At 36.6% G+C, this 45,754-nt stretch carries 40 protein-coding genes (1 of these 40 running past the window's edge); 12 read left to right on the top strand and 28 right to left on the bottom strand.

The window, feature by feature from the left end:
- Nucleotides 1-301: 301 nt before the first annotated feature.
- Entirely contained in the window at nucleotides 302-1,291 is a 990-nt protein-coding gene (trpS, locus tag ACTXGU_RS12615) for a tryptophan--tRNA ligase (RefSeq protein ID WP_443481874.1), read from the top strand.
- A 192-nt stretch (nucleotides 1,292-1,483) separates the two neighbouring features.
- Here trpS and ACTXGU_RS12610 read toward each other — a convergent pair whose 3' ends face one another.
- The 4 genes from ACTXGU_RS12610 to ACTXGU_RS12595 form a co-directional block, all read right to left on the bottom strand.
- Nucleotides 1,484-2,230 carry a YjbA family protein gene (locus ACTXGU_RS12610; RefSeq protein WP_443481873.1) on the bottom strand — a complete coding sequence of 249 codons (747 nt, stop codon included), beginning with the start codon at nucleotides 2,228-2,230 and terminating at the stop codon, nucleotides 1,484-1,486.
- Nucleotides 2,231-2,664: 434 nt separating this feature from the next.
- Complete coding sequence (locus ACTXGU_RS12605) at nucleotides 2,665-3,312, bottom strand: DUF2268 domain-containing protein (protein WP_443481872.1); 648 nt, start codon at nucleotides 3,310-3,312, stop codon at nucleotides 2,665-2,667.
- A gap of 500 nt (nucleotides 3,313-3,812) precedes the next feature.
- Nucleotides 3,813-5,051, bottom strand: a complete 1,239-nt coding sequence (gene fabF, locus ACTXGU_RS12600) for a beta-ketoacyl-ACP synthase II (protein ID WP_443481871.1) — start codon at nucleotides 5,049-5,051, stop codon at nucleotides 3,813-3,815.
- 314 nt (nucleotides 5,052-5,365) lie between these two features.
- Nucleotides 5,366-6,298: a beta-ketoacyl-ACP synthase III gene (locus ACTXGU_RS12595; RefSeq protein WP_443481870.1), complete on the bottom strand. Its 933-nt coding sequence runs from the start codon at nucleotides 6,296-6,298 to the stop codon at nucleotides 5,366-5,368.
- A gap of 394 nt (nucleotides 6,299-6,692) precedes the next feature.
- On the opposite strand from ACTXGU_RS12595, the gene ACTXGU_RS12590 reads away from it, so the two are divergent.
- Nucleotides 6,693-7,052, top strand: a complete 360-nt coding sequence (locus tag ACTXGU_RS12590) for a hypothetical protein (RefSeq protein WP_443481869.1) — start codon at nucleotides 6,693-6,695, stop codon at nucleotides 7,050-7,052.
- 85 nt (nucleotides 7,053-7,137) lie between these two features.
- On the opposite strand, the gene ACTXGU_RS12585 is transcribed toward ACTXGU_RS12590, so the two are convergent.
- From ACTXGU_RS12585 to ACTXGU_RS12570, 4 genes are all read right to left on the bottom strand, one after another.
- Entirely contained in the window at nucleotides 7,138-7,332 is a 195-nt protein-coding gene (locus ACTXGU_RS12585) for a ComZ family protein (RefSeq protein ID WP_443481868.1), read from the bottom strand.
- Nucleotides 7,333-7,348: 16 nt separating this feature from the next.
- Nucleotides 7,349-8,230, bottom strand: a complete 882-nt coding sequence (locus tag ACTXGU_RS12580; protein WP_443481867.1) for a BMP family ABC transporter substrate-binding protein — start codon at nucleotides 8,228-8,230, stop codon at nucleotides 7,349-7,351.
- A 223-nt stretch (nucleotides 8,231-8,453) separates the two neighbouring features.
- Nucleotides 8,454-9,242, bottom strand: a complete 789-nt coding sequence (locus ACTXGU_RS12575) for a hypothetical protein (protein WP_443481866.1) — start codon at nucleotides 9,240-9,242, stop codon at nucleotides 8,454-8,456.
- 510 nt (nucleotides 9,243-9,752) lie between these two features.
- Entirely contained in the window at nucleotides 9,753-10,490 is a 738-nt protein-coding gene (locus ACTXGU_RS12570) for a hydrolase (protein ID WP_443481865.1), read from the bottom strand.
- A gap of 757 nt (nucleotides 10,491-11,247) precedes the next feature.
- Here ACTXGU_RS12570 and ACTXGU_RS12565 point away from each other — a divergent pair.
- Nucleotides 11,248-11,439, top strand: coding sequence for a YjzD family protein (locus ACTXGU_RS12565; RefSeq protein WP_443481864.1), 192 nt, complete (start codon nucleotides 11,248-11,250; stop codon nucleotides 11,437-11,439).
- A gap of 142 nt (nucleotides 11,440-11,581) precedes the next feature.
- On the opposite strand, the gene clpB is transcribed toward ACTXGU_RS12565, so the two are convergent.
- The 13 genes from clpB to ACTXGU_RS12500 all read right to left on the bottom strand — a co-directional run bounded on the left by clpB (nucleotide 11,582) and on the right by ACTXGU_RS12500 (nucleotide 29,996).
- A complete protein-coding gene (gene clpB, locus ACTXGU_RS12560; RefSeq protein WP_443481863.1) occupies nucleotides 11,582-14,179 on the bottom strand; it encodes an ATP-dependent chaperone ClpB in 2,598 nt (865 codons plus the stop codon).
- Between the two features lie 363 nt (nucleotides 14,180-14,542).
- Nucleotides 14,543-14,722, bottom strand: a complete 180-nt coding sequence (locus ACTXGU_RS12555; protein WP_443481862.1) for a YjzC family protein — start codon at nucleotides 14,720-14,722, stop codon at nucleotides 14,543-14,545.
- Nucleotides 14,723-15,205: 483 nt separating this feature from the next.
- Nucleotides 15,206-16,153 carry an ornithine carbamoyltransferase gene (gene argF, locus ACTXGU_RS12550; RefSeq protein ID WP_443481861.1) on the bottom strand — a complete coding sequence of 316 codons (948 nt, stop codon included), beginning with the start codon at nucleotides 16,151-16,153 and terminating at the stop codon, nucleotides 15,206-15,208.
- On the bottom strand, nucleotides 16,150-19,263 hold the full coding sequence (locus tag ACTXGU_RS12545) for a carbamoyl phosphate synthase large subunit (protein ID WP_443481860.1): 3,114 nt from the start codon (nucleotides 19,261-19,263) through the stop codon (nucleotides 16,150-16,152). The genes argF and ACTXGU_RS12545 overlap by 4 nt, the downstream gene beginning before the upstream one ends.
- Nucleotides 19,256-20,338 carry a carbamoyl phosphate synthase small subunit gene (locus tag ACTXGU_RS12540; RefSeq protein WP_443481859.1) on the bottom strand — a complete coding sequence of 361 codons (1,083 nt, stop codon included), beginning with the start codon at nucleotides 20,336-20,338 and terminating at the stop codon, nucleotides 19,256-19,258. The genes ACTXGU_RS12545 and ACTXGU_RS12540 overlap by 8 nt, the downstream gene beginning before the upstream one ends.
- Before the next feature lie 311 nt (nucleotides 20,339-20,649).
- On the bottom strand, nucleotides 20,650-21,807 hold the full coding sequence (locus ACTXGU_RS12535; RefSeq protein ID WP_443481858.1) for an acetylornithine transaminase: 1,158 nt from the start codon (nucleotides 21,805-21,807) through the stop codon (nucleotides 20,650-20,652).
- Nucleotides 21,804-22,577, bottom strand: a complete 774-nt coding sequence (argB, locus tag ACTXGU_RS12530) for an acetylglutamate kinase (RefSeq protein ID WP_443481857.1) — start codon at nucleotides 22,575-22,577, stop codon at nucleotides 21,804-21,806. Before argB ends, ACTXGU_RS12535 begins: the two co-directional genes overlap by 4 nt.
- Before the next feature lie 11 nt (nucleotides 22,578-22,588).
- Nucleotides 22,589-23,836, bottom strand: coding sequence for a bifunctional ornithine acetyltransferase/N-acetylglutamate synthase (gene argJ / locus ACTXGU_RS12525; RefSeq protein WP_443481856.1), 1,248 nt, complete (start codon nucleotides 23,834-23,836; stop codon nucleotides 22,589-22,591).
- 15 nt (nucleotides 23,837-23,851) lie between these two features.
- Nucleotides 23,852-24,886 carry an N-acetyl-gamma-glutamyl-phosphate reductase gene (gene argC, locus ACTXGU_RS12520; RefSeq protein WP_443481855.1) on the bottom strand — a complete coding sequence of 345 codons (1,035 nt, stop codon included), beginning with the start codon at nucleotides 24,884-24,886 and terminating at the stop codon, nucleotides 23,852-23,854.
- 885 nt (nucleotides 24,887-25,771) lie between these two features.
- Entirely contained in the window at nucleotides 25,772-27,040 is a 1,269-nt protein-coding gene (locus ACTXGU_RS12515) for a molybdopterin molybdotransferase MoeA (protein WP_443481854.1), read from the bottom strand.
- Between the two features lie 165 nt (nucleotides 27,041-27,205).
- Nucleotides 27,206-28,222, bottom strand: a complete 1,017-nt coding sequence (gene moaA, locus ACTXGU_RS12510) for a GTP 3',8-cyclase MoaA (protein ID WP_443481853.1) — start codon at nucleotides 28,220-28,222, stop codon at nucleotides 27,206-27,208.
- A gap of 176 nt (nucleotides 28,223-28,398) precedes the next feature.
- Nucleotides 28,399-28,707: a metal-sulfur cluster assembly factor gene (locus ACTXGU_RS12505; RefSeq protein ID WP_443481852.1), complete on the bottom strand. Its 309-nt coding sequence runs from the start codon at nucleotides 28,705-28,707 to the stop codon at nucleotides 28,399-28,401.
- Between the two features lie 512 nt (nucleotides 28,708-29,219).
- Nucleotides 29,220-29,996, bottom strand: coding sequence for an alpha/beta fold hydrolase (locus ACTXGU_RS12500; protein ID WP_443481851.1), 777 nt, complete (start codon nucleotides 29,994-29,996; stop codon nucleotides 29,220-29,222).
- A gap of 373 nt (nucleotides 29,997-30,369) precedes the next feature.
- Here ACTXGU_RS12500 and ACTXGU_RS12495 point away from each other — a divergent pair, with 373 nt between their 5' ends.
- The 3 genes from ACTXGU_RS12495 (at nucleotide 30,370) to ACTXGU_RS12485 (ending at nucleotide 31,663) form a co-directional block, all read left to right on the top strand.
- A complete protein-coding gene (locus ACTXGU_RS12495) occupies nucleotides 30,370-31,188 on the top strand; it encodes a Cof-type HAD-IIB family hydrolase (protein ID WP_443481850.1) in 819 nt (272 codons plus the stop codon).
- 121 nt (nucleotides 31,189-31,309) lie between these two features.
- Nucleotides 31,310-31,465, top strand: coding sequence for a hypothetical protein (locus tag ACTXGU_RS12490; protein WP_443481849.1), 156 nt, complete (start codon nucleotides 31,310-31,312; stop codon nucleotides 31,463-31,465).
- Nucleotides 31,466-31,663, top strand: coding sequence for a DUF3813 domain-containing protein (locus tag ACTXGU_RS12485; protein WP_443481848.1), 198 nt, complete (start codon nucleotides 31,466-31,468; stop codon nucleotides 31,661-31,663).
- Nucleotides 31,664-31,935: 272 nt separating this feature from the next.
- Here the strand turns inward: ACTXGU_RS12485 and ACTXGU_RS12480 are convergent, their stop codons facing one another.
- Both ACTXGU_RS12480 and ACTXGU_RS12475 read right to left on the bottom strand, forming a co-directional pair.
- Nucleotides 31,936-32,670, bottom strand: a complete 735-nt coding sequence (locus ACTXGU_RS12480) for a BsuPI-related putative proteinase inhibitor (RefSeq protein ID WP_443481847.1) — start codon at nucleotides 32,668-32,670, stop codon at nucleotides 31,936-31,938.
- A gap of 18 nt (nucleotides 32,671-32,688) precedes the next feature.
- Complete coding sequence (locus tag ACTXGU_RS12475) at nucleotides 32,689-33,513, bottom strand: YitT family protein (RefSeq protein ID WP_443481846.1); 825 nt, start codon at nucleotides 33,511-33,513, stop codon at nucleotides 32,689-32,691.
- Between the two features lie 195 nt (nucleotides 33,514-33,708).
- Between ACTXGU_RS12475 and ACTXGU_RS12470 the strand changes: the two genes are divergently transcribed.
- Nucleotides 33,709-34,569 carry a DegV family protein gene (locus tag ACTXGU_RS12470; RefSeq protein ID WP_443481879.1) on the top strand — a complete coding sequence of 287 codons (861 nt, stop codon included), beginning with the start codon at nucleotides 33,709-33,711 and terminating at the stop codon, nucleotides 34,567-34,569.
- 96 nt (nucleotides 34,570-34,665) lie between these two features.
- Nucleotides 34,666-34,797, top strand: a complete 132-nt coding sequence (locus ACTXGU_RS12465) for a DUF3941 domain-containing protein (protein WP_443481845.1) — start codon at nucleotides 34,666-34,668, stop codon at nucleotides 34,795-34,797.
- 630 nt (nucleotides 34,798-35,427) lie between these two features.
- Here ACTXGU_RS12465 and ACTXGU_RS12460 read toward each other — a convergent pair.
- The 3 genes from ACTXGU_RS12460 to ACTXGU_RS12450 all read right to left on the bottom strand — a co-directional run bounded on the left by ACTXGU_RS12460 (nucleotide 35,428) and on the right by ACTXGU_RS12450 (nucleotide 37,761).
- On the bottom strand, nucleotides 35,428-35,583 hold the full coding sequence (locus ACTXGU_RS12460) for a transposase (RefSeq protein WP_443481844.1): 156 nt from the start codon (nucleotides 35,581-35,583) through the stop codon (nucleotides 35,428-35,430).
- Between the two features lie 317 nt (nucleotides 35,584-35,900).
- Nucleotides 35,901-36,506, bottom strand: coding sequence for an IS110 family transposase (locus tag ACTXGU_RS12455; RefSeq protein WP_443481843.1), 606 nt, complete (start codon nucleotides 36,504-36,506; stop codon nucleotides 35,901-35,903).
- Between the two features lie 385 nt (nucleotides 36,507-36,891).
- Nucleotides 36,892-37,761, bottom strand: coding sequence for a CvfB family protein (locus ACTXGU_RS12450; protein ID WP_443481842.1), 870 nt, complete (start codon nucleotides 37,759-37,761; stop codon nucleotides 36,892-36,894).
- A 149-nt stretch (nucleotides 37,762-37,910) separates the two neighbouring features.
- Between ACTXGU_RS12450 and ACTXGU_RS12445 the strand changes: the two genes are divergently transcribed.
- From ACTXGU_RS12445 to ACTXGU_RS12430, 4 genes are all read left to right on the top strand, one after another.
- On the top strand, nucleotides 37,911-38,402 hold the full coding sequence (locus ACTXGU_RS12445; RefSeq protein ID WP_443481841.1) for a YajQ family cyclic di-GMP-binding protein: 492 nt from the start codon (nucleotides 37,911-37,913) through the stop codon (nucleotides 38,400-38,402).
- Between the two features lie 158 nt (nucleotides 38,403-38,560).
- On the top strand, nucleotides 38,561-39,424 hold the full coding sequence (locus ACTXGU_RS12440) for an SDR family oxidoreductase (protein ID WP_443481840.1): 864 nt from the start codon (nucleotides 38,561-38,563) through the stop codon (nucleotides 39,422-39,424).
- Between the two features lie 672 nt (nucleotides 39,425-40,096).
- Entirely contained in the window at nucleotides 40,097-41,857 is a 1,761-nt protein-coding gene (locus tag ACTXGU_RS12435) for an alpha-glycosidase (RefSeq protein ID WP_443481839.1), read from the top strand.
- Nucleotides 41,858-42,428: 571 nt separating this feature from the next.
- Nucleotides 42,429-43,346, top strand: a complete 918-nt coding sequence (locus ACTXGU_RS12430; RefSeq protein ID WP_443481838.1) for a DMT family transporter — start codon at nucleotides 42,429-42,431, stop codon at nucleotides 43,344-43,346.
- Between the two features lie 217 nt (nucleotides 43,347-43,563).
- Here the strand turns inward: ACTXGU_RS12430 and ACTXGU_RS12425 are convergent, their stop codons facing one another.
- A complete protein-coding gene (locus ACTXGU_RS12425; RefSeq protein WP_443481837.1) occupies nucleotides 43,564-44,640 on the bottom strand; it encodes a DNA alkylation repair protein in 1,077 nt (358 codons plus the stop codon).
- Nucleotides 44,641-44,897: 257 nt separating this feature from the next.
- Nucleotides 44,898-45,754: the end of an asparagine synthase (glutamine-hydrolyzing) gene (gene asnB, locus ACTXGU_RS12420; protein WP_443481836.1), read on the bottom strand. Its footprint extends 991 nt past the window's final position; the window shows 857 of its 1,848 coding nt (coding positions 992-1,848); its start codon lies off the right edge, out of view — the gene reads right to left on this strand; its stop codon occupies nucleotides 44,898-44,900.

The raw sequence follows: 45,754 nt of genomic DNA, 5'->3' as shown, positions 1-45,754 counted from the left end.
TAGTGTATTCACGCTGCGGAACTTCTTTTCAGGGTAGACACCCATGCAACAAAATTTGCACCATGGCGCTTGGAAAGAAGCAGTCTCCACATTTATAGCGCAGAGCAGCGTGAATACACGAAGACTCCTGCGGGAAAGCGAGATAGACGAGACCCTGCAGGAGCGTAGCGACGAAGCGGCTCGGCGCTCGCCCGCGGAAAGCGTAGTGTATTCACGCTGCGGAATTTCTTTTCAGGGTAGCCATCTAAAAAAACACTGATGAACTTTTTTCAAAACATTTAATATCTGGAGGACATACTCAATGAAAACAATATTTTCTGGCATCCAGCCAAGTGGAACCATTACATTAGGAAATTATATTGGCGCATTAAGTCAATTTGTTGAATTGCAAAACGAATACAACTGTTATTTTTGCATTGTGGATCAACATGCTATTACCGTTCCACAAGATCGTCTAGTACTAAGAAATAATATTCGCAGTTTAGCAGCACTTTATTTAGCAGTTGGCATTGATCCAAGTAAGGCAACATTATTTATCCAATCGGAAGTGCCAGCACATGCACAAGGCGCTTGGATCATGCAATGCGTCTCATATATCGGTGAATTAGAAAGAATGACGCAGTTTAAAGATAAATCGGCTGGTAAAGATGCAGTTTCTTCTGCTTTATTAACGTACCCGCCATTAATGGCTGCAGATATTCTTTTATACAGCACTGATATTGTTCCTGTAGGAGAAGATCAAAAACAACACTTAGAATTAACTCGTGATTTAGCACAAAGATTTAACAATAAATACAATGACATTCTAACAATCCCAGAGGTGCGCATTCCAAAAGTTGGGGCACGTATTATGTCGCTGCAAGAACCGACAAAAAAAATGAGTAAATCAGATCCAAATAAAAAAGCAACCATTACTCTTTTAGATGAACCTTCTGTTATTGTGAAAAAAATTAAGAGTGCCGTTACTGATTCTGAAGGCATTGTAAAATATGATAAAGAAAATAAACCAGGTGTTTCCAACTTACTTTCTATTTATTCCATTCTTTCTGGAGAAAGCATCGAAAGTCTGGAAGCAAAATATGAAGGAAAAGGTTATGGAGACTTTAAAGCAGATTTAGCAAATGTAGTGGTTGAGAAGTTACAGCCAATTCAAGAAAAATATAAAGAATTAATGGCTTCCTCAGAGCTTGATGAAATTTTGGATATGGGCGCTGAAAAAGCAAATAAAGTAGCAGGCAAAATGGTGAAAAAGATGGAAAATGCAATGGGACTAGGCCGCAAACGAAGATAGTGAAGAAAAGCGGAAGCGCCTTGGTCAGCCCCGAAGAAAAATGTTCTCTTGTCTCAAAAAGTGTCTTTTACTTTTAGAGACAAGAAGTTATCTTTCACAGGGGCTAGGCGCTGAAGCTAGACAATAAAAAGCAGAAGCGCATTGCAAATCACTTTATAGACAAACTAAAAAGAGCTGGCAGCCAGCTCTTTTTTAATTTACTTTCGGACCATGCTCCATCTCCCATAGCTTTTCAAAAAATGGTTGTCCTTTAATAATCTTTTCGCAAAAATGCTCATGCTTTTCGGTCCAGCCATGTTTTGTACGTTCATATAGTTCATTCCAAGCATGTTCAAAGTTTAAATGCTGAATATCAAAATACCGCTCTGGACTCCACTCCGTGTACCAGTACCGAACTTCCGCTACGTTTTCTGAAGAATGCAGCTGATCCAGCGCCATAAAAAGCAATTGCTTGAGTTGCCTTTCTTTCCTTGTTAAGCCATTCATTATTAGAGGTTCCGGAGACAAAATATGAAATTCCTTTTTTTCTTCTTTCACAAGATAGTCATAATGAATTGTTTCTTGGTTTTCTACTAACTCATATGCTAATTGCTCTTGCCTAGGAATCATTCGGCTTTTTCTAATCGGAATGGAATATCCAATGGTGTCGACTACCAATATATCTACGCCATCTGATATCGCAAAACAATAATCAAGCTGTATTCTTTCATGGTTTTTTCGCAAATAAGCTTTTTGATAAATTTCATCCAGCAATTCTCGTGGCAATTCCGCTAAATCGTTTTCTATGTAGTTAAATAGAACAGAATCAATTTTCAACAACGGAACTTGATCTAACAACTCCACACTATCATCTTTCCGCCATTCATGAAAATGACAAATATTATAACCATTTTCTTCCCCTTCAAACCAATTTACCCAAACATCATGAAGATAATGCATATTTTAACCCCTCACTTCATCAACTGTTTGTCAATCAGTATGGGCAGACAGCAGTAAATTTATTCCTGTTTTTTGCTTATACTGTTAAATGTTTCTTTTGTGAAAAAAGGATGGAGCTTCACATATTGTAACTGCATCTGTATTGTTATATTGCTTATTCATTTTGTTTTCAAAAACAAGTATTTTTTGAAAGGCTGTTTTCTCAAAATTTGTTGTTTTTCACATAAAAAATTGGAGACGAAGTACTCAGCAGACTGAATACACGTAGACTCCTGTGGGAATGCGAGAAAGACGAGACCCCACAGGAGCGTATGCAACGAGGAGGCTCGACGCTCGCTAAACGGACGAAGTGTATTCAGGCTGCGAGTTTAAATGCAACATTCTATACGAAAACAGCCTTTTGAAAAGACTAGAACCCATCTAATACAAGGTTTCTAGTCTTTTGTTAGCGTGCTTTCACTTACAAAATTTTCGCTTTCCAATAGAAAATATGATTTTTCAGAAAAGTTATTTTGTTTGACGAAACTTTTAATAATATAATATCCACAACTATATCCCAGCATATATGGGTATCTGCCTAAACCATATAATAATACATCATGTAAATGTTCCGATTTTTTAATGTCTAAATTCTCCACTATGTCTTCCTTCCAAAACTTCCTTATTTCCTCTTCTTTATACAAATGACACCAGCTTGCATTATATTTTTCGCCACAATGTAATTTAACGGCATATTCGGCCAATCCTTCCATCACAATGGAATCTAGCAGTGTATATTCTTCCATGTTTTTCTTTTGATGATGAATGCGGCAAACATGATGGTATTCATGAATAAATAATGCTTCTAATTCTTTTGCATCTTCTATGTTTCCTACAAATAGAAATAGTTTGTCTGAAAAAGAAACTCCTGATTTATTTTCTGTTCTCTTTCTGGAAGGTTGAAATGGGAAGATATAAATAGGAATATCAGGACCTTTCCATTTTTTTTTGTATTTTTCATCATATTTACGAACGGTATTCCAAACATCCTTTTCTACTAATAAATCAAAGGTTTCTTTTGTGTTGCGAGACGGTTTATACATGCCATAACTCATTAAATATTGATAAATCCTTCTTGGATGATCATCATTAAATAATGATTGAAATTCTTTGCAAATTTTTACAGGAGATAAAAAATCTTCTTCTAACCATTTATTTGTATCGATTACCCCATTCCATGTTCACCCTTTACACGTATTATTCATATATTTGGTAAATTTTCATGTAAGTTCAGCTATGAGACCGGATTTAATAATTTATGTTGATTTTTATAAATGGTGAAGAGGAAGCATGATTTATTCCTATCCCGTATTTCCATAAAAAACTCCCATGGAGACTCGTCCCTCGTCTTCACCATCAAAATGAAAATAAAGGCAGATACAAACCTAATAAAGGCGGCGCGAGCGGAGCCACTCTACTCTTAATAAGGATTAAAACAAACTACGGAGCACTATCCATCTTATTATTCCATTAATATTGGCGAAGCTCCGACCCCTTCTCCATAAAAAAGAGCAGCCCCCCAAACGGAACTACTCTGCTAACATTATTGATATTTTTTAAAAATAATCGTTGCGTTATGGCCGCCAAATCCTAATGAATTGCTCATCGCCACATTTACTTCTTGTTTTCGATGTGTATTTACTACATAATCTAGATCACAATCTGGGTCTGGCGTTTCAAAATTAATGGTTGGAGGAAGTACACTGTCTTTAATCGCTAAAATACTAAAGATTGCTTCTACTCCTCCTGCTGCTCCTAATAGATGACCTGTCATCGATTTTGTACTGCTCATAGGTACTTTGTATGCATACTCGCCAAATACTGATTTCACTGCCATTGTTTCAAATTTATCGTTGTATGCTGTACTTGTTCCATGTGCATTAATGTAGGATACATCTTCCGGCTGCAAGCCAGCATCATCAATGGCCATTTTCATTGCTCTTGCGCCGCCTTCTCCTTCAGGTGCAGGGGAAGTGATATGATACGCATCTCCTGTTGCTCCGTAGCCTACGATTTCTGCGTAAATAGTTGCACCTCTATTTAAAGCATGCTCTAATTCTTCTAATACTAGGATTCCGGCTCCTTCTCCCATTACAAACCCATCACGATTCGCATCAAATGGTCTGCTTGCCGTTTTTGGATCTGGATTTGTTGATAAAGCAGTGTTAGCACAGAAGCCAGCAACTGACATTCTCGTAATTGGTGCTTCCGCTCCGCCAGTAATCATCGCATCTGCGTCTCCGCGTTGAATGACTTTAAACGCATCTCCAATTGAGTTTGTTCCTGTTGCACATGCAGTTACTGTACATGAGTTTACTCCTTTTGCACCAAGTGTAATAGATACTTGGCCAGTTGCCATATCAGGAATTAACATTGGTACAAAGAATGGACTTACACGCTTATAGCCTCTTTTTTGGAAAATTTCAAATTGATTTTCGAATGTTTCCATGCCACCAATACCAGACCCAATCCATACTCCAATACGAGGTGCATTTTCATCCGTAATTTTTAAATCAGCATCTTTTACTGCCATTAAGGAAGCTGCAAGTGCATATTGAGTAAAACGGTCCATTTTTCTTGCATCTTTTTTATCCATAAACTCTTCTGCATGAAAGTCTTTTAATTCCGCAGCAACTTTTGCCGGATATTCATCAGCATTAACCCTTGTTAATGGCCCAATACCAGAAACACCTTTAACAATGTTTTCCCATGTTGTTGTTGCATCATTCCCAAGGGGCGTTACTGCTCCTATTCCTGTAACTACAACTCTTCTTTTTGTCATGTCTCAATTCTCCTTTTTCTATCATTAGTATATATATGAAAAATCAAGTATTTCGGTTGAATTTACTATAATCATCATTTGTCATATCTTAATAAAAGACTCTTTTCGTATAGATTATTGTTATTTACCCCGCAGCCTGAATACACTTCACTTCTTGCTTAGCGAGTGCCGAGTCTCCTCGTCGCTATGCTCCTGCACAAGTCTCGTCTTTCTCGCTTTTCTAAGCAGAAGTCTTCAGGCTGCTCAGTACATCAACCATGGTTATTATTTTATTCAAAAATAACCAACTTTTAGAAAACAGCCTAAATAAAACATTATTTTCCCCAACGAATAGCAATTGCGCCCCATGTTAAGCCGCCGCCAAATCCAACCATAACAATTACATCATCATCTTTAATTTTTCCTGCTTCCAACTCCTCCACAAGAGAAATAGGAATGGATGCTGCACTTGTATTTCCGTATTTGTGAACGGTTTTTGATAATTTCTCTTCTGGCAGATTTAATCTTTGTCTAGACGCTTCCATGATGCGAATATTCGCTTGATGAGGAATGAGAAAATCAACATCTTCTTTTGATAGTCCTGCTTTAACTAGAACATTTTCACTGCTTTCTCCCATTTGACGAACAGCAAACTTAAACACTTCTCGTCCATTCATTTGAATAAACTCATCTTGATAAAGATGTTTGCCGCCAGAACCATCAGCGCCTAATTCAAATGAAAGAATTCCTCTGCCTTCTGATACTTTCCCTAATACAACTGCTCCTGCTCCATCTCCAAAAAGAACGGCTGTATTTCTGTCTTCCCAATTCGTAATTTTCGATAGTTTCTCAACACCAACAACTAAAACATGCTTATAAACATTATTATCAATAAATTGTTTAGCAGTTACCATACCATACATAAATCCTGCACATGCTGCACTAAGATCAAATGCTGCTGCTTTTGTTGCACCTAATCGTTCTTGAAGCATGCAAGCAACAGAAGGAAATGGCTGATCTGGTGTAATAGTGGCTACTAAAATAAGATCAATTTCATCAGGCGATATATTTGCGTCTTCTATCGCTTTTTTAGCTGCTTCATATCCAATATCCGACGTATTTGTCTGATCATCTGCAATTCTTCTTTCTTCGATTCCAGTTCTTGTACGAATCCATTCATCATTTGTGTCTACCATTTTTTCTAAATCAAAATTCGTTAATATTTTTTCAGGCAATGCGCGTCCAATGCCAATAATTCCTGTGCCCAAAGCTCTCAGCTCCTTTAATATGACCGATTATACGGTATAAACTTCCCTTTTCAAAATAATATGCAACTTCTTATATTATTGTTTTAGTTTAATCTACTACTTCTCCATTCATTCTCCGATTTCTTATAAGAAAGGCGCCGAAGCTAGACATTCATCTAACTTCAAAAATTTATGCTATCTTATCTTACTAAGAAAAACGTTAAAGCAAGTAGATTTTTTATAAAACAATTTGTTCTTATTATATTATTATCAAATATTATGACTTGGTACTAATTTTATCAAAAAATCATGAACTTTTGCAACATTTTTTAGTTTCACTACGCCATTGTCTAATCAACTACTATATTCGTACATAGGATAGTACTAACTAATTTTATGTATTGGAGGCGTAATCATGGACGAGGATCAAGAAAGACAGGAGGATCAAGAATCACTAGATCACAAGCAACATACAGATCGTCTTACCAATTTTATGTTTGGTACAAACTATCCTTCAAATCGAAGAAAAGAAGCAGATCAAGAAGAAATAACAACAAATAGAAACCGTGGAGATGCATGGATTTTAGGAAGTAATAGAGAGAGTAAAGAAGCAGATCAAGAACAAGAAGGAAAATTTGACGCCATAACAAATTTTCTAGATCAAATAGATATCAACTTATTAATGAAAAATGTGGATAGTTTCATGACATCTGCGAATGAACTGAAACCACTCATAAAAAAAATGTCGCCGCTCATTAAAAAATGGTTAAAATAATAGCCAGTTTTTTTCAAACAGTAAAAAAAGACTTATAGACATTTTTTTGATGCCTGTAAGTCTTTAATACCTTTTATTATAGAATTTAATTATCTTTCTTTTCAGCATCTAACTTCCCTAATTCATATGCTTCGTTCATTACTTTTGTAAATAAGCTCATAAATGGTTCAATCATTTCAAATGATAATTCCACTCCAGCTTTTTCTAGTTCCGCTTTTGCATCTGGTAAATATTTCATAGCAATTTGCATAAATTCCATTGTTTTATCTTGTGTTGTCATTGTGTTGTCCTCCAAATTATTTGTTTTTTTCTTCTGGCAATTCTCCTGTTTTTATATAATGGGATATTTCTTTTTGGATTCGATCCGTGAAGTTTTTATCAACTTTAGGACTAAATTTTCCTAATGAAATAAATCTATCCTTTATTCCAACATACAAGGAACCTGGCAGAAGTTTTCCTTCATTAAAGTCTTTTGCTATTTTATCATAAATTTCTGGAATATGCAGAATTGTACTCGTTAAAACAGTAAAATTTCCTAAGCTTGATTGTTCCGATGTATAGCCAATCGCATATATGCCTTTTTCCTTCAACTTCTCTATCACAGCTATATTAAAGCCGTTTCCTGCTGAATAAATAATATCCGCATTTTGTTCTAACTGCTCATTTAATAACAATAGAGCATTTTCTTGATCATCCCAATCATAAACATAGGATGTTTTAACTGTTACATTTCTGTTTTCATATTTTGCTCCATCAATAAATCCTTGTATTTCAGACTGCGACTCAAATGCAGCTAAACTCGCTATCGTATTTGTTGTCGTCATATGTCCAGCTACCATCCCTGCAAAGAAGCCAATAGGATAGCCTTCTAATATAACAGTCGTCGTATTGTTTTTTGTTGCTTCTCCATTAAAACTGACAAAATGAATCGATGGATATTTATCTGCTATCGTATTAAAGTATTCTGCAAATAATTGGCCTTGACCAAATATTATGTTTATTCCTTTGCCTTCAAATTCCTTTATCGCTCTATCTGTAATGGCCTTAGAATTAATCCCTTCCTTGTAATACGCTTCCACATTGTATTGTGACTGGATTGTCAGTAATCCTTTATACCCTTTTGTACCCAACATTTGATCACTTATGCTTCCTTCAACAAGCAATCCTACTTTTTTCATCTTCCCTTCCCGATCAGCTTGTCCACAGGAAACAAGAAAAAAGGAAGATAAAAGAAACAAAACTGTTATAATTATTTTTATCTTTTGCATCTTTTTTTGCCTTTCTAGTCGTACTATTTCTCTTTTATAAAGGCTGTTTTGGTATAGATTGTTGTAATTTACCCCGTAGCCATGTTTATTATTTTATTCAATAACAACAAACTTTTAGAAAACAGCCAAAATATTAGTCTATATACATCTTAATATGCTTTCTTTGTACTTCCAAGTTTTCAGATATGTTTTTTTTATTATTTACAGCAATAGTTGAAATCGTATCTTGGAAAGGGATGTTGTTGTTTTCATTGCGTTCTTGATGCCATTGAAGATAATCTAGGCATTTATGCCAATGATTTTCCACTTTGCTTTTTAATAAAAAGTCATTATCCTTTCCTTGCAATATTTGATTAACTAATTCTTCCATCGCATCTTCGATATAAATAGCATCTTTTGTATATTCCTTTTTATGCTGTCGAATCGCCTTTTCTTCCGTACCTGTTAAAATTTGTTGAAATAAAAAATTTTCTGGCTGCCAAGGACCATATACAGTTGGTAAATAGAACACCTGAGACCGAATTTGATGTACATCCAGCAAATGTTTACATTCATTTATAATGCCCTCTTCTATATTATTTGGACATATTATCACTATCTTTTTCTTTTTTCTTTTTTCTCCTATTAATATGAATTCCATTTGATCAGCTGAAAGCAGCGACACTAATTGATCTTCTTTTTCTAAAGTATAGAAATCAAAAATAATCAGCATCTCGTCCTGATTTATCTCGTTAACGAAAGATGACCATTTAGTTTCCATAAAGTTTGAATTTCTCCCAAAAACCATTTTTTTATCTTCCAATTTGTCTATTTCCACATTAGGATAGGAAATACCTATTATGTTGTAACCTTTCTCTAATAAAACAGAACAAAGGTGAATTCCAATAAAATGATATGGTCCAACGATAACTGCTTTCTCCATTATAATGCCTCCTAAAAATCTTCATTAGTGTATACTATGCAATAACCGCCCAATTATTTCGTCCTGATGTAAACACCAAAAATCCTTCTTATAAAAGAACAAGCTTTTCTTAAACAGAGGACTCTGTTAAATCTCAGTGTTGATTTATAATGGTCAGGAAATTTACTCGCTTTCCGAGGAAGAAGCTTTTAACAGGCTTTTTTTCAGGGTAGACACCCATGCTAATAAAATTCGCACCATGGCGCATGAAAAGAAGCAGTATCCCTATTTTTTAGCGCAGAGCAGCCGGCATACACGAAGACTCCTATGGGATTAGCGGGACAGCCGAGACCCCGCAGGAGCGCTAGCGACGAGGAGGCTCGACGCCCGCCCCATGGAAAGCGAAGTGTATGCCGGCTGCGGACTACTCACAAGAACACCACACTTTTCAGAGTAGCCTAAACAGAAAAAAATCCCTCTAGGATTAACCCATGAAGAGATTTCTGAAAATATTAACATATAAATACGCACTTATAAGTCTTTTTCATATTCTTGAAAAAAAACAACGACTTGATTAGGTATCGCACTTCGCTTTTCTGGCAATACATAGGAAACAAATATCGGTAAACTTTTCTTTTCCCACTTTACAGATGTTTTTTTTAAGAAGTTGGATTGATAATACGATTTCCCATCATGAAGAATATGAATAATTTTTACAGGCGTATTTGCTTCTTCTATTTGAGATTCTTTATATCCTTGTAAAAAAGAAAATAATTCATCCTCATGAAGATGAAATGCAATCGAAATTTCATTACACAGTTTTTTGAAAAAGAATTTATGCTCTTTCTCCCTTTCAACATGCTCGATTAAAGATAAAATCGGATTAAAAAGAACAACAGAGCGAATATTTCCCTTCATTTCTTTCATTAATTTTATTGCAATTAACGCTCCCATTCCTTCTGCAATAATATGAATTTTTTGATTAAGTATTTCTGTACGAATAATAAATTCATATAGACGCTTTGCTAATTGACATGCTTTGTTGCTTCCCCAGTTTTTCCCGTATAAATTCGAATAAAAGATCGTATAGCCTTTTTTTAGCAGCGATTCTACTAGTTGTTTTTTCCCTTCATTTTGGATCCAAAAGCTGTTTGATTTATTAACATAATGCCTGTCGTCTCCAATAATTAAGACACCGAAACCATTTGGTTGAGGAGGATAGTGTATCATATTCCATTCGGTATCCAATTGGAAGGTTCGGTTCTTCATCACTAATACTCCTTTTTTACAATTTCTTTTTATAGAGATAAGTCCGGTCGATTTTTTGCGTCATCTTGCTTTCCTCTCCTCACGTATTAAATAAATAGGTTCTGTTAAACGATCATGTTGTTTATAGAAAGGGAATCTACGATACTCCTGTGGAAAAACGGGCTGGCAAGACCCCCGATTAGAAGTACAAGCTAGAAGACTTGCCAGTTCGTCCTCGGAAGGGAGTGGATTCCCTGACCTTTTGAAAATCAATAACGGCATTTAACAGAGCCAAGAACAAAAGCGCAAGCGCCTTGAACAGCTCTGAAGAAAAATGTTCACATGACTCAAAAAGTTCTTTTTACTTTTAGAGGCATGAGGTTATGTTTCACAAGAGCTAGGCGCTGGAGCTGGATGTGGACACAACCGCCAAGTTATCCACAATCCCATTTCGTTTATAATTTCCTAGACGATAAATAGAGAATTATCAACGGGGCTCCACGTCCTTAAACTTCTCGGCTCTTGTTGTCCTCTTTTTTGAATACATACTATAATGTATGAGTAACTTATTAAAATGTAAGGGAATCTGCCTATATTTCACTATTTGTTTTGGGGATGCATGTAAACGTAGCCATTAAAGGCTAGGATAATAATTCGTATAATTGTAAAGCATATGACGAATCATTTAAAAAATTGCTTCTGTCAATGAATAGACATTTATTATTTATATCCGTTGTGATAAGATGAAAAAGAATTGAAATTATATGAGGTGATTAATATGCGTTTGATCGTAACATTCTTTTGGGCATTCTTACTTTCTCAAATGTTAACATACGTTATTAGCTCTATGAGTGGGATTCCATTTAACTTTAATACTGGCGTTATACTAAGTGTTATTTTTACTGTTCTAGTTAGTTTGCTAGCGTCCATTTTTCCAAATGATGATGCTCATGAAAAAGGTGTTCATTAATTTATATTATAGAACGTTTGAGCAATCAAAACTAGAATAATTTAACTTATTTTTATTCGGCTACATAGTTCTATAATCGAATTAGAAAAAGAGAGGGATAATGTTTCATCGTCCCTCTCTTTTTTATAGGACATTTTCGTAATCATCGATGTGTTAATACTATTTTATTGTCTTTTACATCAATAATGACATTATCATCCTCTTTTATTTTTTCCGCAATAATTTCTCTTGCTAACGCTGTTTCAACAGATCTTTGTAAAAACCTTTTAAGCGGTCTTGCTCCAAACACTGGGTCGAATCCATTAACTGCTATATATTCTTTTGCATCATCTGAAATAGCAATCGTAATTTGCTGATCACTCAGTCTTGTTTGTAAACTCGCCACTAACTTAGAGACAATTTCTTTGATTTCCGTTAATGCCAACGGCTTAAACAGAATAATTTCATCAATCCTGTTTAAAAACTCTGGACGAAAATGAGCCTTTAATTGAGACATTACCCCTGCTCTCGTTTCCTCCGCTATTTCTTCTTGATCTGTTTGCTCTAATAAAAGATGAGATCCAATATTGGAAGTCATAATGATGACCGTATTTTTAAAATCAACAGTTCGACCTTGTGAATCCGTTATTCTCCCATCATCCAATACTTGTAATAAAATATTAAAAACTTCCGGATGGGCTTTTTCTACTTCATCCAGCAGTACTACAGAATATGGTTTTCTTCTAATTGCTTCTGTTAATTGGCCTCCCTCTTCGTATCCTATATATCCTGGAGGTGCTCCAATTAGTCGGGAAACAGCATGCTTTTCCATATATTCAGACATATCAATACGAATAATCTGGTCTTCGCTGTCAAATAAACTAGTTGCTAATGCTTTTGCCAATTCAGTTTTCCCTACACCAGTTGGTCCTAAAAATAGAAATGATCCAATTGGTCTATTCGGGTCCTTTATGCCCGCTCTTGCTCTTAATACCGCATCACTGACTAATTTAACGGCCTCTGTTTGCCCAACTACTCTTTCATGGAGAATATTTTCCAGCCTCAGTAGTTTCTCACGCTCTTTTTCGACCAATTTGGAAACCGGTATTCCTGTCCATCTTGCTACTATATTGGCAATTTCATCTTCTGTTACTTCCTCGCGCAATAATCGTTGTTCTTTCGTTTCATTTACATTTCCCTCTAAATTTTGCAGTTCTTTTTCTAATAATGGAATTGTTCCATGTCTTAATTCTGCGGCTTTATTTAAATCGTAATTGTTTTCTGCCTCTTCCAGCTCTCTTTTTTTCTTTTCTAATTCTTCTTTTTTCTCTTGAATCTTCTGCAACCCTTCTTTTTCTAATTGCCATTTCGCTTTTAATGCATTAGCTTTTTCACGAAGATTTGCCAGTTCTTTCCCAATGATGCTTAGTCTCTCTTGACTTAAAGTATCCTCTTCCCTTTGAAGAGCTGCATCTTCAATTTCCAATTGCATAATTTTTCTCGTTAATTCATCGATTTCAATTGGCATAGAATCAATTTCTGTCCGAATCATCGCACATGCTTCATCTATTAAATCAATTGCTTTATCCGGTAGAAAACGATCAGTGATATATCGGTCAGACATCGTTGCTGCAGCAATTATTGCTCGGTCTTGTATTGCGACACCATGGTGTATTTCAAACCGTTCTTTTAATCCCCTTAAGATAGAAACTGTATCTTCTACCGTAGGCTCCGATACAAGCACCTGCTGAAAACGGCGCTCCAAAGCTGGATCTTTTTCAATATATTGACGGTGTTCATCCAATGTGGTTGCACCAATGCAGTGCAACTCCCCACGCGCTAACATCGGCTTTAGCATATTGCCAGCATCCATTGCTCCATCCGTTTTTCCCGCACCAACGATTGTATGGAGTTCATCAATAAATAAAAGAATCTGTCCATTGCTGTTTTTTACTTCATGCAGCACAGCTTTTAAACGTTCTTCAAATTCTCCTCTAAACTTTGCTCCAGCAATTAAAGCACCCATATCAAGAGAAAAAATCGTTTTATCTTTTAAGCCTTCTGGCACATCTTTGCGGACAATTCGTTGGGCAAGTCCCTCGACTATAGCTGTTTTCCCAACGCCTGGTTCGCCAATCAATACAGGATTATTTTTTGTTTTTCTTGATAAAATACGAATAACATGCCGGATTTCATTATCTCTTCCAATAACAGGATCTACTTTTCCCGCACGAACATCTGCAACAAGATCCCTTCCATACTTTGTTAATGCTTCATATGTTGCCTCCGGATTTTTGGATGTCACCTTTTGATTCCCCCTTATTTCCATCATTACATTCACTAATTTTTCTCTGCTTATATCCATCTCATTCAGGATTTTTCCAACGGTGGAGTTTTTTTCTGAATAGACGGCGAGTATAAAATGTTCAACGGAAAGATACTCATCCTCCAACTTTTTTCTTTCCTCGTCTGCTTGAACGATTATTTTTTGCAGCGTACTTGTAATATAAATGTTCCCTTGGTTTGTACTGCTTAATGTAACTTCTGGCTTTTTGTCTAATTCTTTCGTTAATTTCTTGATCAATATTTCATGGTTAATGCCCAATTTATTTAATATAGATCGTAATATATTATCTTGCTGCTCGATGATTGCTAGAAATAAATGGATATCATCGACTTCTTGATGCTTTGCTTTGATTGCATTTGCTTGGGCTTCACTAAAAGCTAATTGAACTTTTTCTGTCATTTGATCTATGTTCATAAATAATAGCCCCCTTTGACCTTTATTGACCTTTAATTATATTATAGGCTTTTTTATCCATATGTAAAGCCATCCGTTTGTTACTCCGGATGGCTTCAAAGTGTAGACAAAGTGATTTTAGCAAAAACTTTCAGGCTGATCGAAAACGTTTGTCTTTCGAGGCGTGAAGCCTTGGGAGGAGCGGCGGGCAACAGGATGTTGGTCAGAACGACGTTGCCACAGGACGTGGCGTAGTTAGTCGTTCATCCTCTGTTACCCAGTAATGAGCATCCGAGCAAGGCGAACAACGAAGAAAGCGAGCGTTTGTCGACAGCCTGAAGCTATCCGTTTGTTACTCCGGATGGCTTTTGGGAAAGTTATATCTTAAGGTTTTCTTTGGTAAGTCCATACTCTATTATGGTTAGAAGTTTCAGGAAAACGGTCTCCAGCTTTCATCTTTAATCTTTGCGGATTATTCACATTGCTGCCTGTTTCACCAATTTCTATATATAAACCATTATTAGGAGCCTTTTGCCCTGAACGAAACTGTCTACTTTGTCCCATTGTATGCCTCCTTAAAAAACTGTCAATGAAACTTTATACAGTTTTATTAACTGCTTTTTTATTATCTCCTTTTTTTTCACTTACATGATGGGAATTTTTATTTATTTTTTTCAGAAGGCTGTTTTCTAAAAGTTGGTTGTTTTTGAATGAAATAATAAACATGGCTGAAGCACTGAGCAGCCTGAATACACGTAGACTCCTGCGGAAAAAGCGAGACAGACGAGACCCCACAGGAGCAAAGCGACGAGGAGGCTCGGCGCTCGCCCCGTGGAAAGCGAGCGGTAAGCCTCGGAGAACAGAACGGAAACCCTTACTTCCTATTTAGTTGCTTATTTTCCTTTTTTTGAATCCTAGCTTAATGACATTGGGCTCCGTCCGCGGAAAGCGAAGTGTATTCAGGCTGCGGGGTAAATAACAACAATCTATACGGAAAGAGCGTTTTTCAGAAACAAACAAAAAAACCCCCTAAAGGAGGTTTTTTTGTTACTTCAGAATTTCAACTAATAATGCTTTTTGAGCATGCAGTCTATTTCCTGCTTGTTGGAATACTGCTGAATTGCTGCCATCAATGATTTCCGCTGTTACTTCTTCTTCACGGTGTGCAGGCAGGCAATGTAGAAAAATATAGTCATCGTTTGCATGTTTTACTAGTTCACTGTTGATTTGGAAGCCTTGGAAGTCTTTTAAACGTTGTTCGTTTTCTTCCTCTTGGCCCATACTTGTCCAAACATCTGAATAGATAACATCTGCATTTTCTACTGCTTCAACAGGATTTGTTGTTAATAAAATGCTGCTGCCGCTTTCCTTCGCAAACTTTTCAGCTAATGCTACTATTTCTTTATTTGCTTCATAATTTACTGGAGTAGCAACAGCGATATCGATTCCTACTTTTGCACATGCAATTAATAAAGAATGTACGACATTATTTCCATCACCAATATAAGCAAGCTTCAGACCTTTTAATGTCCCTTTAATTTCTTGAATAGTTAATAAATCAGCTAATGCCTGGCATGGATGGTGAAGATCTGTTAACCCATTGATAACAGGAATCGCAGCGTGTTCTGCTAGTTCTATAACTGTATCATGGGAGAAAGTACGAATCATAATAGCATCCACATATTCTGATAGTACTTTTGCTGTATCAGAAATTGGTTCTCCTCTGCCGATTTGAAGATCACGACTGCTTAAAAATAGTGCATGTCCGCCTAATTGCATCATCCCAGCTTCAAAGGATACTCTTGTTCTTGTAGACGATTTTTCAAAAATCATCCCTAACGTTTTTCCTTTTAATGGAGTATATTCTTTTCCGCTTAATTTCGCTTCCTTAATTTTTTCCGCTTTTTTAAGCAGCTCTAAAATTCCTTCAGGTGATACCTCTGTTAATGTCAACAGATCCTTTCCTTTTAAATCTAATGCTGAAGTTGTAATCATACGATACTCACGTCCTTTTTTAACATATTGTGCCAATCATTTATCGAATGAACGGAAAATGCATTTACGTTAAAGGAAGAAATAAATGCTTCTGCACTTTCTTCTTGTGTAAAAGTGATAATTCTGTTTCTTGTTGCCAATTCACGCAAGAATTGATCCTTTTCATCGTCCGTATTATTATAAAAAGCAACTGTTTCCGGCTGTGCCAGCAGTTCTTCTAAACCTTCAGAAGCTTCTTTCACAATTAAACCGGCCGCTTCTGCCTTACTGCGAAGCAAATTATTGTTTTTGTCTGATTTAATGACAATTTGTTTATTGTCTACTTTCTTTAAAGCAGGATGGAATACTTTCTTTAATGCCTCTTCCTGTGAATCAGCAAGCGCAATTCCTTCTCCTGTTGATCTCATTTCTGGACCAAGTTTCGAATCAAGGCCTTTTAAAGCATAGTTTGAATAAACAGGATATTTTATACATGTAAATGGAATATCATCTGTAAATGTTTTTTCTTGCTCCGTTAATTTATAGTTTCCAAACATTATTTTTGTCGCAATTTGTACAAGTGGAACACTTGTTACTTTACTAATAATCGGAGCCGTTCTGCTTGCACGCGGATTAACTTCTAATACATAAACATCTTCCCCGTTAATAATGTATTGAATATTCATTAATCCTTTATATTTTGTGTTTCTGACAATTTTTTGCCCATAATCCAGCATTTTTTCTTTTACAGTTTTTGATAAATTTTTTGCAGGCAAAATGGATAAACTATCACCAGAATGAACACCTGTTTTTTCAATATGCTCCATAATAGCTGGTACACATATATCATAGCCATCTGCTGCAATATCTAATTCTGCTTCAGAAGCATGCATAAATTGATCGACAAGCACCGGATATGGAATATCGGTAGTTAAGTACTTTTTCAAGTCATCGTTGTTTTCGATGCGTTCCATCCCTTTTCCGCCAATTACATAAGATGGTCTAATTAACACAGGATATCCTAGCTTTTCAACAGCATCCAACAGCTGACCTTCTTCAAAAACAATATCCCCTGAAATATGAGGAATATTCTCTTCGTCTAATAGTTTATAGAATAAATCTCTATCTTCAAGCAAATCAATCGTATGACTGCTGTTTCCAAGAATTTCAACACCATATTCCTCTAATGCTTTCGCAACATTAAGGGCAGTTTGTCCCCCTAATTGAACAATTACTTCTTTTATTCCTTCTGATTCAATCACGTTCATAATATCTTCTGTTACTAACGGTTCAAAATATAATTTGTCCGCAGTGGCAAAATCCGTACTAACTGTTTCAGGATTATTATTAATAATGATTGTTTCAATATTTTCTTGTTTAAGGGCAAAAACACCATGAACGGAGCAATAATCAAATTCAATTCCTTGACCAATTCTAATCGGTCCGCTGCCAATAACAAGAATTTTTCTTTTATTGCTTTCTGTTTGTTCATTTTCCCCGTAATAACTGGAGTAATAGTAGTTTGTTTTAGCTTCAAATTCTGCTGCACAAGTATCAACCATTTTGTAAATTGGCAGAATACCGAATTCTTTGCGTTTTTCCCGGACTTGCTTTTCTGAACATCCCCACTCACTTGCAATAAAAGCATCACTAAATCCTTTTTCTTTCCATTTAAGCAGTGATTCATTCGTTACAGCTTGTAAATTAGACTGGGAAATTTCTAATTCCATGTTAATCAGTCTTTGGAATATATGCAAATAAAACAAATCAATTTTTGTTAAAGCATGCAGTTCATCAAGTGTTACATTTCTTCTAATAAGCTCTAAAAGAATAAAAAATCTTTCATCTGTTTGTTCTTTTAGCTTTCCAAATAATGTGTCCATTGACTCGTCAGCAAGATTTGGGTATTTCAAATCATTGGCGCTGATTTCTAATGAACGAATTGCTTTTAAAAGGGCACGTTCAATATTTCGGTCAATCCCCATTACTTCACCGGTTGCCTTCATTTGCGTACCAAGATTTCTCGAAACCGTTGGGAATTTATCAAATGGCCATTTCGGGAATTTCACTACTACATAATCCAGTGCTGGTTCAAAGCTTGCATAAGTATCACCAGTTACCGGATTGATAATTTCATTCAATGTATAGCCAACTGCTAATTTCGCTGCCATTCTTGCAATCGGATAACCAGTTGCTTTTGAAGCAAGTGCAGAAGAACGGCTAACCCTTGGGTTCACTTCGATTAAATAATATTTTTTACTTTGAGGATCTAGTGCAAATTGAATGTTGCATCCTCCAATAATCCCTAAAGCCGAGATTATTTTTATCGATGCTGAACGCAGCATTTGATATTCTACATCTGTTAACGTTTGTGATGGAGCCAAAACAATACTGTCACCAGTATGAACGCCAACTGGGTCAATATTTTCCATATTACAAATCGTGATGCATGTATTCATGCTATCGCGCATTACTTCATATTCGACTTCTTTAAATCCAGCAATACTTCGTTCTACTAAACATTGTCCGATAGCACTTTCTTGTAAACCACCCGATACAAGCTTCGTAAACTCTTCCATATTTGCTGCAATTCCCCCGCCGGTTCCACCTAATGTATAAGCTGGACGAACGATAATTGGAAAACCAATTTCTTCCGCAAACTGGACCGCTTCCTCTACCTTATGCACAATTTTACTTTCAGGTACAGGTTCATTTAATTCATACATTAGCTGACGAAACGCTTCACGGTCTTCTCCTTTTTTAATCGATTCAATCGAACTTCCAAGCAGTTTCACATTATATTTTTGTAAAATTCCTTGTTCACTTAATTGGAAAGCAAGATTTAAGCCTGTTTGTCCACCTAATGTAGCAAGCAGTCCATCTGGCTTTTCTTTTTGAATGATCATTTCTAATACATCGACTGTCAATGGTTCAAAATAAATAGAATCCGCAAATGTTTGATCTGTCATAATTGTTGCTGGGTTATTATTTACAAGGATTACTTTGTATCCTTCTTCTTTTAAAGCCATGCATGCTTGTGTCCCAGCATAGTCAAATTCTGCCGCTTGCCCGATTACAATTGGACCTGATCCGATTACGAGTATTGTTTGTATTGTTGTGTCTTTAGGCATATGCAATAACTCTCCCATAATTTGCTTTCACATTTTCAATAAATTCGTCAAATATATAATGGCTTTCTGAAGGTCCTGGATTTGCTTCTGGATGGAATTGAACCGTTAGCAAAGGATAATCAGCATGTGTCAGTCCTTCAACAGACTCATCATGCAGGTTGTAAAAACGTGCAGTACAGCCTGTATCTTGTAAACTTTCTTCGACCACTACGTAACTATGGTTTTGAGAGGACATAAACACTTTTTGATTCTTTTTATCTATTACAGGATGGTTTGCTCCTCGATGTCCAAAGGATAATTTAGACGTTTCTCCTCCAAGTGATAATGCTGCTAGCTGATGTCCTAAACAAATTCCAAGAGTAGGATAATGTTTAATTAATGCTTTCACAGTAGGCAGCACTTCTACAATATCTTTTGGATCTCCAGGTCCGTTCGATAATAAAATTCCATTTGGATCTAACTGTTTAATTTCCTCAAAAGACGTATTATATGGAACAACTGTCACTTTGCAGCCTCGTTCGATTAATGCATCCAACATTGACTCTTTTTTGCCAAAGTCCATTAGCACGATATGGTAATCGCCTTTTCCGTATGTTTGCGAATTACTTTCTGAAACATTGGCGACCTTCACATCTTTTTTTAGAGAAATTTCTGCCGATTCCACCGTATCTTTTGTTGTCATCATAGCTGGCATAGAACCCTCTTGGCGAATATTTTTTACAATCGCTCTCGTATCAACATGTGCTAATAACGGGATATCCCATTTTTGTAAATACTCTACAATGGTATGCTGTGATTGATAATGAAACGCCTCTTGATTCGCCTCATAAACAATGACACCTGCCACATGCGGTTTTTTGCTTTCAAAATCTTCATTGTTAATCCCGTAGTTGCCTATTAAAGGGTACGTAAAAACAATAATTTGATCTTTATAGGAAGGATCTGTTAGCACTTCTTGATACCCTGTCATTCCTGTAAAAAAAACAATTTCTCCACTTACGGATGTTTCCGCTGTGTTTGTCAGAAATGTTCCGTTATATTTCGCTCCGTTCTTTAAGTGTAAATATCCTTCCATTTTGTACACCTCTATATTCTTAATTTCTAGTGCTCGACATCCTAGAAATAACGCCGAACATTCTCCTTATTTTTTAGGCTTTGTTATTTTTATTGTTGATTTTAAAAGAAGGTCCACAGCAGGAATACACTTCGCTCCTGCGGGGTCTCGCCTATTTCGCTTTTCCCGTAGGAGTCTTCGTGTATTCCTGCTGCTCAGTGCTTAAAATATAGACAAAAACAACAATATCGTTTAAGCCATTTTTATACAAATCTCTGTATATTTATTATTAATTTCTTATAATTATACATCATCTTGCAAAAAAATACATCTTAAACTGTTACTTTTGTATAAAAATTTATGCGTGTTTCTAATATTGCAACAGCTACATCTATTTCTTCTATCGTACATGTTAAGCTCGGTAATAAACGAATCACATTATTACCTGCTGGCAATGCAATTAAACCATCTTTTCTTAAATCACTTAATAGATTGCCAATTGGCTGATCCATTTCAATTCCGATCATTAGCCCTTTGCCACGAACCTCTTTTACATGTCCATTATGTTCAAATTTCTCTTTTAGAGCATTCATTAAATACTCGCTTTTTTTATTCACTTCTTGTAAAAAAGCTTCCTGAAAAATAATTTCCATTGTTTTAATCGCAGCCGCCATTGCAAGTGGGTTTCCACCAAATGTCGTACCGTGGCTTCCTGGACCAAAAAATTCTTTTAACTCTTCTTTTGCAGCAATAGCACCTACCGGCATTCCGTTTGCCAGTCCTTTTGCAGAAGAAATAATATCTGGTTTTATATCGAATTGCTGATAAGCAAATGGTGTTCCAGTCCGGCCAATTCCTGTTTGAATTTCATCAATAATAAGCAGGGTACCTTTTTCTTTGCATAATGCGTCTACTTTTTGAAGAAATTCGTTTGTCCCGACATGAATGCCGCCTTCTCCTTGAATCACTTCAAGCATAACAGCCGCTACATCATCTGTTAACTGACTTTCCAATGCCTCAATATCATTAAATGGAACATACTCAAATTTTTCTAACATCGGTCCAAAACCATGTTTAATTTTATCTTGTCCCGTTGCTGACATTGTCGCAAACGTTCTGCCGTGGAAAGAAGATAAAAAAGTAATAATTTTTGTTTTTCCAGTTGCTTTTCTAGCTAATTTAATCGCCGCTTCGTTCGCTTCTGCACCACTATTCGCAAAAAAGACAACATCCATTCCACTTGCATCTGCTAGTAATTTTGCCGCCTTCTCTTGTGCACCGATTGGAAAAAGATTAGAAACATGCCAAAATTTATTTAACTGTTCTTCAATAGCCGCTTTTACTTCGTCATGGCAATGTCCTAAGTTGCATACACCAATTCCTGAAGTGAAATCCAGATATTTTTTTCCATCTGTACCGATTAAATAGCTGCCTTTTGCTGATTCTGGTTCAATCTCCCATTTTGCATAAGTTGGAAATAAATGACTCATTTGATTACCTCCTGCTTTTTTACAATTTGTGTACCTTTTAACGTTTCTTCTTGATAAAAAGCTTTTTTCCCTGAAACAATCATGACACTTTTTAATCCGCTTTCCAGTGCTGAAAGAGCTGATGTTACTTTCGGAATCATACCGCCAGTAATTTGACCTTCTGCAATATAATGATGAACCGCTTCTTCTTCTAATTGAGCAGCTACTTTTCCATCAATAATGATACCTTCCACATCGGTAACAAATAAACAATGCTCTACATCTAAACTTTTCGCTACTGCAGCAGCAGCATAATCTGCATTTATATTTAGTGTCACACCTTCTTCAGTGCTTCCAAGTGGTGTTATCACTGGTATATAGTTTTTTTCTAATAAAAGATGAATAATTTGGTTGTTTACTTGTTGAACATTGCCAACTAGCCCAAGATTTTCTTCATCAATTAATGATGCTTGAATAAGATGGTCATCTGTACCATTGATTCCGATTGAAGGAAGACCATTTTTACTTAATAACTGAACAAGCTTTCTATTCGTTTTTCCTGAAAGAACCATTTCGACAATATTCAACGTTTCCGTTGTTGTTTTGCGGAGTCCATTATGGAACTCCGGTTCAACGCCAACTACTTCAAGCATTTCATTAATGTCGGGTCCGCCGCCATGAACAAATACTAATTGATAGCCACTTTTCTTTAATTCTTTTAAACTAGTAAAAAAATCGTCTGAAAGCTGGTCTATTACACTTCCGCCACATTTTATCAGAATTGTTTTCATTCGGCTCACTCCTACGTTCTATAACTTGCGTTTATTTTGACATAATCATAAGATAAATCGCATCCCCAAGCTTTTCCTTTCGCTTCACCGTTATGAAGATGAACAGATATCTTAATAAAATCTTGATTCAAATAGTTAATTGCTTCTTCCTCTGAAAATACTTGTGGTTCGCTCATTTTTAACATGACGATATTTCCAATCGCAATATCGACTGTATTAGGATTTACATCAGCATTTGTCTGACCAATAGCCCCGATGATTCTTCCCCAGTTTGCATCGGATCCATAAACAGCAGTTTTTACTAAACTAGATCCTACTATTTGTTTCGCAATCATTCTTGCTTCTTCCTCTGATTTACAGCCTGAAACTTCTGCTTCAATTAATTTTGTTGCCCCTTCTCCATCTTTTGCAATTTGCTTAGCCAAGTTTTCGCAAGTTTTAGCTAATAATTCTAAAAAAGCTGAATAATCAGGGTGGTCTTTAGTTAATGCACTGTTATTTGCTAAACCGTTTGCCATTACTAATACCGTATCATTTGTGGAAGTATCTCCATCCACTGTTATTTGGTTAAACGTCGTTGGGATAACCGCGCTAAGTGACTCTTGCAATAAATCAGAATCGATATTCGCATCGGTTGTGATAAATCCAAGCATTGTCGCCATATTTGGATGAATCATGCCTGATCCTTTTGCTGTACCGCCCATTGTTACCGTTACACCGTCAATCGTAGCCGCGTAGCAACATTTTTTCATAACCGTATCCGTTGTTAATATTGCTTCTTGAAATGCATCCGCATGGCTTGAAGTATTCCCGCTATTTAACTGCTTTATTCCGTCACTAATTTTATCCATTTTCAAATATTCGCCGATTACACCTGTAGAAGAAACAGCAACATATTCTTTTTTAATATTCAGTTGATCTGCTGCTAACTGGCGCATCTTGTAGGCATCTTCCAACCCTTTTTCTCCTGTACAAGCATTTGCACATCCACTATTTACAACAACCGCTTGAATAAGCTTTTCCGCTGCAATAGAATCCTGCGTCACCTTTAATGGAGCTGCTTGAAAATGACTTGTTGTATACACTGCTGCACTATTAGCTGGCACTTCACTTATAATTAAACCTAAATCTTTTTTACTGTATCTTATTCCAGCATGCACTCCTGCTGCTTTAAACCCGATCGGCGATACAATACTTCCATCCGCTATTTCTTTAATAAGGGATGACTCTTCTTCATTAATGTTCGATATTACCTGCACTTGTTGCTCCTCCTCTTATGGGTACAGTGGTAAAAAGTTTAATCCAGTCGTTTCATGCAACCCATTCATGATGTTTGCATTTTGAACTGCCTGCCCTGCTGCACCTTTCATTAAATTATCAATTACAGAAATAATCGTTAATCTTCCTGTTCTTTCGTCTACATGAACACCAATATCACAATAGTTGGATCCGCTGACTTCCTTAATAGTCGGGAATGTATCAATTGGTCGGACACGGACGAAAGGATGATCTTTATACGCTTCTTTATACAGTTCATGGATAGCGGCAGTTGTATATTCTTCTTTTAAAGATGCATACATCGTTGCCATGATGCCTCTGTTTGTTGGCAGCAAGTGAGTTGAAAAAGTGATTGGCTGAATGTCGCCATTCCAGTCAGTTAGCTGTTGTTCAATCTCTGGAATATGCTGATGTTGATTCACTTTGTATATTTTAAAGTTTTCATTCATTTCCGCAAGCATTGTACCTCTTGATGGGCTTCTCCCCGCACCTGAAATACCTGACTTTGCATCGATGATAATGCTGTCTGGTTTAATGATTCCCTCTTGTACTACTGGGGCCAACCCTAATAAGGATGCTGTCGGATAACAGCCCGGATTAGAAATCCACGTTGCTTTTTCTATTTCTTCCTTATTCCACTCGGAAAGTCCATAAACAAATTTGTTTATTAAATCTGCTTTTGCGGGCTCTTTTTTATACCATTTTTTATAGTCATCTGTATTACGCAGCCTTAGATCACCAGATAAATCAACCAGTTTAATAGATGTTTCTGCAAAATCTTCTACTAATTTACTAGAAACACCAGAAGGAGTTGCAAAAAATACGATGTCACATTCTTCTGCAATTTTATGTGGATGTATTTTCTCTAATTTATTTTCTATTATGTTATATAAATGAGGATATTCGTTCCAAACTGGAACTTCTTCTCTTGTTGTATGAACAGATTGTATATTAATTTCAGGATGAGTATGCAAAATTCTAATTAACTCTACCCCGCCGTAGCCTGTTGTACCGATAATTGCCGCTTTCATAATTTCCTCCTTCAATTAGGAAATGATGTATATTTAATCATTTATTTTTATATTTATTAATATTCGATTCTCTTATTATAAAAACTTAGTATTATAAAATCAACCAGTTTTTCTTAAAAGTATTAGTTTTCTAACTTTTTCGGAATTTAAAAGTGGAAGAATTAAGGGGAAAAGAAAAATCGGGTAATTGGGGTGATTTTTTCAGAAGAAGAAATGCGCATAAACCAGATGAAAGCTTTCATTGGAACGTAAATATTTAGTGGTGAGCAGTTTATTACGTTTCACTCTTTTTTACACCCCACTCCTTTTTATTCTTTAGCTGTTTTCGTATAGATTGTAGATTGTTGCTTTTAAACTCGCGAGCATCGAGCCTCCTCGTCGCATACGCTGAGGTCACTGAAAAAGTGGCTGCTATGAAATAAAGATAATAAAAATCTAAGCACTCAGAGATTTTCGTTCGGTTTTCCGAGGCTTACCACACGCTTTCCGCGGGGCGAGCGCCGAGCCTCCTCGTCGCTTTGCTCCTGTGGGGTCTCGCCTATCTCGCTAATCCCGCAGGAGTCGTGCGGACGCCTCTCCTAACCAACATGATGGGCTTTTTCAAACTCTCTATACCATTTTCATCCTACTAAATATATGGGTTTTACCTATAATTTATATAATAAAACACTTCTCAGCGGCCACGCATACGCTCCTATGGGGTTTTGTCTTTCGCGCATTCCCACAGAAGTCTACGTGTATGCAGACTGCTAAGAAACGCTTTTCCAAATGTATTATGTAAAAAACAACAAACTTTGAGAAATTAAGTGTATATAAAAACAAGGAATAATGAAGCTAACAAGGAAAGTCTTACTTGTTGTAAGGGGAAATGTCCCCTCTCTTTTTTCACCAAGGACTTTCGCTGCCAGATTCCTCTTCAAGCAGGATAACCCTCACTTGCTCTCCTTTTTTATAGCCTTTATCACCGCCTGGTAAAATGGTTAAAGCATTGGCAAATGCAAGGCTGCTTACAATGGTCGATTTATCTACACCGCTTGTAGTTGTTTCTAATATTCCGTCGACGGTTGTTACTCTGCTTCTAATCATTCTCGTAAACGAATTAGTGGTTAAGAAATTTTCTTTTAAAACAGCCTTTGCTATTTGCAAATGAGGTTTTTGCGAATATAGCATCGATTTAATGATTGGATTTGTAAATAACTCAAAACCGACATAACATGCAGAAGGATTCCCAGATAGACCAAATAACATTTTTCCATTAAAATGTGCTACTGTTGTCACACTTCCTGGCCGCATTGCTATTTTGTTAAAAAGCACTTCTGCCCCGAGCTTTTGGTATATGTCCGGAAGCAAATCATAATCTCCAACGGAAACCCCGCCCGTAGTGATCAATAAATCGACCTTGTTTACCGCTTCACGTATCGCTTCATAGCTTGTATCCAATACATCTGCAAGTTTTCCGAAATATAAAGGGGTTGCACCTGCTCTTTCAACTTGAGCCATTACCATGTAGGCATTGCTATTTCTAATTTTTCCTTCTTCTAGTTCTTCATCTACTTCTAGCAGTTCTGTTCCAGTTGCAAAAACACCAACAACAGGCTTTTTGGCAACTGGCACCTTCTCATACCCAAAAGTTGCTAAAAGTGCTAAAATCCCTGGATTAATTTTTGTACCTTTTTTTACTAATACCGTTCCACTTTTGACATCTTCTCCTTGAAAGGAAATATTTTCTCCTTTTTGAAGACCATGTGTTAACGTAATGTACGTATGCTGATTATTTTTATAAGCATACACCTTTTCAAACATTACGACTGCATCACAGTCTGCTGGAAGCATCGCCCCTGTCATAATACGAACCGCCTGATTTTTGCCAATTTTTTTGCGGCAAACTTGACCGGCACCTATTTCGTCGATCACTTCTAAACTAATTGGCTGTTGTGTTGATGCGCCGATTGTATCAATGGAACGCAAGGCAAAACCGTCATATGCGGAACGATCAAAACGCGGCACATCATGACTTGCAGTTAAATCTTCGCATAAATAGCGGCCGTTGCTTTCCACTATTGAGACAAATTCCTTTAATCCCTCTTTTTTATATTCCATCACTTTTTTAATAGCATCATCTATTTGAATTGGCGTTCTTTTTTCAACAAGCATTCGTCTATTCCCTCCAATCTTGTTACAAAACCCACCACCTAACAAGGAAACGGCAGATTCTAACCTAATAAAAGCAGTGTGAGCGGAGACACTCCATCCTTTCTAAGGAAAAAAACAATCAATTGAGCACTATTGTTCTTTTTTTCCCATTAAAGTTAACACAGCTTATCCACCAATATATGACATTTCCATTTTTTTGCGGGTTGCCGCTGTTTCTTCTGTTCGTTCATCTGAATATCGGTCTGTTCTTTTTTCCCAGATGCCCTGAATATAGTTCGTTAATTCTTTATCCGTCGCCCCTGCTCTCATATAATCTCGAATATCATGGCCTTTTCCATTAAATAGGCATGTATAAAGCTTGCCATTTGCTGAGAGACGGGCTCTTGTACAATTGGAACAGAAAGATTCCGATACGGATGTAATAAAGCCAACATGAATTGGTTCATCTTCGTAACGATACTTTTTAGCAACTTCTCCATAATAATCTGCGTCTGTTGGTACTAAAGAAAAATGCTCCTGCAAAACGCTGTACATTTCTTTTTTTGTTACTACTTGATCCATTTTCCATCCATTTGTACTGCCAACATCCATATATTCAATAAACCGAAGTTCAAGCCCCTCTGCTTTACAGTATTTTGCCATCGGAATGATTTCCTGCTCATTTAACCCTTTTTTAACAACCATATTAATTTTCACACCAAGTCCAGCCTGTTTTGCTGCTTGAATTCCCTTTTTCACTGGTGCAACGCCGACATTCCTGCCGTTAATTTTTCCAAAAAGCTCATCATTTAAGCTGTCGATGCTTATATTTACCCTTTTTAATCCTGCTTCTTTTAACATTTTTGCATATTTCGGCAGGAAAATACCATTGGTTGTTAGTGCTATATCATGAAGACCTTTAATTTCAGTTAATTTTTTCACTAAGATGTGGAGATCTTTCCGCATCAGCGGTTCTCCCCCAGTCAGCCTGATTTTTTCTACCCCTAATGAAACAAATAGTTTTGCCAACCTTTCTAGTTCATCAAACGAGAGCAGCTCCTCTTTTGATAAAAAAGGGTAGTCTGGTCCAAAAATTTCTGCAGGCATACAATACTGACAACGAAAATTACACTGATCTGTTACACTTATTCTTAAATCTCTTAATGGTCTATTCCATTTATCCTTTATTCCTGTTGCTGTCATTATTATTCAACTCCATATAGAGACTTGCTATATATATCCATATACTACTTTTTCATCATAAAAATAGTAAAAATATTCTGATAAAAATCCCGATCGTTTTGCAGTTTCAATTGTCACATATGGTCATGCCTCACTTCCCCCATTTTATTGTGAGGCATGACCTAATATAGTAATTTTTATTGAACGCCTAAAGCGATTTTGGCATAACGCGACATTTTATCTTTTGTCCATGCTGGAGTCCAAACAATATTTACTTCCGTATCTTTAATTTCTGGAATATCTGCAAGCGCGGATTTTACTTGATCGACAATGACGCCTGCTAAAGGACAACCCATTGCTGTTAAGGTCATAGTGACAACTAACGTCTCATCTTCTTTTAATTCTAAATCATAGATTAAACCTAGATTTACTATATCAACCCCTAACTCTGGGTCAATAACCATTTCTAGTGCTCCCATAATGCTTTCTTTTAACTCTTCATTCATTTAGACCACTCCCGTTTATTATTTTTAAATTGGCTGTTTTCTCAAAGTTTGTTGTTTTTCACATACAAAATGGGAAAAGAAATACTCAGCAGGCTGAATACACGTAGACTCCTATGGGAATGAGAGAAAGACGAGACCACACAGGAGCGTATGCGACGAGGAGGCTCGACGCTCGCCCATGGAAAGCGAAGTGCATTCAGCCTGCGAGTTTAAAAGCAACAATCTATACGAAAACAGCCTTTAAATTTCATCTTTTAAATACATGTATAATAAGTAATGTACTTATCATAACAAAAATAAGCGGCAATGAAAAAGAACAAGATTTACCTGCTGTTAAGAAAAGCGCAGGCGCCTTGCTCAGCCCCGAAGAAAAATGTTCTCTTGACTCAAAAAGTGTTTTTTACTTTTAGAGGCAAGAGGTTATCTTTCACAGGGGCTAGGCGCTGGAGCTAGACACTAAACTAGGTTCGAAATTTTTTGCTTTCTTATCTTAAATAAAAGCCTTTGCACCTTTAAGTTTGTTGTAGGTGCGTTGCAAACCAATCCACTGTTTTTGTCATCGCCAATTTGCTGACTTTATGACCCGAGTTCTCATCACTTATATAAACAAGATTTTCGGGTGTTCTATCATACAAAGGCTTTATTGTTTCGAAAAATTGATAGGAATAATTATATGGAACAATTTCATCTTGTTTACTATGCCAAAACATTAACGGTCTATTATTTAACGTCTCCGGAGCTTCGCTTAAATCCCATTGCTCTAAACGACGGATTAAGTGAGCAATCTCTTCCTCTTTAATGGGGAGTTGATAGCCACTTTTCTTCACTTTGTCGATTTTATATTGCGTAAATTTCTGATAATAAGGCATACCCATTAAACTGACTGCAGCATTGATCCAAGGATATTTTCTAAGCGCCCCTAAAGTAACAATGCCACCCATACTCGCACCAACTAGTCCAATATGATTATTATTCACTAATCCTTTTTCTTTAAAATAATCTTTAATCATTTGAATTTCATCAATTGTCTTTAATACAATATCCCAAAAGCGAATATCCAAATCCATGTTTCTATATCCTTCGTCTCGTTCTCCATGGTATAAGCAATCAGGCAAAACAACTCGGAATCCCTTTTCCGCTAAGTTGTATGCAATATAAAGATTATCCTCTTTTGCATTCGTAAAGCCATGAATAAACAAGATGAAAGGAAGTTTTTGGTCGTAATATTTCTTTTTCATAATATGTAATAACGGAATTTCATTTACAAATACTTTTTCAATAACAATCATCAAAGAAACACCTTCAACTCTTATTTTTTTGAAAAATCATAAAAATAGGTTACCATATATAATACGATGCATTTTCTGTTTATAAAACTCGTCAATATGTTGGATAGATGTATATTTAACCCATTTAACAAACCTTTACAGAAATAAGCTAGAAATGATGCATATATTATAATAAAATTTTATATGTATGTATTGGATAGTAAATTAAGTGTATCATGAAGTGTTTAATTTTTCTAAATTTTGCCCTTATAATGCAAAAGGGAACAACAAGTTAAAAGCAAGCCACCGAAGAGATTCATCACATATCATGTGGTGACTTTTTAAACAACCACTTATAACTAATACTATTATAACCATACAAGAAGGAGAAACTATGACAGAAAAACATTTAATAGCACTTGACCTTGATGGAACATTATTAAAAAATGATAAAACGATTTCTCCCCTAACCAAAAATGTTATTCAAAAAGCACGGGAAGCCGGACATATTGTGATGATTGCTACCGGGAGACCTTATCGTGCAAGTGAAGCTATCTACAAAGAATTAAATTTAGATACACCTATCGTTAACTTTAATGGGGCATTTATTCATCATCCAAAAGATAAAAACTGGGGCTTTTACCATTCTCCGTTAGAAATGAAAACGGCAAAAAACATTGTTGAAGCATGTCATGATTTTTCTTTCCACAATATTGTAGCAGAAGTAATTGATGACGTGTACTTTCATTATCATGATGAGAAGCTAATTGATATTTTTTCATTAGGAAATCCGAGAACAACAACCGGAAATCTTCTTAATTTTTTAGAAGCTGCTCCTACATGTTTATTAATTCATACAGAAGAAGAACATGTTAAAAATATTCGCAATCATTTATCAGATGTACATGCTGATTTAATCGACCACCGCCGCTGGGCTGATCCGTTTCACGTGATTGAAATTGTAAAATCTGGCCTAAATAAAGCGGTTGGATTAAAAAAAGTGTCCGACTATTATCAAATTCCACAACAAAATATTATTGCTTTCGGGGACGAGGATAATGATTTTGAAATGATTGAATATGCAGGAAAAGGAATTGCGATGAGCAATGGCATAAGTCAACTAAAATCTCTCGCCAATGAAGTTACTCTAAGCAATGAAGAAGATGGCATTGCTGTTTATTTAAACGAAGCGTTAAATTTAAAAGCTATGTAATGAAAGTGGTTAACTTTACCGCCATTAAATCCTTTATGCTTGTTCCATACTATAGGAGAACAGTAATAATCTTTATTACTTTTATTACTGTTCATACCACTTATATTTGGAGGGATTACCTATGGGAGGAAAACGTAATAAATCAAAACGCTTTGTACAAAAGGGTGTAGACTCTGTATCTAAGCATGCTGAACGTATCCCTTATCACATGACCTATGCAGAAGCAGAAAGTTATAAAATGGCCAATGTGAAGGAATCTGCTCATGGAGGAATATAAATGGGAAATAGACTATTTCAAGAAGCAAGAGAAGCAGTTGAATCAGTGAAGTCCGCTCAAGGACAAGATGTTCAAGATTTAATTGCAAAAGCCAAAAATGCAATTAGTTCAGCATATGCCAATACAACTAGTGCTGAACAACAACAATTAGCACAGCTGCAAAAAGAACTGGAACAAAGTGAAGGCAGCTTATCGTAAAAGTAAGATTGCAACAAAATTTTCAGGCTGAATGAAAACGTTTGTCTATCGAGGAACGACCCTTTTTGAGAAGCGGCGGCTAACAGGAAGTTAGTCAGAACGACGTTGCAACAGGACGTTGTATATTTAGTCATTCATCCACTTTTACCTGGTAATGAGCATCGCAAAAAATGGGAGTGACGAAGAGAGCGAACGTTTTTCAACAGCCTGTAGCTCCACTTACAGTAATCATTGCATTACTGTAAGTGGAGCTTTTTGTTTTATCTGCAGCATTATGATGGGAAAACCTCTAACTTCACCGGAAATGGTTTCGTATAATTTTCCGCTTGCTCAATAATATATAAAATAAGTGTTCCGTTCATTGGAAGGTCTGCCTTAGGAATCTTAATATGTATGCGAAAATACCCATCTGCAGATTTTTCTACTACTTGGTTGGAAAGCAGCTCATAATGGCCATCTTCTACCGTGTATAGCAGTTTATTTGCTGTATTAGCAATTCCTGTTACCGTATAAACTCCTTTCGTTCCTATCACTTTTATGTTTTTATACACCATATTTTCTTCTGGAACAGCAACTGTTGAGAATGCCTTAATACTATCTTTCGGATTATTTAACATCGGAATAAATGCAGCTTCTATAGAGTAGTCGCCTGGCTCTACTTTTTCCCCCTCGCATTTGTAATCCCATATTTCTTTCCATACATACGTTTCATGCGGATTAATCGTCTTATTCTGAATAGCCTGTAAGAAATCTTTATGAAGAGAGTATCTGAATACTTCTTCTCCGTTTTCCGATTTAATGACAATTTCATATTTCTGGGAGGAAGCAAATCGTAATTTTTTAGGTTGATCGCTGAGATTGCTTACTTTTACTTGCATTTCCACTTCATCTGTTCTAGGCAATGCGTTGACGGAAAAACGTATACTTGTACTTCCTTTTGCTTGAACATCACCGAAAAAAGAGAAACAGTATAACAAAACGGCAACGATTATACAAACTCGCTTCACTAAAAAAACACCTCAAATCTACTCTTTTCTGAAAAAACCAAAAATCGCTGTTGTTTGCACAATATTAGTAAACGCATTAGGATCTACTTCTTTTATAATACGTTCTAAATCAAATAACTCATAACGAGTGATGACAATCATCATCATATTCCGTTCTTCATTGGAAAAAGCTCCCTTAGCAGGAATCATCGTAATTCCTCTAACTAGCTTTTCATGAATGGCTATTTTTAATTCATCTGATTTTTTCGTCACAATCATAACAGTCAGTTTTTGATGTCGTGTATGAATAGCATCAATCACCCTTGTTGCTGCATATAAAGTAACTAGTGTATACAATGCTTTTTCCCATCCATATAAATAGCCTGCCGTTAAAATAATGATGCTGTTTAGTGTAAAAAAGTATGTGCCAACAGGCTTATCTTGTACCCTCGAAAGGATCATCGCTACAATATCCATCCCACCGGATGAAGCCCCCCATTTCAATGTAAATCCAACTCCTACTGCTGAAATAACACCGCCAAAAACAGCATTTAACAAGATATCGTCTGCATAGGCATTCACTGGTATTATTTCAAGAAAAAAGGACATAAAAACTACACTTAAAAAACTATATAAGGTGAATGATTTCCCTACTTTCATCCATCCTAATATGGCAACAGGTATGTTTAAAAGAAAGAGTAAAATCCCTGTTGATAATGGTGTAATTCTGGCGATAAGCTGGGCAACACCTGCGAAGCCACTAGCATAAACGTCTGCTGGAATTAAAAAACAATTCATCGCAATGGCATTCAACAATGCCCCCATAATAACAACACTTAATTTTTTGAACGGCAACCAATACATATTAATCCTCCATTTATAGTAATTTTTACTATATTGCTTTTCCTATTCGTTGTTTTTTCAACCCAAAAAATATACACTATGTATGCACCTATTTTTCAACAATCACATAGCAAACATACATACCAGCAATCAATATATCATAAAGTTAACGATACGAATTGTTTTTTAAATATTCAAGAAAGAGGATGAACAATGATGACGTTTAAAATCATGGCTGACAGTGCTTGTGATTTACCTTTAAACTATTATGAAGAAAATGATGTTACCCTTTTTCCATTAAAGGTCTATCTCGCTGAAGAAGAATATGAGGATTTAAAAACGATTACGCCCGAAACTGTTTATGATGCTATTCGAAATGGACAAATACCAAAAACATCACAAGTTTCACCAAATGTTTTTAAAGAAGTATTTACAGCAATGGCAGAAAACAAAGAATCAGGCATATACATCGCTTTTTCTTCCCAATTATCAGGTACTTACCAAACAGCAGTGATGGTATATGAACAAGTGAAGGAAGACTATCCTGACCTGGAATTGACCATCCTAGACAGTAAATGCGCTTCTTTAGGATGCGGATTAATCGTTCAAGAAGCTGTTAAACAACGAAGCCTTTTCAAAAAGCTGACAGAAGTTATTCCAACTCTGCAATTTTATTGCAACCATATGGAGCATTTATTTACAGTGGAAGATTTGGATTATTTAGCACAAGGCGGACGTGTTTCCAAAGCTTCTGCATTTATAGGAGGCCTTTTACAAATCAAACCGCTTCTTCATGTAGAAGACGGCAAGCTTGTTCCTTTAGAAAAAATTCGCGGAAAGAAAAAACTAATTCGTCGAATGCTGGAGCTAATGGAAGAAAGAGGAACAAACCTTTCGAATCAAACGGTTGCCATCAGTCATGCTGACGACGAAAAAACGGCACTCGAGTTAAAAGACATGATAAATGAAAAGTTTCATCCTAATGATGTATATATTTCATCGATTGGAGCTGCTATTGGTTCCCATACTGGTGCAGGAACGATTGCTTTGTTCTTTTTAAATCAAACGGCAGAATAGTACAGGATAAAGCATTCGTACATATTCTAGTCGCTTTCCAACCATACTAATATTGTTCACCTTATAATAAAGCAGAACAATGAAAGGAGTATTTTCATGCCACATACTTCTGATAATGATAAAAAAGCGAAAGATAAAAATGCATTGCGTCATGAAAAGAATATGATGCGAGAAAAAAATCGCCAAAAAGGGAAGCACCAATACAGCAAAAAAACAGATCATTTATAATAACATCAGCGTCATCATGAAAATAATCTGTTTAAAAAAATTACTTAAAGCTGCACTCCAATTGTTTCAATTGGAGTGCAGCTTTTTCATCGTCTAGCGTACAATGTCAAATACTTTTTCAAGTTTTTTGGGTAACTTAAACACACTTACTGTAATTTCCTTTTTTTACAAGTAACAATTAACCAAGTTTCTTATAAAATAGACGCCATTTTCTTGATTCAGAAAATGGGTATACACTCGCTTCTTGGTCTGCATGGATGCATTCTGGCATAGAGTACAAATTAAAATTAACGTACTAATCCGCATTTACAGGACGAGTGGGATAAAGCTAGACATCGAGGTCAGAGGCCTCAGGAAATTAGATACGATCTCCACTCGAACCAAAAGAATGGCGTCTATTTGTTTTATGTTTTTTAAGCTGAAATCGGAAGTGTTAGCTTTTTCATCATTTCCTGTTTGTAATGAAAGCTTGCGTTATTACATTCAAATGGTTTTTGTTTTTTTAGCATCGCAAAAGCTATTCTGATGAACTTGTTTCCCATAGCGATATATATTTTTCCAGCTCTTTTCCCTTTTTCTTTTAAACGAGTATAAAAAGGTTTGAGTGTATCGTTGTGGACGGAAAGAGTGTTAACCATCTTCTGATCCAGATTGCTTTATGGTTGGATTCGTCCCTGCTTTTTTAATAAGCTGACTAGCACTTGTATAATGCGAGAGATCTCCCATTTCACAATAGATCTCGGCAGCTGTTACAAGGCCAATACCTGGAACGGTTAGAAGAAGCAAGCCCTCTGTTTGGATGAAAATACGCTCTATTTCTTGTTCGTAAGCTTTAATGTTTTGGGTATGCCATTCGTAATCCCTAAGTTTTTGTTTTAAGATATAGAGCTCGCTAGAAACATCCTCAAGGGGTTTAGAAACACTTTTACTGGCTGCGTAGAGAAGTTTTTCAATCGTTGTTTTTCGTATTTTTAAATTGTGTTCTTTAGATAATCTGCGTAACCCTGTCTCTCCTAGCTCTAATAGTTGAGAAGCATGTGGGAAGTGAGTTAAAAGATGTAAACTTGCTTTTCCCCAAAAGTCACTAAAGATTTTTCTAGTCTTTATTTTTTGTCTACCAATACGCTAAAGCCTTGGTACTCACGAAAAATGTGATCATGGATGGAACGAATCTCTACTTTCATTCGAGAACGCTTATTGATTTCGCTTCTTCGAGCCCTGGTAAGGTGTTGAAGCTGTTTATAAACTCCTGTCGTCAGTTTAGCATTTGTCGCTTTATTACCAATTAAGGCTTCCGCAATTAAATAAAGATCTATATCATCTGTTTTGGTATAAGTAAGATGTTGTTTCCGTTCCTCGTGTGTAGAAGCAGGGTTGATAATGTGAACAGAATAGCCCTCCTTCGTTAGGATGCGAACAATGTCTTCATAATAATGACCAGTTGCTTCTATTCCAATAAACACTCTTTCTGCTTCACAGGAGATCTTGGTGTTCTCTATTTTATCCAAAAGGTGCTTTATTCCTGTTTGGCTAACCATAAACGAGAAGGGGGCTTCGAACACTTCTCCGTAGTAATTCAAAATCATTGCTTTTTGTAGTACCTTTGAAACATCGATTGAAACCAGTAAAACTTTTTCTAAATTAGCACCACGAATTTCTTGTGCGAATTGACTTCTTCTTAATCCTTGTTTACCATTAAGTAGTCTCATTGACTATGTCCTCCTTGTCGGGTGGGTGATTGAGTAAACTTGGTTAAGTACTTCAATCGTAACACAGTCACTGGGGCTTTTTTGTGTCTAAAAAGATTATTTCATACACCAGGAAATTATAAATGAAATGAGATTGTGGATAACTTGGCGGTTGTGTCCGCATCCAGCTTCGACGTACAGGACGTACTAGTGCCGATGTTGCCACAGACGTGGCGCCTTTAATCGGCCAGCGCCTAGCTCTTGTGAAAAATAACCCATGCCTCTAAAAGTAAAAAGCACTTTTTGAGTCATGTGAACATTTTTCTTCAGAGCTGTTCAAGGCGCTTGCGCATTTGTTTTTTATGGTGCTTCTTGTTGGAAAAGCTGGTTTCACTTTCTTCGTCCATCAATCTTTTTTAAGATAAGTCCAGCCTTCTTCTTGATACACTTTATTTTCTTTCATTAACTTTCCTAGTGCACGTTTAAAAGAGCCTTTACTTATGCCAAATCGTTCTTGAATATCTTCTGGCATGCTTTTGTCGCCATAAGGCATCGCACCTTTTCTCATTTCTAAATAATCTAGAATATTTTTCGCATCGACATCTAATGCTTCTTCTTTTCTTGGCAATAACGATACATTGATTGTCCCATCTTCTTTGACATCAATAATTCTTCCATTTACTTTTTCGCCTAGTCTTGGCTCTCTGCCTCGCTCTGTTTCATGGATAAACCCTTTAAAACCTTCTGCTGTATAAATCCAGCTTCCTACCTTTGCCGTGCGGTAAATATGACCGTGAATATTCTTGTTAAAATCTTTTCTTACCGCTTTTGTGGAAATGCTTTCTATCACTGGATCTGTTGCAGGCTTTACATATAAGAAGTTATTACGGTTTACTTTTAATGTAATATAAAGCATATCACCAACTTCGGGCCATATATCATCATGGACAGGAAGATCATCTTCCCCAAGCAGCATATCTTTTTTTAAACCGATATCAAAAAAACAGCCTACTCCTGATTTGATATCTGTAACCTTTACCCAATCGTATTTACCAACTGCAATCGTTGGAATAACCGTACTAGAGCATGCTCTTCCTTGCGAGTCTGTATAAACAAATACGCGGACATCATCCCCTATTTCCCATTTTGTATCTGTTTCGTTAAAATGAAGCAGAATATCTTCCTCTCCAGCTTCCACTTGTAAAAAATATCCGAATGATGCTTCTCTAACAACGGTTGCTACTACTTCTTGCCCTATATAATCTCTTAAAGACACTGTTTTGTCCTCCTTGATAAATCCATCTATTTTCATTGCAAAAATACACATAGTTGTGACAACTGCTATATTTTACTATAATACAAACATAAAAGAAATGGGGGCCGTTCTCTCTAGCAGAGATGGCCCTGCCAAACAGGAGGTAAATGATGGCGAAAGAAAGCTCATTTGATATTGTATCAAAAGTAGATATGGCGGAAGTTGCCAATGCGATTCAAATTGCGAAAAAGGAAATTCAAAACCGTTATGATTTTAAAGGAAGCAAAAGTGATATTACACTCGATAAAGAAGAACTAGTACTAGTTTCTGATGATGAGTATAAACTAGAACAATTAAAAGATGTATTAATCAGTAAAATGATTAAGCGTGGAATTCCTATTAAAAACCTTGATTACAGCAAAGTGGAAGGTGCATCAGGCGGCACCGTTCGTCAGCGTGCGAAGCTTGTGCAAGGAATCGATAAAGACAATGCAAAAATTATCAACATGCTTATTAAAAACAGCGGTTTAAAAGTAAAAAGCCAATTACAGGATGATCAAATTCGTGTTACAGCAAAAAGCCGCGATGATCTTCAAAGTATTATCGCTACTGTAAGAGAATCTAAAATTACAGTCGATGTTCAATTTGTTAATTACCGCTAATAAAGTATTTCAGGCTGATTACGAATTCTTTTCTATGAACTCTCCTTTTTTAACATGGGAGAGTTTTTTATATCTTTTTCAAACCCTTATTTTTCCATGTTTAATTATTTTTTCAAGGAGAAAATAATTAAATAGGAAAACGAAAAGGAGTGAAAAAAATGAGCAACAATCAAAATCAAACGTTTCCCCCACAACATCAGAATCACCAACCTGGCATCCAAACAGAAATGAATCCTGCACCTGTAGAAGTAAATCCAAATTATAAAGGTTCTGGCAAGCTGCAAGGAAAAATTGCCATTATTACAGGCGGCGATAGCGGAATCGGCCGCTCTGTCAGCATTTATTTTGCAAAGGAAGGAGCAAATATTGTCATCGTTTATTTAAATGAACATGACGATGCTAAAAAAACAAAACAGTTAGTGGAAGCAGAAGGCGTAAAATGCTTAGTGCTTGCTGGTGATATAGGGGATGAGAATTTCTGCAAATCCGTTGTCGAAAAGACTATCACTGAATTTAGCACCATAAATATTTTAGTAAATAATGCAGCAGAACAGCATCCACAGCAAAGCTTGCTCGATATCACAGCGGAGCAGCTGCAAAAAACATTCCGTACGAATATTTTTTCGATGTTTTATTTATCCAAAGCAGCACTGCCTCATCTAAATACAGGAGACAGCATTATCAATACCACCTCTATTACTGCTTATAAAGGAAATGATACACTGCTTGATTATGCTTCTACAAAAGGAGCTATTACATCCTTTACTCGTTCTTTATCTCAATCACTTGCCAAACAAGGGATTCGTGTAAATGGTGTAGCCCCTGGACCTATATGGACGCCATTAATTCCATCGACATTTGACAGCGGAAAAGTGTCAACATTCGGTGCTGATACACCATTTGGCCGGGCAGGGCAACCGAATGAACTAGCGCCAGCATATGTTTACTTAGCAAGTGAAGACGCTGCTTATGTAAGCGGACAAGTAATTCATGTAAATGGTGGAACAATCGTTAACGGATAGTACGAACAAAAGCGCAAGCGCCTTGAACAGCTCTGAAGAAAAATGTTCACATGACTCAAAAAGTGCTTTTTACTTTTAGAGGCATGGGGTTATTTTTCACAAGAGCTAGGCGCTGGCCGATTAAAGGCGCCACGTCCTGTGGCAACATCGGCACTAGTACGTCCTGTACGTCGAAGCTGGATGCGGACACTACCGCCAAGTTATCCACAATCCCATTTCGTTTATAATTTCCTGACGATAAAAAAAGAAGGTAGGACACAAAACAAAAATGCCCCACCTTCGTTTTTTTTGAGTCTGCATATAAGCACTCTCTTTTCAATTTCATCAATAGCCTACCTATTTGGCGGAATTATTGCTCGGTTTCACAGGATTTCCTCTATAATATGGAGAATACAAATTAGATAAGCTGTTTTCTCAAAGTTTGTTGTTTTATACGTAAAAAAATGGGAGAAGAAGTACTCAGCAGACTGAATACACGTAGACTCCTGTGGGAATGCGAGAAAGACGAGACCCCACAGGAGCGTATGCGACGAGGAGGCTCGACGCTCGCTAAACGGACGAAGTGTATTCGGGCTGCGGGTTTAAAAGCAACACTCTATACGAAAACAGCCATTAGATAAGTATTGTTTTGGTTATGCTAGTGAAAAATTTTTTAAGGGAGAGAAAATAACGATGATCGATTTAACCTCCATTTATCATAGAGCAGCAGATAATTATTGCTATCTTTTTGACGAAGAAACGCTTCATATTCGCATCCGTACAAAACGGGATAATGTTTTGGAGATAGTTTTATTATATGGAGATCAATATGAAATAGTCGACCATCAATGGATAACATCCCTTCAACCTTTAGAAAAAATAGGATCAGACTCTTTATTTGATTATTGGCAAGTCGCAATTAAAGCCGAGCATAAACGAATACGCTATGGCTTTATTTTAAAAAACACGGAGCAGGAAATGACGTTAACGGAAAAAGGATTTTTTTCATTTATTCCAGAAGATTCCGGCTTTTTCTTTTGTTTTCCATATATGCATAAAAGCGATGTGTTCTCCTCGCCAGATTGGGTTCAGCAAACGATATGGTATCAAATTTTCCCAGAACGTTTTCGTAATGGAGACCCACTTTTAAACCCAGCTCATACAGTCGAATGGGGGCAGGAAGAACCTAGTTTAACGAATTTTTTCGGAGGAGATTTTCAAGGGATCATCGATTCCCTTGATTATCTTCAAGATTTAGGAATTAATGGAATCTATCTTACACCTATTTTTTTAGCAAATTCCAACCATAAATACGACACGATTGATTATTTTACTATCGATCCTCAATTTGGAAATATCAACCTTTTGAAAAAGCTTGTGGAAGAGTGTCATAACCGAGGAATCCGCGTTATGCTTGATGCCGTTTTTAATCACTGCAGTGTCGAATTCCTTCCTTTTCAAGATGTATTGGACAAAGGAGAAAAATCGCTGTATAAAGACTGGTTTCATATTCATAAATTCCCGCTTAAAGACGGCGACACGATCAATTATGAGACATTCGGTTTTTATGAATATATGCCAAAGCTTAATACAGCTAATGAAGAAGTGAAACAATATTTATTAAAAGCTGCAGCTTATTGGATTGCAGAATGCCAGATTGACGGCTGGAGATTAGATGTAGCCAACGAAATTGATCATCAATTTTGGCGTGATTTCCGCACTACTGTTAAAGCAATAAAACCCGACCTTTTTATTTTAGGAGAGGTTTGGCATGACTCTGTTTCTTGGCTTAGAGGGGATCAATTTGATTCCGTTATGAACTATCCTTTTTTACACAAATCGTTGCAGTTTTTTTCCTACGATATAATTTCTGCTCATCAATTTACCGAAGATTTAACAACGATTCTTCATTCCTATTCGGATAATATCAACCAAGTTTTATTTAATATCCTCGGCAGTCATGATACACCTCGTGTATTAAATGAATGTCGTTTTCGCAAAGAACGAGTCAGGCTATTGTTTACCTTTTTATTCACATTTCCTGGAACACCATGCATTTACTACGGAGATGAAATCGGTTTAGATGGCGGCAATGACCCAGGATGCCGTAAATGCATGCCCTGGCAAGAGGAACAGCAAGATCTAGAGCTTAAAGACTATATAAAAACATTAATCTCTATACGTAAAGAAACTTCATTATTAACGAGCAAAGGTACTTTGTATTTTTTGCCTGCTGTTAATAATTGTTTAGCCTACTATAAACAAAAAGACAATCAAGTTGTATTTGTCTTAATTAACAATAGCGATACTGAAATCGACTATGTTCTGCCCTTTTCTTTAAGTGGAAAAAAAATAAACTTGCTGCTGACCCAGCAGGAATATGCAGCAGAATCAGATGAACTTTCTGTTACGTTAGCTCCTTATGAAAGCAATATATTATCTTTTTATATTTAGGCTCTGTTAAAGCCTGTTGATTTCCACTCCAGGCATTCGCTTTTCCGCGGGCGGTCCGGGAGCCTCCTCGGCGCTTTACGGAGGTCACTGAAAAAGTGGATGCTATGAAATATAGATAGGGAAAATCAAGCATTTAGAGGTTTTCGTTCGGTTTTCCGAGGCTTACCACACGCTTTCCGCGGGGCGAGCGCCGAGCCTCCTCGTCGCTTTGCTCCTGTGGGGTCTCGCCTGTCTCGCTAATCCCGCAGGAGTCGTGCGGACGCCTCTCCTAACCAACATAATGGTCGTTTTCAAACTCTCTATACCATTTTTATCCTACTAAATATAAGGGTTTTATCTGTAATTTATATAATAAAACATTTCTTCAGTTGCCTCGCTTTACGCCTGTGGGGTCTCCCTTTGACTTGCTTTTCCCACAGGAGTCTCACGCTTTCCGCTCCAATCAACAAAGTGTCTATATCAACAATCAGCTTTAACACAGCCAATATTTAAAATATCATAAAAACTCTTCTTGTCTAACCCTTAATCTAGTACTATGGTAGTGTATGAATTATTAGACAGGGGGAATACCATGAAGCAAACAGACAGCTCCAAATCAATTGGGCTACCTTTAGTTATTTCGATAATTGCTATTTCTTTTTCTGCTATTTTTGTTAAATGGTCTGATGCGCCTGCAGCCATTATAAGCATGTACCGGATGTGGCTGGCATGTATATTAATGCTTCCAATGGTTTATATAAACAGACAGGATTTCAAAAAATTATCAAAGAAAGACTGGTATTTATTATTTTTTTCTGGAACGTTTTTAGCCTTGCATTTTGCTTTATGGTTCAGTTCGTTAAAATTAACGACCGTTGCAAGTTCAACGATTATCCTTGCATTGCAGCCAATTATTTCTTTAATCGGTGGATTTATTTTTTTTAAAGAACGGACTACCTCTTCTACCATCATGACGATGGGGATTGCCATTATTGGAGCGATGATGATTGGCTGGGGAGATATCGGTTTAGATAACAAAGCTTTACTTGGGGACTTTTGTTCTTTTCTCAGCGTCATTGCAGTGGTAGGCTATTTATTAATCGGACAAAATATTATAAAAAAAATGTCTCACTGGGTCTACACTAGTTGTGTGTTCTTTTTCGCAGCATGTTTATTAACTGTATACAATCTTTTAATCGGTGAATCTTTAACAGGTTATTCTGCAAAAGAATGGGGCATCTTCCTTCTTCTTGCCATTGTTCCTTCTCTTGCACATGTCATCAATAATTGGCTTCTTAATTATGTGAATGCCACTACCATTTCGATGAGTATTTTAGGAGAGCCAGTAGGTGCTAGTATATTAGCCGTAATGTTGCTAGGTGAACGATTAATTGGCTGGCAAATTGTCGGCGGATTATTTGTATTAGCAGGTGTGTTCTTTTTTCTATCTGGAAAAAGGAACGGAGCGACGCCTACTTTAATGGATAAAAATAGTGATAGTGCTGTGTAGTTTATTTTTTAGGCTGTTTTCGTATAGATTGTTGCTTTTAAACCCGCAGCCTGAATACACTTCGCTTTCCGTGGGCGAGAGTCGAGCCTCCTCGTCGCATACGCTCCTGTGGGGTCTCGTCTTTCTCGCATTCCCACAGGAGTCTTCGTGTATTCAGTCTGCTGAGTACTTCTTCTCCCATTTTTTTACATAAAAAAAACAAGTTTCTATTTTTCATTCATTCTGTTACATCAAAGTCAATTGAAGCTTTTTCTACGCCATTAATGATAATGTATAAAGTATGCTGTCCGGGATAATGCTTTCTTGTTGATAAATCTTTAAAAGAATGTGTTTTGGAATAAAGTTTTCTTTCTTCCTCTTTCAACACCGTTTCCGATAAATGAAATACCTTTCTACTGCGGTTTCCATTTGCCTTTACATAATCTATTGCATATTCTACTCTTATTTTTTTTCGAATCGGAGCGAACACTTCAAAGGAAAACGACATGCTTTCTCCAATAGATAATTGGGTTTGCTCACAATGAACCGCTGTCATTTCTATCGATTCCCCTTCATTATATCCAAAAATTTCAAGCACTCGGCTATCCCCTTTTTTTAACAACGTTCTACACGCATGCTTTACAATCCAATTAGTATATGTATTATCTCCGTACCACGATGTTGCTAGCTCTACAGCTAAATTTGGATGCGTTTTGGAAATATCATTAAGATTATTTGCGACACTTTTTCGAACATATAAAGATTCATCCGCCTTTAATGCTTGTAAAATTGGCAAAATGGTCTGTGGATCTTTTTTTAGCTTTGGTATAGACATTCCCCATGGCAATCTTGGACGACAGCCTTCACTTGCCAGCCTGCGCACATGTTCATTATCACTTTGTGCCCAAATTTGCATTTGCTGCAGCATCGATTCCTGATCTTGTAAAAGAAATGGTCGTACTGCAAATTCTGAAGTCGAATATTCGGTTAAAAACTCTAATGCTGCAAGCGATTGTTCCCAGTATTCTAACCCATACACTTCTACATAATCAGGAAAAATAATTCCCTTTAGCCCACTAAAAGCGGGCGCAATTTTATAAAAACAAGCCAAGACGTCCTCATAGTCTATTGTAAACGTTGCATGTAAAGAAACCGTTATTCTTCTCATTCGTTCTTTTAATGCTAACTGTTCCCAATCTTCCTGAAAGACAGAAACAAAAAACTGCTGCTCATCAAAAGAACTGCATTCCTGCTTAATTGCTTGTCCTAAGTTCTTTACAAAGGTTTGATTGTATATATTTTTTAACGGCTCCATTCCGACTCCTTCTTCTACTTTGACCTTCTTTCATTATAAACGAACAAACGTTCTTTCGAAAGTAATAAACCTAGTTCTGTTTAGGAACTAGGTTCAGAATGTCGAAAAAGTAAGACTGCAAAATTTCAGGCTGATTGAAAACGTTTGTCTATCGAGGAACGACCCTTTTTGAGGAGCGGAGTTACCGTTTTTGGGTAATGAGCACCGCAAAAAACGGGGAGTGACGAAGAGAGCGAACGTTTTTCAACAGTCTGAAATCAATCTACCACATTAATATTATAATCCTTAAACCAATAATGCATTTGTGCCAAATGGGCAAGTAATTGCGGTCCTGTCATCAATTGGCCAAACCATGGTTCTTTAAAAGCAGAGCCTTCTGTTTCAATAATTTGCGTTAGACGTTCTTTTTCAAAGAATTCGTATAAAGCAGAGCTTTTATCTGCTAATATATCCGTTAACATATTTTTTACCGTTTTCGTATAAACTGGGTTATGCGTTTTCGGATACGGACTTTTCTTGCGATATAGAATTTCTTCCGGAAGAATTCCTTCCAATGCTTTACGCAATAAGCCTTTCTCTCTATTTTGATAATTTTTCATTTCCCAAGGTACATTCCATACATATTCTACTAGACGGTGATCGGCAAATGGCACACGCACTTCTAAGCTTGCTCCCATACTCATCCGGTCTTTTCTTTCTAATAATGTGGTCATAAACCAGAGCTGATTCAGATAAAATAATTCTCTTCGTTTTGCATCTTCCTTGCTCTCTCCGTCTAATTTTGGCGTTTCTGCCAATGTCTGATTATACTTATCCAGCATATACTCTTCTAATTTTAATTTTTTGCCCCAATCACCTTTTAATAAACTTTGTCTTTCCTGAATAGATCTCATCCAAGGAAATCCGCCGCGAGCTAAGTCAGCTTCTCTTCTAAACCATGGATAGCCGCCAAAGATTTCATCTGCACATTCGCCAGATAAACTCACAACAAAGTCCTTTTTTATTTCCCTGCAGAACCATAAAAGTGAGGAATCAACATCAGCCATGCCAGGTACATCTCTGACAATAACGGCTTCATGTAAATATTCAGCCAATGTTTCCTGAGTAATCACAC

The organism is Niallia sp. 01092, from assembly GCF_052318935.1.
Classification (GTDB): domain Bacteria; phylum Bacillota; class Bacilli; order Bacillales; family Cytobacillaceae; genus Niallia.
The sequence above is the reverse complement of the archived record's forward strand: the minus strand, read 5'-3'. Positions and strand labels throughout refer to the sequence as shown.

Excerpts from the sequence above, each read along its gene's own strand:
- moaA (WP_443481853.1), bottom strand. The coding sequence starts at position 28,222 with ATGACAGCAACAGGAATAAAGGATAAATGGAATAGACCATTAAGAGAT.
- ACTXGU_RS12585 (WP_443481868.1), bottom strand. The coding sequence starts at position 7,332 with ATGACAACACAAGATAAAACAATGGAATTTATGCAAATTGCTATGAAA.
- ACTXGU_RS12470 (WP_443481879.1), top strand. The coding sequence starts at position 33,709 with ATGACGTTTAAAATCATGGCTGACAGTGCTTGTGATTTACCTTTAAAC.
- trpS (WP_443481874.1), top strand. The coding sequence starts at position 302 with ATGAAAACAATATTTTCTGGCATCCAGCCAAGTGGAACCATTACATTA.
- ACTXGU_RS12500 (WP_443481851.1), bottom strand. The coding sequence starts at position 29,996 with ATGATTGTTATTGAAAAAGTATTTGTAAATGAAATTCCGTTATTACAT.
- ACTXGU_RS12535 (WP_443481858.1), bottom strand. The coding sequence starts at position 21,807 with ATGAGTCATTTATTTCCAACTTATGCAAAATGGGAGATTGAACCAGAA.
- ACTXGU_RS12425 (WP_443481837.1), bottom strand. The coding sequence starts at position 44,640 with ATGGAGCCGTTAAAAAATATATACAATCAAACCTTTGTAAAGAACTTA.
- ACTXGU_RS12545 (WP_443481860.1), bottom strand. The coding sequence starts at position 19,263 with ATGCCTAAAGACACAACAATACAAACAATACTCGTAATCGGATCAGGT.
- ACTXGU_RS12490 (WP_443481849.1), top strand. The coding sequence starts at position 31,310 with ATGGGAGGAAAACGTAATAAATCAAAACGCTTTGTACAAAAGGGTGTA.
- ACTXGU_RS12565 (WP_443481864.1), top strand. The coding sequence starts at position 11,248 with ATGCGTTTGATCGTAACATTCTTTTGGGCATTCTTACTTTCTCAAATG.
- ACTXGU_RS12610 (WP_443481873.1), bottom strand. The coding sequence starts at position 2,230 with ATGCATTATCTTCATGATGTTTGGGTAAATTGGTTTGAAGGGGAAGAA.
- argF (WP_443481861.1), bottom strand. The coding sequence starts at position 16,153 with ATGATTACAACTTCAGCATTAGATTTAAAAGGAAAGGATCTGTTGACA.
- ACTXGU_RS12440 (WP_443481840.1), top strand. The coding sequence starts at position 38,561 with ATGAGCAACAATCAAAATCAAACGTTTCCCCCACAACATCAGAATCAC.
- argC (WP_443481855.1), bottom strand. The coding sequence starts at position 24,886 with ATGAAAGCGGCAATTATCGGTACAACAGGCTACGGCGGGGTAGAGTTA.
- argB (WP_443481857.1), bottom strand. The coding sequence starts at position 22,577 with ATGAAAACAATTCTGATAAAATGTGGCGGAAGTGTAATAGACCAGCTT.
- ACTXGU_RS12605 (WP_443481872.1), bottom strand. The coding sequence starts at position 3,312 with ATGTATAAACCGTCTCGCAACACAAAAGAAACCTTTGATTTATTAGTA.
- ACTXGU_RS12540 (WP_443481859.1), bottom strand. The coding sequence starts at position 20,338 with ATGGAAGGATATTTACACTTAAAGAACGGAGCGAAATATAACGGAACA.
- fabF (WP_443481871.1), bottom strand. The coding sequence starts at position 5,051 with ATGACAAAAAGAAGAGTTGTAGTTACAGGAATAGGAGCAGTAACGCCC.
- ACTXGU_RS12575 (WP_443481866.1), bottom strand. The coding sequence starts at position 9,242 with ATGGAGAAAGCAGTTATCGTTGGACCATATCATTTTATTGGAATTCAC.
- ACTXGU_RS12555 (WP_443481862.1), bottom strand. The coding sequence starts at position 14,722 with ATGGGACAAAGTAGACAGTTTCGTTCAGGGCAAAAGGCTCCTAATAAT.
- ACTXGU_RS12580 (WP_443481867.1), bottom strand. The coding sequence starts at position 8,230 with ATGAAAAAAGTAGGATTGCTTGTTGAAGGAAGCATAAGTGATCAAATG.
- ACTXGU_RS12475 (WP_443481846.1), bottom strand. The coding sequence starts at position 33,513 with ATGTATTGGTTGCCGTTCAAAAAATTAAGTGTTGTTATTATGGGGGCA.
- ACTXGU_RS12430 (WP_443481838.1), top strand. The coding sequence starts at position 42,429 with ATGAAGCAAACAGACAGCTCCAAATCAATTGGGCTACCTTTAGTTATT.
- ACTXGU_RS12505 (WP_443481852.1), bottom strand. The coding sequence starts at position 28,707 with ATGAATGAAGAGTTAAAAGAAAGCATTATGGGAGCACTAGAAATGGTT.
- clpB (WP_443481863.1), bottom strand. The coding sequence starts at position 14,179 with ATGAACATAGATCAAATGACAGAAAAAGTTCAATTAGCTTTTAGTGAA.
- ACTXGU_RS12465 (WP_443481845.1), top strand. The coding sequence starts at position 34,666 with ATGCCACATACTTCTGATAATGATAAAAAAGCGAAAGATAAAAATGCA.
- ACTXGU_RS12435 (WP_443481839.1), top strand. The coding sequence starts at position 40,097 with ATGATCGATTTAACCTCCATTTATCATAGAGCAGCAGATAATTATTGC.
- ACTXGU_RS12570 (WP_443481865.1), bottom strand. The coding sequence starts at position 10,490 with ATGAAGAACCGAACCTTCCAATTGGATACCGAATGGAATATGATACAC.
- ACTXGU_RS12495 (WP_443481850.1), top strand. The coding sequence starts at position 30,370 with ATGACAGAAAAACATTTAATAGCACTTGACCTTGATGGAACATTATTA.
- ACTXGU_RS12485 (WP_443481848.1), top strand. The coding sequence starts at position 31,466 with ATGGGAAATAGACTATTTCAAGAAGCAAGAGAAGCAGTTGAATCAGTG.
- ACTXGU_RS12445 (WP_443481841.1), top strand. The coding sequence starts at position 37,911 with ATGGCGAAAGAAAGCTCATTTGATATTGTATCAAAAGTAGATATGGCG.
- ACTXGU_RS12590 (WP_443481869.1), top strand. The coding sequence starts at position 6,693 with ATGGACGAGGATCAAGAAAGACAGGAGGATCAAGAATCACTAGATCAC.
- ACTXGU_RS12515 (WP_443481854.1), bottom strand. The coding sequence starts at position 27,040 with ATGCTTGTTGAAAAAAGAACGCCAATTCAAATAGATGATGCTATTAAA.
- ACTXGU_RS12455 (WP_443481843.1), bottom strand. The coding sequence starts at position 36,506 with ATGAGACTACTTAATGGTAAACAAGGATTAAGAAGAAGTCAATTCGCA.